This window comes from Mesonia mobilis DSM 19841, from assembly GCF_000423405.1.
Lineage (GTDB): Bacteria > Bacteroidota > Bacteroidia > Flavobacteriales > Flavobacteriaceae > Mesonia > Mesonia mobilis.
Map to the genome: position 1 here is coordinate 115,344 of NZ_AUHX01000007.1, position 57,671 is coordinate 173,014.

The 57,671-nt window shown below is 35.4% G+C and carries 49 protein-coding genes and 1 pseudogene (1 of these 50 only partly in view); 12 read left to right on the forward strand and 38 right to left on the reverse strand.

The features are described from left to right. Positions 1-109 precede the first annotated feature (109 nt). Positions 110-550 carry a hypothetical protein gene (locus G551_RS0107635; protein ID WP_027885010.1) on the forward strand — a complete coding sequence of 147 codons (441 nt, stop codon included), beginning with the start codon at positions 110-112 and terminating at the stop codon, positions 548-550. Here G551_RS0107635 and G551_RS15560 read toward each other — a convergent pair. Then, a complete protein-coding gene (locus G551_RS15560) occupies positions 547-1,548 on the reverse strand; it encodes an MBL fold metallo-hydrolase (RefSeq protein ID WP_051191325.1) in 1,002 nt (333 codons plus the stop codon). The genes G551_RS0107635 and G551_RS15560 overlap by 4 nt on opposite strands. 205 nt (positions 1,549-1,753) lie before the next feature. Beyond that, the gene (locus G551_RS0107645; RefSeq protein ID WP_027885011.1) at positions 1,754-4,153 is read right to left on the reverse strand and encodes a TonB-dependent receptor; all 2,400 of its coding nucleotides are present in this window, start codon (positions 4,151-4,153) and stop codon (positions 1,754-1,756) included. Positions 4,154-4,450: 297 nt separating this feature from the next. Between G551_RS0107645 and G551_RS0107655 the strand changes: the two genes are divergently transcribed. Further along, on the forward strand, positions 4,451-6,895 hold the full coding sequence (locus tag G551_RS0107655; RefSeq protein ID WP_027885013.1) for an ATP-binding response regulator: 2,445 nt from the start codon (positions 4,451-4,453) through the stop codon (positions 6,893-6,895). Here the strand turns inward: G551_RS0107655 and G551_RS0107660 are convergent. From G551_RS0107660 to G551_RS0107685, 6 genes are all read right to left on the reverse strand, one after another. Further along, positions 6,885-8,231 (reverse strand): sigma-54-dependent transcriptional regulator, encoded by a 1,347-nt coding sequence (locus G551_RS0107660; RefSeq protein WP_027885014.1) that lies wholly within the window; start codon positions 8,229-8,231, stop codon positions 6,885-6,887. The genes G551_RS0107655 and G551_RS0107660 overlap by 11 nt on opposite strands. Before the next feature lie 500 nt (positions 8,232-8,731). Continuing rightward, the gene (gene arfB / locus G551_RS0107665) at positions 8,732-9,139 is read right to left on the reverse strand and encodes an alternative ribosome rescue aminoacyl-tRNA hydrolase ArfB (RefSeq protein ID WP_027885015.1); all 408 of its coding nucleotides are present in this window, start codon (positions 9,137-9,139) and stop codon (positions 8,732-8,734) included. Further along, entirely contained in the window at positions 9,139-10,671 is a 1,533-nt protein-coding gene (locus tag G551_RS0107670; protein WP_036243506.1) for a DUF4301 family protein, read from the reverse strand. Before G551_RS0107670 ends, arfB begins: the two co-directional genes overlap by 1 nt. A gap of 278 nt (positions 10,672-10,949) precedes the next feature. Then, positions 10,950-11,585, reverse strand: coding sequence for a nicotinamide riboside transporter PnuC (gene pnuC, locus G551_RS0107675; protein ID WP_027885017.1), 636 nt, complete (start codon positions 11,583-11,585; stop codon positions 10,950-10,952). 37 nt (positions 11,586-11,622) lie between these two features. Further along, a complete protein-coding gene (locus G551_RS0107680; RefSeq protein WP_027885018.1) occupies positions 11,623-12,360 on the reverse strand; it encodes a phosphoglycerol geranylgeranyltransferase in 738 nt (245 codons plus the stop codon). Then, the gene (locus G551_RS0107685) at positions 12,360-12,995 is read right to left on the reverse strand and encodes a 4'-phosphopantetheinyl transferase family protein (RefSeq protein WP_027885019.1); all 636 of its coding nucleotides are present in this window, start codon (positions 12,993-12,995) and stop codon (positions 12,360-12,362) included. Before G551_RS0107685 ends, G551_RS0107680 begins: the two co-directional genes overlap by 1 nt. Positions 12,996-13,058: 63 nt before the next feature. Here G551_RS0107685 and ahcY point away from each other — a divergent pair, with 63 nt between their 5' ends. Further along, positions 13,059-14,375 (forward strand): adenosylhomocysteinase, encoded by a 1,317-nt coding sequence (ahcY, locus tag G551_RS0107690; protein WP_027885020.1) that lies wholly within the window; start codon positions 13,059-13,061, stop codon positions 14,373-14,375. A 76-nt stretch (positions 14,376-14,451) separates the two neighbouring features. On the opposite strand, the gene G551_RS0107695 is transcribed toward ahcY, so the two are convergent. The 5 genes and pseudogenes from G551_RS0107695 to G551_RS16955 form a co-directional block, all read right to left on the reverse strand. Continuing rightward, on the reverse strand, positions 14,452-15,435 hold the full coding sequence (locus G551_RS0107695) for a metallophosphoesterase (RefSeq protein WP_027885021.1): 984 nt from the start codon (positions 15,433-15,435) through the stop codon (positions 14,452-14,454). After that, positions 15,404-16,414, reverse strand: coding sequence for a phytase (locus tag G551_RS0107700; RefSeq protein WP_036243509.1), 1,011 nt, complete (start codon positions 16,412-16,414; stop codon positions 15,404-15,406). The genes G551_RS0107695 and G551_RS0107700 overlap by 32 nt, the downstream gene beginning before the upstream one ends. A gap of 73 nt (positions 16,415-16,487) precedes the next feature. After that, the gene (locus G551_RS0107705) at positions 16,488-19,322 is read right to left on the reverse strand and encodes a TonB-dependent receptor (protein ID WP_027885023.1); all 2,835 of its coding nucleotides are present in this window, start codon (positions 19,320-19,322) and stop codon (positions 16,488-16,490) included. Between the two features lie 178 nt (positions 19,323-19,500). Beyond that, positions 19,501-20,283, reverse strand: a complete 783-nt coding sequence (locus G551_RS0107710) for a helix-turn-helix transcriptional regulator (RefSeq protein ID WP_027885024.1) — start codon at positions 20,281-20,283, stop codon at positions 19,501-19,503. Between the two features lie 192 nt (positions 20,284-20,475). Next, a pseudogene (locus G551_RS16955) lies at positions 20,476-21,111 on the reverse strand (tetratricopeptide repeat protein); the annotation flags it as partial. 276 nt (positions 21,112-21,387) lie between these two features. Here G551_RS16955 and G551_RS0107715 point away from each other — a divergent pair. From G551_RS0107715 to G551_RS0107730, 4 genes are all read left to right on the forward strand, one after another. Beyond that, positions 21,388-22,362 carry a ribonucleotide-diphosphate reductase subunit beta gene (locus G551_RS0107715; RefSeq protein ID WP_027885025.1) on the forward strand — a complete coding sequence of 325 codons (975 nt, stop codon included), beginning with the start codon at positions 21,388-21,390 and terminating at the stop codon, positions 22,360-22,362. A 27-nt stretch (positions 22,363-22,389) separates the two neighbouring features. Beyond that, positions 22,390-24,081: a ribonucleoside-diphosphate reductase subunit alpha gene (locus G551_RS0107720; protein WP_027885026.1), complete on the forward strand. Its 1,692-nt coding sequence runs from the start codon at positions 22,390-22,392 to the stop codon at positions 24,079-24,081. A 271-nt stretch (positions 24,082-24,352) separates the two neighbouring features. Continuing rightward, positions 24,353-25,912 (forward strand): PhoX family protein, encoded by a 1,560-nt coding sequence (locus G551_RS0107725; RefSeq protein ID WP_027885027.1) that lies wholly within the window; start codon positions 24,353-24,355, stop codon positions 25,910-25,912. A 73-nt stretch (positions 25,913-25,985) separates the two neighbouring features. Next, positions 25,986-27,827, forward strand: a complete 1,842-nt coding sequence (locus G551_RS0107730; RefSeq protein ID WP_036243511.1) for a cytochrome c peroxidase — start codon at positions 25,986-25,988, stop codon at positions 27,825-27,827. Between the two features lie 80 nt (positions 27,828-27,907). Here G551_RS0107730 and rpmA read toward each other — a convergent pair whose 3' ends face one another. From rpmA to G551_RS0107745, 3 genes are all read right to left on the reverse strand, one after another. Next, a complete protein-coding gene (gene rpmA / locus G551_RS0107735) occupies positions 27,908-28,168 on the reverse strand; it encodes a 50S ribosomal protein L27 (protein ID WP_027885029.1) in 261 nt (86 codons plus the stop codon). Positions 28,169-28,197: 29 nt separating this feature from the next. Further along, positions 28,198-28,689 carry a 50S ribosomal protein L21 gene (gene rplU / locus G551_RS0107740; RefSeq protein ID WP_027885030.1) on the reverse strand — a complete coding sequence of 164 codons (492 nt, stop codon included), beginning with the start codon at positions 28,687-28,689 and terminating at the stop codon, positions 28,198-28,200. A 90-nt stretch (positions 28,690-28,779) separates the two neighbouring features. Further along, positions 28,780-29,286, reverse strand: coding sequence for a DUF4199 domain-containing protein (locus G551_RS0107745; RefSeq protein ID WP_027885031.1), 507 nt, complete (start codon positions 29,284-29,286; stop codon positions 28,780-28,782). A gap of 163 nt (positions 29,287-29,449) precedes the next feature. Between G551_RS0107745 and G551_RS0107750 the strand changes: the two genes are divergently transcribed. Both G551_RS0107750 and G551_RS0107755 read left to right on the forward strand, forming a co-directional pair. After that, positions 29,450-30,775 carry a M16 family metallopeptidase gene (locus G551_RS0107750; RefSeq protein WP_027885032.1) on the forward strand — a complete coding sequence of 442 codons (1,326 nt, stop codon included), beginning with the start codon at positions 29,450-29,452 and terminating at the stop codon, positions 30,773-30,775. A 23-nt stretch (positions 30,776-30,798) separates the two neighbouring features. Beyond that, positions 30,799-32,865: a M16 family metallopeptidase gene (locus G551_RS0107755; protein ID WP_027885033.1), complete on the forward strand. Its 2,067-nt coding sequence runs from the start codon at positions 30,799-30,801 to the stop codon at positions 32,863-32,865. A 15-nt stretch (positions 32,866-32,880) separates the two neighbouring features. On the opposite strand, the gene G551_RS0107760 is transcribed toward G551_RS0107755, so the two are convergent. The 5 genes from G551_RS0107760 to mutY are packed head-to-tail and all read right to left on the reverse strand — an operon-like array spanning position 32,881 to position 37,334. After that, complete coding sequence (locus tag G551_RS0107760; RefSeq protein ID WP_316928431.1) at positions 32,881-33,813, reverse strand: DMT family transporter; 933 nt, start codon at positions 33,811-33,813, stop codon at positions 32,881-32,883. A gap of 34 nt (positions 33,814-33,847) precedes the next feature. Continuing rightward, a complete protein-coding gene (gene gldD, locus G551_RS0107765; RefSeq protein WP_027885035.1) occupies positions 33,848-34,420 on the reverse strand; it encodes a gliding motility lipoprotein GldD in 573 nt (190 codons plus the stop codon). Then, a complete protein-coding gene (locus tag G551_RS0107770; protein ID WP_027885036.1) occupies positions 34,401-35,735 on the reverse strand; it encodes a gliding motility-associated protein GldE in 1,335 nt (444 codons plus the stop codon). Before G551_RS0107770 ends, gldD begins: the two co-directional genes overlap by 20 nt. 20 nt (positions 35,736-35,755) lie before the next feature. Continuing rightward, positions 35,756-36,235 (reverse strand): single-stranded DNA-binding protein, encoded by a 480-nt coding sequence (locus G551_RS0107775; protein ID WP_027885037.1) that lies wholly within the window; start codon positions 36,233-36,235, stop codon positions 35,756-35,758. A gap of 34 nt (positions 36,236-36,269) precedes the next feature. Further along, complete coding sequence (gene mutY, locus G551_RS0107780; RefSeq protein WP_027885038.1) at positions 36,270-37,334, reverse strand: A/G-specific adenine glycosylase; 1,065 nt, start codon at positions 37,332-37,334, stop codon at positions 36,270-36,272. Between the two features lie 139 nt (positions 37,335-37,473). Between mutY and G551_RS0107785 the strand changes: the two genes are divergently transcribed. The 3 genes from G551_RS0107785 to G551_RS0107795 all read left to right on the forward strand — a co-directional run bounded on the left by G551_RS0107785 (position 37,474) and on the right by G551_RS0107795 (position 40,153). Next, a complete protein-coding gene (locus G551_RS0107785) occupies positions 37,474-37,764 on the forward strand; it encodes an HU family DNA-binding protein (RefSeq protein WP_027885039.1) in 291 nt (96 codons plus the stop codon). A 270-nt stretch (positions 37,765-38,034) separates the two neighbouring features. Further along, entirely contained in the window at positions 38,035-39,573 is a 1,539-nt protein-coding gene (locus G551_RS0107790) for an Rne/Rng family ribonuclease (protein WP_027885040.1), read from the forward strand. 91 nt (positions 39,574-39,664) lie between these two features. After that, the gene (locus G551_RS0107795; protein WP_027885041.1) at positions 39,665-40,153 is read left to right on the forward strand and encodes a regulatory protein RecX; all 489 of its coding nucleotides are present in this window, start codon (positions 39,665-39,667) and stop codon (positions 40,151-40,153) included. A gap of 1 nt (position 40,154) precedes the next feature. Here G551_RS0107795 and G551_RS15565 read toward each other — a convergent pair whose 3' ends face one another. From G551_RS15565 to G551_RS0107880, 17 genes are all read right to left on the reverse strand, one after another. Further along, a complete protein-coding gene (locus G551_RS15565) occupies positions 40,155-41,333 on the reverse strand; it encodes a PepSY-associated TM helix domain-containing protein (RefSeq protein WP_036243514.1) in 1,179 nt (392 codons plus the stop codon). Between the two features lie 68 nt (positions 41,334-41,401). Beyond that, the gene (locus G551_RS0107805) at positions 41,402-42,619 is read right to left on the reverse strand and encodes a DUF4374 domain-containing protein (protein WP_036243515.1); all 1,218 of its coding nucleotides are present in this window, start codon (positions 42,617-42,619) and stop codon (positions 41,402-41,404) included. A 21-nt stretch (positions 42,620-42,640) separates the two neighbouring features. Beyond that, a complete protein-coding gene (locus G551_RS0107810; RefSeq protein WP_205618357.1) occupies positions 42,641-45,025 on the reverse strand; it encodes a TonB-dependent receptor in 2,385 nt (794 codons plus the stop codon). 166 nt (positions 45,026-45,191) lie between these two features. Continuing rightward, positions 45,192-46,046, reverse strand: a complete 855-nt coding sequence (locus G551_RS0107815; protein ID WP_027885044.1) for a cupin-like domain-containing protein — start codon at positions 46,044-46,046, stop codon at positions 45,192-45,194. A 15-nt stretch (positions 46,047-46,061) separates the two neighbouring features. Continuing rightward, a complete protein-coding gene (gene bioB / locus G551_RS0107820; protein WP_027885045.1) occupies positions 46,062-47,150 on the reverse strand; it encodes a biotin synthase BioB in 1,089 nt (362 codons plus the stop codon). Positions 47,151-47,251: 101 nt separating this feature from the next. After that, complete coding sequence (locus G551_RS0107825; protein ID WP_308426750.1) at positions 47,252-48,412, reverse strand: beta-ketoacyl synthase N-terminal-like domain-containing protein; 1,161 nt, start codon at positions 48,410-48,412, stop codon at positions 47,252-47,254. A 229-nt stretch (positions 48,413-48,641) separates the two neighbouring features. Then, positions 48,642-49,919 carry an adenosylmethionine--8-amino-7-oxononanoate transaminase gene (bioA, locus tag G551_RS0107830; RefSeq protein WP_027885047.1) on the reverse strand — a complete coding sequence of 426 codons (1,278 nt, stop codon included), beginning with the start codon at positions 49,917-49,919 and terminating at the stop codon, positions 48,642-48,644. Continuing rightward, complete coding sequence (gene bioD, locus G551_RS0107835; protein ID WP_027885048.1) at positions 49,916-50,539, reverse strand: dethiobiotin synthase; 624 nt, start codon at positions 50,537-50,539, stop codon at positions 49,916-49,918. The genes bioA and bioD overlap by 4 nt, the downstream gene beginning before the upstream one ends. After that, complete coding sequence (locus tag G551_RS0107840) at positions 50,536-50,952, reverse strand: putative signal transducing protein (protein ID WP_027885049.1); 417 nt, start codon at positions 50,950-50,952, stop codon at positions 50,536-50,538. The genes bioD and G551_RS0107840 overlap by 4 nt, the downstream gene beginning before the upstream one ends. Next, a complete protein-coding gene (locus G551_RS0107845) occupies positions 50,952-52,088 on the reverse strand; it encodes an aminotransferase class I/II-fold pyridoxal phosphate-dependent enzyme (protein ID WP_027885050.1) in 1,137 nt (378 codons plus the stop codon). The genes G551_RS0107840 and G551_RS0107845 overlap by 1 nt, the downstream gene beginning before the upstream one ends. Then, positions 52,089-52,502 (reverse strand): monovalent cation/H(+) antiporter subunit G, encoded by a 414-nt coding sequence (gene mnhG / locus G551_RS0107850; RefSeq protein ID WP_027885051.1) that lies wholly within the window; start codon positions 52,500-52,502, stop codon positions 52,089-52,091. It abuts the gene before it with no gap. Continuing rightward, the gene (locus G551_RS0107855; RefSeq protein ID WP_027885052.1) at positions 52,495-52,794 is read right to left on the reverse strand and encodes a cation:proton antiporter; all 300 of its coding nucleotides are present in this window, start codon (positions 52,792-52,794) and stop codon (positions 52,495-52,497) included. Before G551_RS0107855 ends, mnhG begins: the two co-directional genes overlap by 8 nt. Further along, positions 52,791-53,267 carry a Na+/H+ antiporter subunit E gene (locus G551_RS0107860; RefSeq protein WP_027885053.1) on the reverse strand — a complete coding sequence of 159 codons (477 nt, stop codon included), beginning with the start codon at positions 53,265-53,267 and terminating at the stop codon, positions 52,791-52,793. Before G551_RS0107860 ends, G551_RS0107855 begins: the two co-directional genes overlap by 4 nt. A gap of 1 nt (position 53,268) precedes the next feature. Next, positions 53,269-54,783, reverse strand: a complete 1,515-nt coding sequence (locus tag G551_RS0107865) for a proton-conducting transporter transmembrane domain-containing protein (RefSeq protein WP_027885054.1) — start codon at positions 54,781-54,783, stop codon at positions 53,269-53,271. Continuing rightward, positions 54,784-55,140, reverse strand: a complete 357-nt coding sequence (locus G551_RS0107870; protein ID WP_027885055.1) for a Na+/H+ antiporter subunit C — start codon at positions 55,138-55,140, stop codon at positions 54,784-54,786. It lies immediately after the preceding gene. Between the two features lies 1 nt (position 55,141). Further along, complete coding sequence (locus G551_RS0107875) at positions 55,142-55,555, reverse strand: Na+/H+ antiporter subunit B (protein WP_027885056.1); 414 nt, start codon at positions 55,553-55,555, stop codon at positions 55,142-55,144. Positions 55,556-55,567: 12 nt separating this feature from the next. Further along, positions 55,568-57,671, reverse strand: partial view of a putative monovalent cation/H+ antiporter subunit A gene (locus G551_RS0107880; RefSeq protein ID WP_027885057.1) — the 3' portion only. It continues 212 nt past the right edge of the window; 2,104 of the gene's 2,316 nt are visible here — the last part of the coding sequence; its start codon lies beyond the right edge, outside the window; its stop codon occupies positions 55,568-55,570.

Sequence of the window (57,671 nt, forward strand, 5' to 3'; positions counted from 1 at the left end):
TTTATATATACAAAAAGAATCCCACTCTCATGGGATTCGATTAAAACAAATATAATAAATTTTAACAAGCTTAGCAATTATGTTACCTTGGCCCACAAAATTTTTTAAAATGAAAAAAGTTTATATACTCATACTTTCTGCAATACTAACCATAGCTTGTAGTAGCGATGACAACCATCGCCAAAACAACCCCAATTTACTGGATGTAAATGTAAACTTTACCGTAGATACGAGTTTCCCTCAATTCAGCAACCTAAGTGTAAGTGTCGGAAGCCCAGTTTACGTTGGAGGTTATGGAAACGGAGGTATTTTTCTAATGAATAACGGTAGTAGCATTGTTGCTTGGGATGCTATTGATCCCAACCATCCTAGAGATAACAGCTGTACATCGATGCAACTTGAAGGTCCACATGTAGTTTGTAACTGCGAAGGAAACAAATACGAGTTATTTAACGGTAACTTTATTGAAGGAGAAAATCTTGAATATACACTTTATAATTATCGAGTTTCTGAAGTTTCACCTGGGGTTTACAGAGTAACCAATAACTAAGAAATATCTTTCCACCATTGAGTTTGTGGAAGTTTTTCTTCTAAAATTAGCGGCTCTCCAATTTGTGGAGTCGCTATTTTTTTATCTTTTCCTGCTTTTAATAAACGCTCGATCGGTTCTTGCCAAGAATGGTAAGCCAATTTAAATTTCGACCAATGTACCGGTAGAATTACTTCGGCATTTAAATCGTTAGCAACCTCAATGATCTCTTCAGGTTGAGTATGAATTAGCGGCCAATATTCGCCATATTGCCCGCATTCTAAAATGGCTATATCAAATTTTTCAAAAGCGTTTCCTATTTCTTTAAAATGTTTACCGTAACCAGAATCGCCGCCAATAAAAATCTTGTAACCAAATAGTTCTAACACGTAAGAAGACCAAAGTGAAGTATTTCGTTTTAAACTTCTACCGGAAAAATGTCTCGCCGGTGTTGCGGTAATTTTTATTTCTTCTGAAATTTCTAAATGACTTCCCCAATCGAGTTCTGTGATTTTTTCTTCAGCAATCTTACAACTCAGCATATCTTTTTTGACGCCTTTTGGCACTAAATATTGCTTGGTTTTAGGCCGAAGTGCTTTTATACTCTTTTTATCTAAATGATCGTAATGATTATGAGTTTGCAAATGAAAATCGATGGTTGGCATCTCTTCTACTCCATAAGTATTGGCTCCTTCAAAAGCTTTCATCATAAATGAAAACGGAGAAGCATAACCGCAAAAAACAGGATCTACTAAAATATGTATGCCTCGACAATGAATTAAATAGGAAGAATGTCCAAACCAAATTACTGCGGGTTTTTCACTATAAAAATTCTCTATATCGGTGGTGACGCTTGGTATTTTTTCTTGCGGCGAAACCGTTTTGGGAAGCGAAAATTGCTTCCGGAAAATTTTAAAATAAGAAGCATCGTCTGTCATCATCGGTGTTGTTTCTAAATTTTGGTAAACACCATTTTCTATTGTTGATGAAGGGATTTTTGAATTGATGGAGATTTTCATCTGTTCTCTATTATTTTTTTATTCTGATAGAATTCGCCATTGTACATTTTGCGTATCAACATTTTGTTATGGCTCATTTCGTAATTACAAGTGGAAGGAACTTCAAAAGTAATAGCTTTTTGGCGTTTCTAAAGTCAAAGAGAAACTAAAAAAGGCTTCCTGTTTCCAGAAAGCCTTTGAATAGATAGGTTAGTATTTATTCAATTTAAAATCTTAACGTCATCCCGACTAAAAAGTTAATCGTTGCCTGCGGATAGTAACCGGCACCATCGTAAGTGGTCGTACTCCCATCGTCGTTAGGAATATCGTAGGTATAATAATAACCGTTCGAGATGTATTCTTCATCGAAAATATTATTTACCAAACCGGTAAATATTACTTCTTTAAATAACGGAGCGTTTTGCCAGGTATATTGAATATTTAAATCGGTGGTAGTGTAATCTTCCAACTTAGAAGCTTCAACTTCATAATTACTCATATATTGCTCGCCAACATATTTGGTTAATACATTGATCTGGAGATTTTCTACCGGCTGAATTCTAATCATATTTCCGGCGATGATATTGGGTGAAAAAGCAATATCGGTATCTTCAAAAGTGACAGACTCTCCATCTAAAAATGTGTTGTATTCTCGGTTTTTGTTTTGACTAATTGCCACATTAGGTCGAATGCTTAAAAAATCGGTGACCTTAAAGGTCGCGTCTACTTCTAAACCTAAGCGATAACTTTCTCCGCTATTTCTTCTAATCGCAGCGCCTTCTTCATCAATCTCGCCGGTTAAGACCAATTGGTCTTTATAATTCATAAAATAAAGGTTGGTATTTATTTGTGCTTTTTCTGCTTTGTAACGCCAACCTAATTCGTAATCGACCAAACGCTCTTCGGTGGGAGCTGCTAATCCTTGCTCAAAAGCATCTTCGTAATCTGAACGTGATGGCTCACGATGCGCCACCGCTACCGAAGCATAAAATTGATTGATTTGGTTAAGTTGATAAGTTAAACCTCCTTTAGGATTAAAAAATGAAAAATTAGCATCGATCGGAAAGTTAGCTACTTCTTGCGTAGGTCCGTTTCCTTCATAATTAATGGTTCTTAACTGAAGATCTCCGAAGGCAGCAAGTTTATCGGTTAACGAAACCGTCGCTTTTCCGTAGATATTAAAATCTGTTTTTACCGCATTATTTTCGTAAAATGGCTCATAAGGATCCTTGTTTTGAGCAAATCTAGTATAAATCACTTCTCCAAAATGATCACCATCGTAACGGTTCCAACCACCACCAAGTACAAGATCTAATTTCTCGTTTTGGTAATTGCCGCTGAAAGTGGTTCCGTAAAAATGATTATCTAACCAACTTGTATTCACTAAATCTGAAGTGGTTACTTCTTCACCATTGGCCGTAAACGGAGTTAAACCGAAATCGAGCAAACTGGCATCTTCTTCATATTCTTCATAATAACCTTTACCGCGCGTATAATGAAAGGCCAAGTTAGTTGACCAGTTATTATCGAATTTTTGATTCCACAGTAATTGGTAATGGTCTTGTTGGTAATTATCGGTTTGATTGTCATAAAACTTTTCATTCCCATCTTCATCAAAGTAAATTCCCGCAGGATTATATCTTCTTCCTCTTTCATCAATCGTCGATTGTTCTACACCATACCAAGCTTGGTAAGTTCGTTCTTTACCACCAAACATAATGGCTTTCACGATGGTACCATTATTTACGTAGCTTCCTTGTAAGAAATACGATTTTAGGTCTGATTCTGCACGGTCGATATACCCATCACTTTTAATTTGTGAAGCACGACCGGTAAACGACCAATGATCATCGATAAGTCCTGTACCAAATTTCGCGGTGTGTTTTCTGGTATTAAAAGAACCATAACTATTCGCAATTTCTGCAAAAGCTTCTTCGCTATAACGATCGGTTAAAATATTGATACTTGCACCAAAAGCTCCGGCTCCGTTAGTTGAAGTTCCTACACCACGCTGCAACTGAATATTTTCTGTGGATGAAGCAAAATCTCCCATGTTTACCCAAAAAGTTCCTTGACTTTCAGCATCATTTATCGGGATTCCGTTTACGGTTACATTGGTTCTCGTAGCGTCACTACCACGAACGCGAATACCGGTATAACCTACGCCATTTCCGGCGTCGGTTGTGGTAACTACCGATGGTAAATAATTCATAAGCACCGGAATGTCTTGCCCTAAATTACGTTCAGCAATTTCTTCGTTGCTCAGGTTACTATAAGTAATAGGCGAATCTGCATCGACACGAATTGAAGATAGGAAAACTTCATCTAAAGTCTCTTCAGCATTGGTGAGATCGACATCTAAGGTTTGATTTCCGGTTAAATTTACTTCAACTTCTTTTTGATTTCCGTAGCTAAAAATTAAAGTGTAATCTCCTGCCGGTAATTGCAACGAATATTCACCATCAAAATTGGTGATCGTCGCTTCGTCTCGGTTTTTTACCATCACGTTAGCTCCGGCAAGTGGTTCTTCATTCAAAGTTACGGTTCCGCTCAACGTATAATTTTCTTGAGCAAAGGCGGGAAGGCTTAGTAGAAATAAGCCTAACACAAATAATACATGTTTCATTCGTAATAAAATTTACGAATAAAAGGGGCGATTATTCTTAGGTTAATTAATAAAATAAAAAAATCCTGAAGAAACTTTTCTAAAATTAAAGTTCGTTCAGGAGTACATACAAATTCCAGAAAAGCCGCTAGCAAGCTTTTCTTATCCCTTGGCAGCATTACCTGCCCAGGTTCTTTGGGTATGATCTCAGCCACAATTGGCACCCCTTTGAGATTTGCGGCAAACTTATAAGTTATTTTTTAATTTACCATAATTTTAAGGAGTTTTATCTTTGGAGCATTTACTTTTGAGTTTATCGTGAAAAACACTAGAAAATCCATCACTTTTAAGGTACTTTTTGGGTACATCCTGCTTACTATTTTTGCAGTAGTGACGGTTTGGTTTATCTACGGAAAAGTTGAAAATCTTACTGAAACCAACAAACTCGGTAATATTAACAACAAACGCTTACTCCTTATTAGCGAAGCGGTAACCAATTTATACACCGCTGAAGGTATTAGCCGAAATATTATACAAAACCAGCGTCCAGAAAATATTGATGTTTTTAATGAACAGCTCGATACGATCTCTGTTTTATTAGCTTCGTTAAAAACTACTTACCCTAAGGGAGATTCGACCATTGTCGATTTAGACAGCATCGACCAGCTGCTAACATTAAAAAAGCAAAACCTTCTTGAATTACTTAGTCTTAGAAAGAAAAACGGAAGTGAAAATTACTACGATCGTGTGCTTAACGAGTTAGAAAAAACGAACTATCTTTTTGAAGACGATAATTATGAAGAACGTTTAAAAAGTTACAAACCTCACGTTCGTGAAGTATTAGTAAAATACTTAGAGTACGCTAAGCAAGATAATGCTAACAAACTTACCCAGCAGTCTGCAGATTCTTTAATTAACACCATGAAAAACGTGTTAAGCCGATTAGAAAGTGAAGAAATTGAATACCAAAATTCCGTTTCTATTAAAGAAAACGAACTTTTAGAAACCGATCGTGATCTAACCGTACAAATTAGAAAATTGCGTTCACAAATTGAACAGGAAGAAGTGCAAAAATCGGTTGCTCAGGTTGCTTCTGCGCAAACAACGTTGAATGAAACTTCGAACCTGATCATTATTTTAGGAGTCGCTTGCGTACTTACTATTTTACTGTTTGTTATTCTCATTTTTAGAGATACCAATCGAAGTCAAAAATACCGAAGCGAATTAGAGAAATCGAAAGCTTATGCCGAATTACTTTTAAAAAGAAGAGAACAATTTATGGCGGCAGTAACTCACGATCTCCGTTCGCCACTTACTACTATTACGGGTTATTCTGATTTATTATTAAAAACCGAACTTTCTGAAAAACAACAGCATTATTTAGAGAAACTACAAAAATCTTCCGGATATATTCTTCATCTAGTCAACGACTTATTAGATTTTTCGAAACTAGAATCGGGAAAAATAAATATTGAAAAACTTCCATTTACGCCGGCCAATCTTATTAAAGATAGTGTAGATGGGATTATTCCTTCAGAAGACCCCAAGCAATTAAATGTTGAGCTTAATTTAGAGGAAACATTTCAGCAAGCGTATTTATGCGATCCGTTTAGAATTCAGCAAATATTAATGAATTTAATCGGAAACGCTTACAAGTTTACTGAAAAAGGAAGCATCGTGATTTCAGGGAAATTAGACACCTCATCGATCACCACCAATAAACTTCAAATTGAAATTGAAGATACCGGCATCGGAATTTCAAAAGAGCAAGAACAAGTTATTTTTGAAGAATTTTCTCAAGCAAAATCGTCGATTGAAAAAAAATATGGCGGTTCTGGCCTAGGTTTAGCGATCACCAAAAAATTAGTGAATTTACTAGACGGCGAAATCTATTTGGAAAGCAAACTTGGTAGCGGAAGTAAATTCACCTTACTTATTCCGGTAGAAAATGCTAAACACATTGCGACTTCAAAAGCGACCAAACAAATTACCATTACCGAAACCAAAGGTAAAAAGATCTTTATTTTAGACGATGATCCTTCTCAATTAGCCTTAACAGCAGAAATTGTTAGCCAAGCCGGTTTTGATCACACAACTTCTAACCAACCAGAAAATGCGCTTAGAGATTTAAGAAAAGAAGAATACGATCTTATTTTAACCGATATACAAATGCCAAAAGTGAACGGTTTTGAGCTGATAAGAGAATTAAAAAATAATAAAAAACTCAAGCATATCCCCGTAATCGCACTTTCCGGCAGAACAGAAATTAGACGTAAATTTTATATTGAAAAAGGATTTGAAACTAATATTATTAAACCTTTTCAGGCTAGTGAATTATTATTGAAAATTGCTAAAATTTTAGATTTAGATTATACCGAAACTGAAATAAATTCAGCTAAAAAACAAGAAAAACCTCGCGCAACTATTTTATACGATCTACACGATTTGCAGGTTTTTACCGATGGTGACAAAGAATCGCTACACGTGTTATTAAAAACATTTATTGAAAATACAAAAGTAAATCTTACTCTACTAGAAGAAGCCAACCAACAACAAGACACTAAAAAAGTCACTTTTGTTGCGCATAAAATGCTGCCTATGTTCAGGCAATTAAAAGCGAATGAGGTAATCACGCACGTTGAAAAATTGGAGAAACAGCACGAACTTGCGCTTGATCAAGAAGATATTAATCTTTTAGTTGAAAAAGCCAGTGAAAAAACAAAGCAACTGCTACATGAACTTCAAAAAGTGCTTATAACTTAATATCGTACTGTTTTAATTTATTATAGAGTGTTTTGCGGTCGATCGATAAAATTCTGGCGGCTTTACTTTTATTACCATTAGCTTGTTCTAATGCATCTAAAATAAGCTCTTGCTCATTTTTATTTTTAAACAAACTGTAGCTTTCTTCTTCTTTTGTTTCGGTTTGCATTTGCATAGGTAGCGCATCGACATCAATAATTTTACCGGTAGCCAACAATACCGAACGTTTGATCGTGTTTTGCATTTCACGCAAATTTCCCGGCCAAGAATAGCTATGTAATAATTCTAAAGCTTCATCTGAAAAACCTACCACATCACGTTCTAACTCTTCATTCGCCTTTTCAAGAAAATGATCGGCAAATAACATTAAATCGTCTTTTCGTTTTCTTAAAGCAGGCACCTGAATGCTAAATTCATTTAAACGATGGTAAAGGTCTTCTCTAAAATCACCATTTTCCACGGCTTTTTTTAAGTCTTCGTTCGTGGCGGCAATCACCCGAATATCTACATTAATTTCTTGATTACTTCCTACCGGTTTAATTTTTCGTTCTTGTAATGCTCGAAGTAGTTGGACTTGCAATTCGTAATTTAGATTTCCTATTTCATCTAAAAACAAAGTCCCGCCATTGGCTGCTTGAAAATGACCGGTTTTATCGTTTACTGCTCCGGTGAATGAGCCTTTTATATGTCCGAAAAATTCGCTTGAAGCAATTTCCTTTGGGATCGCCCCACAATCTACCGCGATAAACGTTTCTTTAGCACGTTTACTTTGATCGTGAATATTCTTAGCGACATACTCTTTACCGGTTCCGCTATCGCCAATAATTAAAACCGACATATTTGTTGGCGCAACTAACTTAATGTAATCACTTAATTTTTTTGAAGCATCGCTCACTCCGGCAACATAACTCCCTTCTACTTTTCTCTTAGAAATTTCTTTTTGGCTTTTAGTAGGTTTATCGGTCACTTGATCTTCTTCGTTTTCTAAAGCACTTTTTACAACCTGAAGCATTTTCTCAGGATTAATAGGCTTAGAAATATAATCGAAAGCTCCCGTTTTAATAGCATCTACCGCTAGATTTACTTCCGCATAACCCGTCATTAAAATTACTTTAGTACCGGGATGTTCTTCTTTTAAAATTTGTAAAATCTCGTTACCATCACGATCTGGTAAACGTACATCGGTAAGTACTATATCGTAGTTATTCGATTTTATTTTGGCTAACGCATCGTTACCAGTATGTGAAGCATTTACTTCGTATCCCTTTTTGGTTAGAAAGGTTTCTAACATTTGGCAAAACGCCACATCATCCTCTACAATTAGAATTTTAGCCATACGTATGATCTTGTTTCGCAAAATTAGGAAATATGCCGAGTAGCTTTTGTAAAATAATCATAAAAAAAAGAGGTCTCCTACAAAGACCTCTTTTTAAAGGGCAGCAAAATCACTGCTCAGGGGGTAACTTTTAGATTTTTACAAATGTTTTATCGAAATCAAAGCTTATTATAAAAAACCACGCTTAACCACTTTGACTACAGATTTAATAAAATCTCGTTTCCCAATTAAAAACTACTCTACTCAATTAATTTGATTAGGATTTTGCTGCTAACTAACTCTAACTAAACGCCAATTAAATTAGAGTTATTCATCATTACTTTTATTATTGCTATTAAGAATATAGAAATAGTTATGCCAAGCCAATAGAACAAACACTAAACAAATTCAACTTACTGATTACAAGTAACTTATTAATTATTTACAGGTAATTATACTTTTTAGCCTTCTGTAGAAAAACAAAAAGTCTACAATTAAACTGTAGACTTCTTACACACTTTTTAAGGTAAAGGATTTTTTCGATTTGCCTTTTTTTCAGAATGAATTCTTTTATTTTTTAATCTTCTAAGCTTGGAAGTTTTTGAAGGTTTTGTTTTTTTTCTCGGCTTCTGAATGGCTAACGCATCTTCTAAAACTTTAAAGAAACGCTTAATTAAAATCTCTTTGTTTTTATGCTGACTTCTAGTATGATCTGAACTTAACTGAAGTAGATTTTCTTTGGTAAGCCTGTTCTTTAATTTAAACTCAAGTCGCTCTTTTTGCTCTTCAGAAAAAACTTCAGAATTTGCTAAACTCCAATCTAATACTACTTTGGTACTGGTTTTATTGGCGTGTTGCCCGCCGGGACCGGAGCTTAAAACTGCTTTAAAATCTGCTTCTTGTAATAATTCTTCTTGATGACGAAGCATTACACTTGATGATTTTCATTAAGTAAATCACACACATTTTTTACCGGATTAAAGGTAATTACAGGAACTTCAACAAAAATGGTATTCCAATACGCCATAGCTCCATTCCATAATCCCGGTAATTCTAAAGCTTTTACATTTCGACCAAATTTCGATTTTTTGGTAATAAAGCCTTTTTTAGGATTTACATATTCTGTTAAGTTGAATTTTTCTCCTTTATAATTTCTTACGGAACACACTAGATCTACCGGATTAAAATGCGATGCGTTCTGCGCGATCTCGTATTGTTCTGCGTTATCGGTATCCATTTGAGCACCTTCAACAATTTGCAAGGATGTATTGCCTTCGCCGTCTTTTACCCAAAATGGTCCGCCGCCTGGAGCTCCTTGATTTTCGACCATTCCGCAAATACGAATAGGCCTGTTTAAAAGGTTTCTTACATCTTCTTCGTTTTCTAAAGTCGTTTTTACGCTTAACTTTTCTTCTAAAAGACTGTTTGCCGCTGCTAGAATATGCTTATTAAAACCATCTTTATCGATTCTGTTTAAGATCTCAAAGATTTTTTCTTGCACATTAATTAATTCTCCTGCTAATGCTTTTTTATACTTAGAAATGGTTTCTAAATGTTCTTGCTTAATCACATTATCGATGTTCTTTATAAAAATTAAGTCGGCATCGATATCGTTTAAATTTTCAATTAACGCTCCGTGACCACCGGGTCTAAATAATATTTTCCCTTCGTCATCACGAAATGGTTGATTGTCAAAATCTACCGCTATAGTGTCTGTAGTTTTCTTCTGAAAAGAATAGTCAACCTCAAAACTTACACCGGTTTCTTTTTCTACTCGATCTTGAATAGCAGCGAAAGTCTCTTTAAATTTTTTTAAATGATCTTCGGTTACTGTGAAGTGTAATTTTGCTTTTTCGTTTCTGCTGGCATATTTAGCAGCTTCTACTAGATGCTCTTCAAAAGCGGTTGCATAATAACTATCATACTTATGAAAAGGCACCAAACCTTTAGGCAGATTGGCATAATTTAAACCTTCTTCTTTTAATAATGTTTCTACAAAAGCATAATGTTTTTCATCTTCTGAAAGCGCTTCATAGTTTTCAACTGAATCTTTAATTTCCTGCATCACCTCATCGTAGAATGCGAAATTTTTATATTCAGCAAAAAAACAATCTAATAACTCTGATTTTTCTTCCACTAAAAAGTCTGAAAGCGATTTATCTTCCGGACTATAATCTGCTAAAAACTGATGCAATGCTTTAAACATTCTCGAAGCCGCACCACTTGCCGGGATAAACTTGATAATCTCTAATTTAGAATCTTCGTATTTTCTAGAAAATAATTCAACTTCTTCTTCGCTAAATGCCTGAATACCGCAACCAATATTTGCCGCGCTTACTAATTCAACTTTAGGAATACCTTCTTTAAAAGTCTCTAATTGTTTTTTTACGGTTTCTACTTCTAAACCGTATTCCTTTATCTGCGCTACATCTTCCGTACTTAAGTCTGCTTCCTTGATCATTTTCAGTTGAATTATTTTAAAATTTATTCAGAAATATCACTTTAATGATAAAATACAAAAAATTTTATCGTAAAGCACGATTATTTCTATAAAATCGGGTGCTAATTAACATAAAATATTAGACTAAAATTCTAAAAAGTCTAAATTTTACAATTTTTAACAATCGGGTGTTAAAATTACAATTTTCAAGGAGAGTGAAATTAGTTTTATAAAAACATTAATAATCAAATTTCACCCAAGCCTTGTAATCTCTAAAAACGTGTGGGAGTAATTTTGGGCTAAGTTAAATTTTCTACGGGTTTGTAGAGTAATTTTTTCCAAGAAAAATAGCCGTAAATCGCGATAATTGTCAACATTAAATATAGAATAGCGCTAAACATTAAGCCCTTATAAAAATAAAGCGGTACCGAAATAATATCACCAATAATCCAGAGTGTCCAGTTTTCAATTTTCTTTTTCGCCATTAACCACATTCCGACAAAGAAAATAGCGGTAGTTAAAATATCGGTGTAGGAATACCAAGCTTCCCATTTATCGAAAATTTCATAAATAAGTGCAATACCAATAAGAGTGGCGATAAAAATACCTGCCGCCTTTTTCTTTTCTAATTTAGTTGTTCTGGTAATCGGCGTTACGTGTTCTCCGTCTACTTTGCGCGTCCAAATATACCAACCGTAAATACTCATTGAAAAATAGTACACATTAATTAGCATATCGCCCAATAAACCATAGTATTCAAGAATATACACATACAAAAGCGTACTTATGATCCCAGTAGGGTAAACCCAAATATTATTCAACTTAGAAAAAACCACGCTTAATATTCCAAACACAAGCGCAATTATCTCTAACACCACTAAATGTGTAGGAATACCTTCGTACTGCGCAAAAAGCCAATCAAAAATTTCTGTCATCGTGATCTTGTTGAATTAGCAAATAAAGATGCTCATTTTATTTAGAAACCTCCACCGTTTTTGAAGCTGAAGTAAAAAATTCAGGATTATCTTCAAAAGCTGTTCCCACCACAACCATCGTTGCACCGGCTTGGTAAGCTTCTTCAATTTCTTTTTTTGAACGAATGCCGCCTCCCACAATAATAGGAATAGAAACTTCTTTTTTTACTGCGGAAATAATGACTGTAGAAACTTTGGTTGAAGCGCCACTTCCTGCTTCTAAGTAAATTAGTTGTTTCCCAGAATATTCTCCGGCTAAAGCGGTGTTAACAATCGCTTGAATGTTATCTTGCTTCATCGGAAGCGTTTGGCTCACCCGTTGCACAGAAGTTTCTCTACCGCCATCAATTAATAAATAAGCCGTCGGAATAATTTCTAAAGAAGTATTTTTTAGTTTCTCGACAGATTTCACCTGTTGCTCAATCAAAAACTCCGGATTTCTACCTGAAAGTAACGACAAGAACAAAAGTGCATCGGCTTCATTAGTGATCTGCGTGTAATCACCCGGAAAAATAAAAATAGGTAAGGGTGTTTTCGCTTTCAGTTGGCAAACTAATTTTTCAGTAAGGTTTTCTTCTACCGTGCTTCCGCCGACAAATAAATGCGTGGTCGTCTTAGGTAAATGCTGAATCAAATTTTCAAGCTTAGAAAAATCGACTTTATCGGGATCTATGAGGATCGCCAACAACCGATCGGAAGTTTGAAAAATGCGTAACAGTTCCTTTTTCTTTTTCATTAGTCTTCCGCTAAAAAGGTGTACACACAAGTAAAACCTTCAAACTCTAAATATTTCAGCGTAAAATTGGTTTGTTCTCCTTGGTAATTTAATCGAGCTTTTAATTCTTCATCTTCAAAAGAAAAATCTTCCACATAAATATGATGTAAAAATAATAAGCCGGGAATGCCGACCAATTTATAGATTCCTTCTTTGGCGCCCCAAACAATGGTAAGTTTTCGCACGATTGCCTCTTCGTTAGCCAAGGTATGGTACTCTTCTAAAGGCGTAAATTTAGGTGCGATCTTTAAAATCTTATCGCGTTGTTTTTCAATATCGATCCCAATAGGTTTTTGGCTCACAATAATTCCTGAAAATTCAAAAGAATGCGTGATCGAAATATGATTACCATCTTTTAAGTGTGGTTTACCTTCTTCATCGTAATACAAATCGAAATCGGTATAACCGGCTTCTGCCAATAAATGTCGAATACTCATAAAACCTCTACGATGAATTTCAGACTTCATACTATTCACTCGGTTTTGGCAATGTTCAGTTAATTTCACATCTTTTGCCAACCACTCAAATGACTCTTCAATCTTCCAAATGAAGACTTTAGTATGTTCATTTACTGTTATAGTTTTATAAAGAGCCATAAAATTTATTAGATATTATGTATTTTTGCACCAGAAAAATTGCGAATTAACAAATATAAGAATATGAGTACGAAAACAGTGCCTTACACGGCCTATAAAGTAAAAGATATTTCCTTAGCAGATTGGGGACGTAAAGAGATTGAACTTGCTGAAGCAGAAATGCCCGGTTTAATGTCGTTACGTGAAGAATATAAAGATGAACAACCGTTGAAAGGTGCTCGTATTGCAGGATGTTTGCATATGACGATCCAAACAGCGGTGCTTATTGAAACTTTAACTTCTTTAGGGGCTGAAGTAACTTGGAGTTCTTGTAACATATTCTCTACACAAGATCAAGCTGCTGCTGCGATCGCTGCTGCAGGAATCCCGGTTTACGCTTGGAAAGGAATGACCGAAGAAGAATTTGACTGGTGTATCGAGCAAACACTTTTCTTTGGTGAAGAGCGTAAGCCTTTAAATATGATCTTAGATGATGGTGGTGATTTAACCAATATGGTATTAGATAAATACCCAGAATTGGCTAAAGATGTAAAAGGTCTTTCTGAAGAAACTACTACCGGAGTTCACCGTTTATACGAGCGTATGAAAAAGGGAACTTTACCAATGCCTGCAATTAACGTAAACGACTCAGTTACCAAATCTAAATTCGATAACAAATATGGTTGTCGCGAAAGTGCTGTTGATGCTATTAGACGTGCTACCGATGTTATGTTAGCCGGAAAACGCGTTGTAGTTTGTGGTTACGGTGATGTGGGTAAAGGAACCGCACAATCTTTTAAAGGAGCAGGATCTATTGTTACCGTAACAGAGATCGACCCAATTTGTGCTCTACAAGCGGCAATGGACGGTTTTGAAGTGAAAAAATTAGAAAACGTGCTCGATAAAGCTGATATCGTGATTACTACAACTGGAAATAAAGATATCGTACGTGGTGAGCATTTTGAAGCGATGAAAGATAAAACCATCGTTTGTAACATTGGGCATTTTGATAACGAGATCGCTGTAGCTTGGTTAAACAATAACTACGGAGATTCTAAAGTTGAAATTAAGCCACAAGTAGATAAATACACCATTAACGGTAAGGATATTATCTTATTAGCAGAAGGTCGTTTAGTGAATTTAGGTTGTGCTACCGGTCACCCAAGTTTTGTGATGAGTAACTCATTTACCAACCAAACCTTAGCGCAAATTGAACTTTGGAATCGTTCTGAACAATACGAAAACAAAGTATATATGTTACCTAAACATTTAGATGAAAAAGTAGCCGCTTTACACTTAGAGAAAATTGGTGTTGAATTAACCGAGCTTTCTCAAGAACAAGCAGAATATATTGGTGTTGAAGTACAAGGGCCATTTAAACCTGAATACTACAGATACTAAAAACATTCTTCCATAAAATTGAAAAAGCCCGCAATAGCGGGCTTTTTCGTTAAAAAGAAAACGTGTTTGAGACTTATTATTTGGGTATCTCACATTTATAGGTTATTTCTCCTTTCCAATTTACTACTTGTATAAGCATTTTACTAGGTAACAAACTTACAATTAAAAAGCCTTGCTCCGACTTCGAGAACTTCGTAAAATCTGAAATTCCTGTAGGTCTCACCTCCGATCCTGCACCAGAAACAAAATGATGTGTATACACATCTTTAGGTTTTAAATGCTGAATGTCATGCTCATGGCCTGCAAAGTAAGCAGGAACTTTGTATTTTTCAAATATTTCTTCTAAATGATGACGAACATAAGGTTCATCGTCTACTCGTTTACCCGATGTATACAAGGGATGATGCCCAATTACAATATTCCAATCGGCAGTAGAATTTTTTAAGGTTTTTTCTAACCACTTCTTCTGCTTTAAAGTGTCTTGCGTTTTTACTTGCGCATATTTTTCGGTACGATGGTAATCATCTTCAAACGGATTGGTATCTAAAAACACAAATTTTGCTGTGGTTTTATCGTCTTCTAAAGTTTTTTCAAAATCGTAATAATGCGAAGGCATTTTCCAACGTTGACTAACATTTGTGTAATCTATCTGCGCTTGAACGTTACCGCGATAACCGTGATTTCCTAAAATCACGTACCAAGGGCAAAATAAATTTGAACCATAATAAACCTCTTCAAAACTACTTTGAATAAACGGGTCGTTTACTGAAGCGATCCCATCGGGGTAAAAATTATCACCTACCGAGATGATGAATTCCGGTTCTAAAATAAAACCTGCTTGTTGCATAATATCGGCAACTTCGGTTTGTTTAAAATGACCGTTTCTTCCCCAATCGCCGATCACATAAAAGTGATAAGCGTCTTCTTCAACCTGAAGGTCTTTTAAATTTTCATTCTCGTTTTGGTTGTAGTATTTTTTTTGTGCGTTAACACCAAATGTGCTTAACAACAAGCACACAAAAACTAAACTACTTAGTTTCAACAATCTTTGATAAGTCATAGAAATAGAAATTTTTATTATCATTCATCGCTACAAAAAGTCCGTTAGGAAATTGTTCATTTAAATAACCGGTAAATACTTCGCAACCGTCGGTTTCTGTAGTTCCTAAATTTTTTGTGAATAGAAATTCATTGGTTTTTCTATCGAAAAAATTAAAGGTATGTTCTTGTTGATCTGAAACGATGATATAACCTTCACCATTCTCGTACGTAGCGATAGCAATACCTTCAATATCTCTATTAAAAGTTTCTGCTCCAAAACAAGAAAGCTCTTCGTTGCCGGCATCGGGTTCTGCTTTGTATTTTCTTACGCAAATTTTTTCATCTGCATAATAAATGTAACCTAACTCTTCATCGATAGCGATGGCTTCAATTTCTTTTTCACCGCTAAAATTCCCGAATTCTCTTACCAATTTAAATTCGATATGATCGCCGGCAGGCACTAATTCAAACTGATGTAAATAGTTGGTTTTTGGTCCGTTTTTTCTACCAACAACAGCATAGGTTTTATCATTTTTAGGAGATTTGAAAATTGAAATTCCCATAGGAAGATTCCATTCATTCTCACGTTTTTCTTGAAAAACTTTAAAACCACCTTGGTCTAAAGGTTTCATATCGGGTAAAGAAAATAAACGAATCTGCTCGCGTTCTCTTTCAGTAAACATTAAAACATCGGTCGTTACAGAATCATTAATTTTTACATTATATTCTACATCTACGTTGTTGGGACGCTTTAACCCGCGAAGTGTTTTCTTTTCGATCACTTTACCTTCTAAATCGAAAGCATAAATTGCTCCTTCCGTATCTTTATCGGTACCAAAAACAATACTTTCTTGCGTATTTTCTTTGTTTACCCAAATTGCAGGATCGTCGGTATCATGCAGTGTAGATTCTGTGATGAGATCTGGCTTCATTTGTGGTAACTCTGGCCCACAAGAAACCAATGCAATGCTAGCTAAGGCTATTACTAATTTTTTCATAATATATAATTAGGGTGTTTTTAAGCTTGTGCCAAATAATTATTTAGCACTAGCCATTTTTATGTTTTTAGGTTTAGTATAAATCGTACTTAAGACCTACAGTTAATCTTCTTTCATAAAATTCCATCTGCATCGTTCTGCTGCTTACGCCTTGGTAGTAACGTAAAGGTTGGTTGGTAATATTATTTAAGCTTCCGTAAAGGCTTAAGTTTTTATTGATCGAGAAATTCACATTGAAATCTAGAAAGAATTGCTCATCGTAGTAACGATCTTCAAAAGCATTTCCGCCTAATTCATCTAAATAAGCATCAGAAAAGTTCCCCGAAAGTCTTGCGCTAAATTTCTTGTCTGAATAAGAAAGAGAAGCGTTGAACATATTTGGAGAAGAACCCGGCAAATCTAATTCACCACGTAAATCTCCGTCTTCATTTCGAATACCATTTGCGGTAGAGTGTAAATAGGTATAGTTGGTATAGATACCGAAGTTTTTAGCGAAACCAGGTAAGAAATCTAATTGACGCTGAAAAGAGATCTCTGCACCATAAATACTAGCATCGTCACCATTTAAAGGCTGAAATACATCGTAACCGGTAGCATCATCTTCTACAACATACGTATAAATAAAGCTATCTAAGTCTTTATAGAAAACACCTCCAGAAAGTAAACCTACAGAACTAAAATAGTATTCTGCCATAAAATCGAAGTTCATCGAAGTAGTTGGATCTAACTCGGTATTACCCACAGCAATTTCTTCATCTTCATTATTAATTGCTTGATAAGGCACTAAATCTAAATAGTTAGGACGAGATAAAGTGTTTGTCCACGCGAAACGTAATACGGTTTTATCGTTTAGATCGTATTTAAAGTGTACACTTGGTAAAATATTGGTATAGTTACTTTCGTCGTTCACTTCCATCGAGCCGTCAAAATCACCATCTTCATTATAAATTACTTCGTTACCTGTACTTTCTATTTGCGTAGATTCTACACGAACACCGGCAAGTACACTTAATTTACTTGAAAGTTTTTGGTTAGCCATTGCGTAGGCTGCGTAAACATTTTCTTTTACTTCGAAGTTTTCACTTAAATATTCATCTTGAACCGCTTCTCTTTCGAATAAATCGCTGTTGTTTAAGTCTAAATTTCCTAAGAAACTTGTGGAAGCAAAAACTCCCGGCATATACTGGCTTCCTGCTAAGAAATCGTCTCCGGCATAAGTTCTTGTAGGAACGTCTGCTAAAGTATTGTAAGCGTCTGATAACGGACTGTATTCAAAGAAATTGTTATCTCTGTTTTTGTTTTTGAATCTTCCGCGAAGACCAAACTTAACGGTCCCGTCTCCATTACCAAAAAAGTCTGAAGCTAACTCTGCGTTTGCAAATACATTAATATCTTCTTCTTCGGTGTATTGGTTTTCTTCTGTTAATTCATCTAATTCAAAATCACTAAGAGATGGATTTTCTACTGCGGTATGCAAGGGTTCTTCCGGATTAGAAACGTGGTTGTTAATTTGATATTCTGAAGCGTAAACTGCATAACGCTCCTGCGGTCTCTCTTCAGATGCTTTTGCATAAGATCCCATCCAATCAAATTTTACATTTCCGAAGATATGATCACCACCTAAAGTATAGTTTTGCATGCGCTGGTCTTCTAATCTTCTGTTTTGAGTTCTTCCTCCGGGAACCCCGCCTTTTGTTTCTCTAACCACTTCTGCAGGAAAACGTGTTAAGTTTCCGTTTTCAATATCAAAATCTCCTGTGTTAATATCTTCACCGTCTAAGATTTCTGAAGAGTAAGCAAATCTGTTTTCACGATCGTCTCTCCAGTTGTACATCGATTTAAAGTAGATCGAGTTATTCTCGTTAAAACGGTAATCAAAATTTGCAGAAAAGCTACGTCTTACACGTTGCACCAAATATTTTCTTATTTCAAAAGTTTCAGCATACGGGTTTACTGCAACTTCTTCTAAATTGTCTTCGTCTCCGTTATTATACTCAAATTCGTCGCTCCATTCTGCTTCAACGTTGTCTGATCCAAAATCATTATCATTGATCGAGGCAGAAACCATATAACCGAATTTCCCGTCTTTGGTACGATCACCTAATAAAAATGAACCGTTTAAGATTCGTTTATTGGTAATAAAGTTCATCCCAGAACCTACGGTTGCCGAAAGTCTAAAACTCTCCGGTGCAGAACGCGTTACTAAATTTACCGATCCCCCAAGTGCATCGGCATCCATATCTGGCGTTACCGCTTTGCTCACTTCGATGGTTTGAATCATATCTGACGGAATTAAATCCATCTGTACGTTACGGTTATCACCTTCTGCTGAAGGAATACGACTTCCGTTTAACGTGACTGAGTTAAGTTGTGGCGCTAAACCACGAACAATAATATTTCTCGCTTCCCCTTGATCGACCTGCATCGTAATCCCGGGAATACGCTTAGCTGCATCACCAATATTTGCATCGGGAAACTTCCCGATTTGCTCGGTAGAAACGATATTGGTTATGTTGGTTTTATTTTTTTGAGAGTTCAGGGCTTTCGCTTGTGCGCTTAAACCGTTCCCTATAATTTGCACGGTGCCTAAAGTAGTTTCTGCCGAGTTTAAAACTAATTTAACCGAAGTGGTTTCGTTAGCTGCAATTTCTACTTCTTCTGTGATGGTTTGGTATCCCAAATATTTTACAGATAATTCGTAAATTCCTTCAGGAATATCTAGTAAAGTAAACTCACCATCAAAGTTAGTTACTGTACCTTTTTTAAGTTCTTCGATCATCACAGAAGCTCCCGGAACGTAAATACCGTTTTCATCTGTAATTGTACCTCTTACTACACCCTCCTGAGCGAATAAAAAGCTGAAATTGAAAGCAACAAATAATGTTACAAGTGTAATTTTTAAGTTCATAAATGGTTTGGTTTGGTTTGCAATTAAAAACACTGCAAATCTATATTTAACAGGAGGTTAAGGCTAATTTACAGCAGCAACAAACAATGAACAAAGCCAAAATTTTAAGGCTACTTTAAGGCAACAATTAAGATTTATTTACATTACACTAACAATTAATCAAGACAAGCAATTTTTTTTACAAATTCATTAAAAAATGTACCAATTCTTGTTTGGAATTTATAGGTAATTTTTTTCGTAAACGATATCTCGCAACTCGAACACTATCTGGAGTAACTCGTAAAATCGAAGCAATTTCTTTAGAAGAAAGATTTAACCGAAGTAACATCGCCAAACGTAATTCTGCTGAAGATAATTTTGAAGTGGCCGATTTTGCCAGGTCTTTAAAAAATTGCGGATGCACATCTTCAAAAAAGTGCATAAACTCATCCCACTCATCTTCTTGCTGCAAAGCAAAATCTAATTCTTTTGCCAATTCTTTAATCTTACTTTGCGTATCCATTTTAGAACGAGAACTCATTTTCTTTAAGGTGGAAGAAAGATCTGAAAGCAGCTTATTTTTCTGAGCTATGTTTAAACTATATTTTGAAAGGGAAGCAGTTTTTAATTGTATTTCGTCCTGAAGCTTTTTCTCTTCGATCGCCTTTTTCTCTAATTCTGCCTGTAAAACGCGTTGTTCGTAAGCTTGCAGTTTGGTTTTCTCTTTTCGTTTACGATTCATAAACAAAAAGGAAATTCCCGATACAAATAAAATGGCTCCGCCACCAAATAACATGAGATCTTGATTGGCTTCGTTAATCGAATTTTGTTCGGTTAGTAATTCTATTTGCGCCTCTTTCTGTTCAGTTTCATAGATCGTTTGCAAGACATTTAACTGCCGGAAGTTTTGCGTATAAAATTCTTCCTCTTGCAATTGATTATATTCAAAAAGATGTTGGTAAGCAGTTTCGAAATCTTGCAACAGCACATAGGTTTTGGCTAAATCTTTATGAGCGCTTTCTATTTGATGTTTATTTTCAAATGCTTCTGCTAATTTCAGCGCTTCGTTTGTATAACCTAAAGTTTCTTGATAGCGTTTCGTCTTCCGGTAAACGTCTCCTATATTATTAAGTACATTAATTTGCAGCTCGCTGTTAACGCTTTTTAAATATTCATACGATTTTAGAAAGTACTCGTGCGCTTTTTCTAATTGATTAAGATCTTCGTAAATACTCCCTATATTATCGTTAACTACTGCAATGCCTTCTTCATCTTGCAGTTTTGTAAATAAAGCTAAACTTCGCTCTTGGTGTTCTAGCGCTTTTAGATAATTACTTTCTTTTTCGAAACAGGTGCCTAAAATTTCTTCAGCAATAGCTTCTGCTTTTAAAAATTGATGTTTTTGAGCACTTTCAATACTTTCAACTAAAAATAATTCAGCTTTATCATAATTTTTCAGCGATAAATAAATATGCCCGATTCTATTCTTTAAAATAATTTGAATGGAATCTTGACGATGTTGTTCGGCTATTTTTAATCCGGAAGTATATTGATCGATCGCTTCTGTATAAACTTCAGCATCTTTAAAAAAATCTCCTAACTGAAGGTGTTTTTTAGTGATTTCTGTTTCACTTTTATTTTTTTTAGCCAGGTCGAGCTCCTCTTTAAATTTGTTGAATAACGAATCCTGGAATTGAGAATTCGCTTTTAAACTTTCCGGCTCTTGTGCAAGAAGATTTACACTGAGAAAAAAACAAAAAAAAAGGAGTAAAGTAACTTCATCATCAAAAATTTTGAGGGGTAATTGTATAACTTGGTAAACTTACAGAGGTATTATTAATTCTAGGTTAGAGCAGTATTAACCTAAGATTACCAAAATTTAAACAACCTCACAAAAACCTAAAAAACAACAACTTAACAGATTGTTAATAACCTCTTCAAATCTTTTTTAGCTTTTAAGAAAAAAGAATACAATCATCTTTTAATTTAGTAAACCCGTTTTTATCGAACTGATTTTTCACATAAGTCTGAGAACAAAAACGTTATCGTTTTTAGCAAAGCAATAATCTAAAATCTATATACAATCATGGGCATTTTTGACAAAAGAGTTAACTACAAACCGTTTGAATATCCAGAAGTATTAACATACACTGAAGCTATAAATAAAGCTTACTGGGTACATAGCGAGATAGATTTTACTGCAGACACGCAAGATTTTCATTCTCACTTAGATTTAGCAGAAAGAACCGCTATTAAAAACAGCTTATTGGCAATTGCACAAATTGAAGTTGCCGTAAAATCTTTCTGGGGAAAAATTTACGATCACTTCCCTAAACCGGAGTTTAATGGTTTAGGTAGCACCTTTGCAGAATGTGAATTTAGACATTCTGAAGCTTATTCTCGTCTTTTAGAGGTTTTAGGTTATAATGATGAGTTTAAGAATTTGCTAGAAGTACCTGTAATTAACGAACGTGTAGAATATCTTTCTAAAGCTCTAAAAGATGCCAACTCACAAGACGAGAAAAAGTATGTAGTCTCGTTAATTATGTTTTCTATTTTAATTGAAAACGTATCGCTTTTTAGTCAGTTTGCGATCATCTTATCGTTTACACGCTTTAAAGGTTTAATGAAAAATGTAAGTAACATTATCGCTTGGACGTCTGTAGACGAACAAATTCACGCAAATGGCGGTATTTACATTATTAATAAAATAAAAGAAGAATATCCAGACTTTTTTGACGATGAAACGCTTACCAACATTAAAGAAACGGTGAAGCATTCGTTAGATGTAGAAAGCAACATTTTAGATTGGATTTTTGAAAACGGCGAATTAGAAAACGTAAAGAAAAACGATCTGTTGAATTTTATGAAATTCCGTATCGATGAAAGTATGGAAAAAATAGGAATGGATAAAATTTACCACATTACTCCAGAACAATACGCGCCAATGCGTTGGTTCGAAGAAGAAGTATTTGCGAACAGTTTAGACGATTTCTTCGCAAAAAGACCGGTAGATTATACCAAGCACGATAAAAGTATCACGGCAGACGATTTATTCTAAAATTTAAAAACTAACACACTCACTCATATGTTCACAAGCGAATTACCACTAACAAAAGAGAACGATTCACTAAGAGAAAAACTTTGGTGGAAAAATGATGAAAGCGAGCAAATTCTTAACCGCGGTTACCTTTTAAAAGGTGAAACGGTAGAAGGTGCGATCGACAGAATTACCACGGCAGCAGCCAAAAGATTATACAAACCAGAATTAAAAGAATCGTTTCAAGAAATGATCGAGCGCGGTTGGATGAGTTTAAGCTCACCAATCTGGGCAAATATGGGAACCGAGAGAGGTTTACCTATTTCTTGTTTTAATGTGCATATTCCCGATAATATTGAAGGGATTACCCATAAGCTTGGTGAGGTAATTATGCAAACCAAAATTGGTGGTGGTACATCGGGTTACTTTGGTGGTTTACGTGCGCGTGGTAGCGCTGTAACCGACAATGGTAAAAGTAGTGGTGCAGTAAGTTTTATGAAACTTTTTGATACCGCAATGGACACGATTTCTCAAGGTGGTGTGCGTCGTGGTGCTTTCGCCACCTATTTAGATATCGATCACCCGGATATTGAGGAGTTTTTAAAAATTAAGAACATTGGTAATCCAATTCAGAATTTATTTAATGGAGTTTGTGTTTCTGATTACTGGATGCAAGAAATGATCGATGGCGATCCTGATAAAAGAAAAGTTTGGGCAAAAGTATTAGAAAGCAGACAACAAAAAGGTTTACCATACATCTTCTTTACCGATAATGTAAACAGAAATAAACCACAGGTTTACAAAGATCTAGGAATGCAAATTAATGCCAGTAACTTATGTTCTGAAATTATGCTTCCTTCTTCTGAGTCTGAATCGTTTATCTGCTGTTTATCTTCTATGAATCTTGAATTATATGATGAGTGGAAAGATACTGAAGCGGTTAAATTAGCAACTTTCTTCTTAGACGCTGTTTTAGAAGAATTCATTCAGAAAACAGAAGGAAACTATTATTTATCTTCTGCAAATCGTTTTGCTAAACGTCACAGAGCTTTAGGTTTAGGTGTTTTAGGATGGCATTCTTACTTACAGAAAAACAACATTCCGTTTGAAGGAATGGAAGCAAAAGCAAAAACAACCGAGATTTTCAAACACATTCGTGCAAAAGCAGATAAAGCAACAGAAGAGTTAGCAAGAATTTATGGTGAACCAGAAGTTTTAAAAGGCTACGGAAGAAGAAACACCACCACGTTAGCAATTGCGCCAACCACTTCTTCTTCTGCTATTTTAGGACAAACTTCACCAGGCATCGAACCTTTCAGCAGTAATTATTACAAAGCAGGACTTTCTAAAGGAAACTTTATTAGAAAGAACAAATACCTGAAAAAATTACTTGAGCAAAAAGGCATCGATAATGAAGATACGTGGAGAAATATTATGCTTGACAATGGTAGCGTTCAAAAACTAGCAGAACTTACCGATCACGAAAAAGCAGTATTTAAAACCTTTAAAGAATTAAGTCAGTTAGAAATTATTCAGCAGGCTTCTATTCGTCAAAAATATGTTGATCAATCTCAGAGTTTAAATATCAACATTCCTTCTGCTGTGCCAATTAAAGAAGTAAATAAACTTCTTATTGAAGCTTGGAAATTAGGCGTAAAAACACTTTACTACCAAAGAAGCCAAAGTGTTTCTAAAGAAATGGTGAACAACCTTGTAAACTGTAGTAGTTGCGAATCGTAACCAACCTACTTTAATTACCTTATAAAACAGGCTGCCCTATTGGGCAGCCTGTTTACTTTCTGCAAAGCACTAATATTCAACCAATACACATTCAATCTAATCTCTTCCATTTTCTTAACAAGAACACGCATAACGATTATAAACAATAACAATTAGCTAATATTTTTAAAGTTTAGTTAGCAATTTCATTACAAAACATAGAAATAGTCTTAACATTCTGTTAGGTTTTTATAAATAGTTTTACTCCATCAAAAACTAAAACCAATTAATCATGACTACTTTCAAACGATTACTTTTAAACTTATTGCTACTTACCGCAGTAGCTACCATTTATACTTCTTGTGAAGTAGAAGATGGAATTGACGGAATTGACGGAGCAGATGGTGTTAACGGTCAAGACGGAGCAGATGGTGAAGACGGAGAAGACTTTACTCCAGAACCAGAAATGTTTTCAGACAAATCTAACTTAAAAGCGCTTGTGGCAATGAAGCCGCAATTTAACTATGTAAATGCATATTCTATATTAAGCTCATCAGACACCTTAAGTAACGACTTTAAATTAGTAGGTGCTCAAGATGGTGCCGGCTTTTTAAAAGATCCTGATAGTGATGGTTATATTTATATTGTAAATGCAGAAGATACTTATGCTGTATCTAGAATTATGCTTGACAAAAACTTAAATCCAATTTCTGGAGAATGGTTATTAAACTCAAGTGTTGCCGATTACGCAAGACAATGTAGCGGCACAATGTGGGAAGCAGCGATTCACGGTGGTTCTCAAGACTTATTCTTATCGGCTTCAGAAAGTATTAATTATGATGTGAAAGGTATAGATCCTTACATGACGCCAACACCGGGAGCAGATTTTGGCTTAGATGCTTTAGGTGAATTTTCTTGGGAAAATGCAGTACCGCTTCCTCAGGTAGCTTTTCCGGGAAAAACCGTAATTATTGGTGGTGACGATGACTCTAGTGGTTCTGAAGGTCAGGTTTCTCTTTATTTATCTGAAAATGGAGACGACGATCTTGAAAACGGAAAAATTTACGCACTTCGTTTTAAAGAAGTATCTGATAATAACGGCGGAAAAATGGCAGTAACTTCAGGACAGATCTACAATGAAAGCAATCTTGATTTTCAAGAAACTTACGATGTTGAATTTGTTGAGATCCCTAACGGAAAAAACCTTACTAAAAACGAAATGGAAGATGCTTGTGTAGCTGTACAAGCTTCTGCTTTTATGCGTGTTGAAGATGTAGATTATCAAAAAGGTTCTGCAGACAATAACCGTAATGTATATTTTGCTGTTACAGGTCGTGGTCCGGGAGCTGGTACTTATAATGACTGGGGAACGGTTTACAAATTAGAGCTTGACGCTAACAACCCGCTTGAAGGTCAGTTAACTCAAATCGTAAGTGGTAACACAAATACCAACAACGCCGACGGTAATCTTTCTGAATTACAGAGCCCGGATAACATTTGTGTAACTGAGAACTTTGTATACTTTCAAGAAGATCCAAATTCATTCAGCAGAGGACATTCAGCTTACATTTACCAATCAGATTTAAATGGAAACAACACTCAACAAGTACTTGAATTTGTAGTAAGACAAGATCTTGCAGAAGATGGTAGCACAGGGTTCAGTGGAGAATATGGTGCGTTGATCGACATTTCAGATAAAGTAGGTGTTCCGGGTACATTCATCTTAAACTTACAACCACACTACTGGAGAGACGACAGCTTTAAAGGTAGAGATGGTCACACCTTTACAGATGGAACTTACGAAGATAACCAAGGGGGGCAAATTGTTTTATTAGAAGGTTTACCTAAATAATATATTTGAATGCATTCAACAAAAACCTCCGTGACTCGCGGAGGTTTTTCTATAAAATAAAATATAAAGACCGATGACCAATTCTTCTAAAATAACAGCAATTTTATTCATTATTTCTCTTACCGTAATTTTTTTCAGTTGTAAAGAAAAAACTAAGTCGACAACAAACGAAACCTATACTGCAAAACAAGAAATAGATTGGACGCGAGCTCATGAGTACTATTTACTGCATATAAAAAAAACACATCAATATTTAGATAGCCTTAATCAAACTTCACCTAATTCTGAAGAAGCTAAAAACTATTTTTTTAAAGCCCATCAAGCTTTTAAAGAAGCAGAACCGTATGCTTCTTATTTAAATCCTGAAGTTGGCCACCAAGCAAACGGTCCGGCTTTACCAAGATTAACAGATGATACCCAAAGAGTATTATTGCCTATTGGTTTTCAAAAAATTGAAGAATCGATTTACGAAGGCGGCGTGGCTGAAAATGATTTTAAACGTGAAGTTGAATTAACGAACGGACTTATAAAAGTTTTAGAAGACGCAATTGAAAAACGTAAATTAAATGCGCAACGTTTCTTCATCGCAACGCACCAACAACTTATGCGCATCGTAAGTTTCGGGATCACAGGTTTTGATACTCCTGTAAGTGGTTTAGGCTTAACAGAAACTCAAGCATCTATCAACAATTTAAAAACGGTTTACAAACTGAGTTTACAGCCGCTTATTACTTCAAAAGACAAAAATCTTCATCAGAAATTTTTAAAACAAAATCAGAAGGCTATCGACTTTATAGAAAAAAATCCAGATTTCGAATCGTTCGATCGTTATACATTTTTGAGAGAGTGCTTTAACCCTATGATGCGTAGTTGGGTTGAAATAAGAAAGACTTCAGCAATTTGGCAACCTGTAAACAATAAGCCTTTTAATTTTGAAGCGCCTACTTTTTTTGAAGACAATTCGTTCAACATAGATTATTTTAGACAGGTAACGAATAGAAAACCTTCTGAAGCAAAAATAGCCTTAGGAAAACGTTTATTTTTTGAAGAAAACTTATCTGAATCGTCTAAAATGTCTTGCGCCACTTGCCATATTCCCAGCAAAGCTTACGCCGACGGAATGGTTACCAATTTGAACAACGAGGGAAAACCTTTACAACGCAACTCTCCTACTTTAGTTAATGCTGTATTTCAAAAAGGATTCTTTTGGGACGGAAGAGCAGAAAGTCTTTTGGCACAAATTTCCGGAGTATTTACCAACGAAGAAGAATTTAATAGTGCGGTACACGAATTTTCAGGAGATATTGCTAAAGACTCAAGCTATGTAAAAGATTTTGAAGAAGTTTTCGGTAAAAAAGTGAATTATACCAACGCAGAAACCATTAAAGCTTTGTCTGCTTATATTTCTACGCTTAATGGTTTCAGTTCAAAATTTGATAAGAATATGAGAGGTGAAGAAAATACATTCACCGCTCAAGAAAAGTTGGGTATGAATTTGTTTATGGGAAAAGCCCTATGTGCAACTTGCCATTTCATGCCGCTTACCAGCGGGACAGTTCCGCCGTTTTTTACCGATACAGAAAAAGAAGTTATTGGCGTTCCTGAAACGGTAGAGAATAAAACCTTAGACAGCGATACAGGTTTTTATTTTATGTATGAAGAAGCTATACAAAAAGGAATGTTTAAAACACCGACAATACGCAATGTTGCCCAGACAGCTCCTTACATGCATAATGGTGTTTACAATAATTTAGAGCAGGTTGTCGATTTTTACAACAAAGGCGGCGGTGGTGGTTTAGGTTTCGATTTACCACACCAAACCCTACCTTTTGATAATTTAGAACTTACTCAAGAAGAACAGCAAGCTTTAGTGGCATTTATGAAAACACTCACCGATCTTCCTAGAGAAAATTAATTGAATAGTTATCTAGGATTTTAAACAAAAAAAGTCGCAACTGAAAAGTTGCGACTTTTTTTATGATTAACTAAGGTATCTTAAGCTTCGAAAGGCTCGATAGATACGTAAGACTTGTTGTCTTTTTTCTTAGTAAATTTTACGATACCGTCAATTTTGGCATGTAATGTATGATCTTTTCCTGCATACACATTTTCACCTGGATTGTGCGCAGTACCTCTTTGTCTAACGATGATATTTCCTGCAACAGCAGCTTGACCGCCAAAAATCTTAACTCCTAATCGTTTCGATTCTGATTCTCTACCGTTCTTCGAACTACCAACTCCTTTTTTGTGTGCCATTTTATTTTAGGTTTTTAGTAGATTACTAATTATTTACTTAAAGCTTCAACTAATTCAGCTTTTTTCATTGAAGAATATCCTTCAAGACCTTTTTCTTTTGCCATTTCTTTAAGTTCTGCAACAGTGTGCTTGCTTAAATCATCAGAAGATTCTGATTTAGCTTCAGATTTTGGAGCTTCTTTTTTAGCCGATGTAGCTTTTTTACCTCCTTTCAAAGAGATATCTTCAATTACAATCTCTGTTAAAGATTGACGGTGACCGTTTTTCTTACGGTAACCTTTACGTCTTTTCTTTTTGAAAACAATAACTTTGTCTCCTTTAAGGTGACGTGTAATTTTTGCTCCAACAAGAGCACCTTCTATAGCCGGGGCGCCTAAAGTAATATTGTCACCATCACCAGTAAGAAGAACTTTATCAAAAGAGATGCTATCTCCTTCTTCTCCTGCTAAACGGTTAACAAAAACCTTTTGGTCTTTTGCAACTTTAAATTGCTGCCCTGCTATCTCTACAATTGCGTACATAGCGTAACGTTTATAAATTAATTATTTTTTGAAAATGGATGCAAATATACTTCTAAATAATTAAAATACAAATGTTTCAAATAAATAAAATTAAGACTCTACTCTAGTTCTTTCTTGATCTGAGATGGTGTAACGTTTACCCTGTTGGGTATTCCAACTATCTTTCATAATCTGCATTAGCGCTAAACTCAACACCACAGTAGTCGCTAACCCCATTAAAAACACAATAAAACTCACGGTTGCAGCGCCAACTTCGTAACCAGAATTAAAATCGACCAGCATTTTATTCACGAAATTAGGTTCAATATTACTGGAATAAATCACAAAAAACACCGAAAAAATTATGGTTGAAATAAATCCCGTTACCACTCCTACTCGAAAACCTTTTTGGTAGGTAAACTTTTTTAAGGTATCGTTTTTATGATCTTTTTTATAGGTGCTAATTGCTCCGTAAAGTCCAATCCCTACGATTACAATATTAATGGCACTAAAAAATGGTTTTAAATGTAAATCGAATAACGATAACAGTAAAAATCCTAAAATTAAAACAACACCAATACCTACTCCATATTTAACTGAAACTGCTTGCTTTTTCATAACATTTTAGTTTTGATTTACTTAAAGTTCCTAAAAACAAACAACTATTTATGATAACACCTTGTTAATTAAAGAATTTCTAACAATTGTAGTTTAAATAATGTAACAAATAACTAATTTTGAAGTCAAACATTTAGAAGAACAATAAAAAATCTAATTAAACATGATTAAAAGAATTAGCTTAGCTGCTTTTACTCTTTTGGCTACTTACGCGGGTTTCGCTCAGCAAGTAGAATTTACAGAGTATGAATTAGACAATGGCTTAGATGTAATTTTACATCAGGATAACACGGCTCCTGTTGTTACCGTTGGGGTAATGTATCACGTAGGAGCTAAAGATGAAGAAGAAGGAAGAACTGGTTTTGCTCACTTCTTCGAGCACCTTTTATTTGAAGGTACCGAAAATATTGATCGTGGCGAATGGTTCAACATCGTAGCTGCAAACGGCGGAAGCAACAACGCCAACACTACACAAGACCGTACTTATTATTACGAAACTTTCCCGTCTAACAACCTTAAGTTAGGTTTATGGATGGAGTCTGAGCGTATGCTTCACCCGGTAATTAACCAAATTGGAGTAGACACTCAAAACGAAGTAGTAAAAGAAGAAAAACGTACACGTATCGACAATGCTCCTTACGGTAAAATTATTTACAGTACAGGAATTAGCCCTTACATGTTCGAAAAGCACCCGTACAAAAACTCTGTGATCGGAACGATGGAAGATTTAGATGCGGCGCAACTTGACGAGTTTAAAGCTTTTTTCGATAAATATTACGGCCCAAACAATGCTACTTTAGTAATTGCCGGAGATTTCGAAGAAGAAGAAACTAAAAAATGGATCAAAAGCTACTTTGCTTCTATTCCTAAAGGGCCTGAAGTTGAACGTATAGATATTAAAGAAGAACCAATTACTGAGGAAATTGTTGCTACAGAATATGACGATAACATTCAGATTCCTGCTAAACTTTACGTTTACAGAACTCCTTCAATGAAAGAAAGAGATGCTTATGTGCTAGATATGATCTCATCTATATTAACAGACGGAAAAAGTTCTCGTATGTACAAGAAAATGGTCGATGAAGACAAAGAAGCGCTTCAAGTATTGGCCTTCCCAAGATCTCAAGAAGACTACGGAATGTACGTCATGGGTGCTTTAGCAATGGGAGATACTCCATTAGAGCAATTAGGAGAATCGATGGATGAAGAAATTAAAAAACTTCAAACTGAATTAATTTCAGAAAAAGAATACCAAAAATTACAAAACAAGTTCGAAAACCGTTTTGTAAGCTCTAACAGTAGCGTTCAAGGTATTGCAGCTTCATTAGCAACTTACCACATGCTTTACGGTGATGTAGACTTAATTAACGATGAAATCAAGATCTACAGAAGTATCACTAGAGAAGATATTAAAGAAGTAGCGAACAAGTACCTAAAGAAAAATCAACGTTTAAATTTAGATTACTTACCAACTCCAGAATCTAAATAATAACTGAAAAAAAGTTTTAAAAAATGAAAATCAAGATATTATCAATTTTTATCATGTGTCTGATGGTGATGGGTGCGCAGGCACAAATCGACCGCTCTAAACAACCAGAGGCAGGACCGGCTCCTAAAATTAATTTAGGCAAACCAAAGACCTTTAAACTAAAGAACGGATTACAAATTATGGTGGTAGAAAACCATAAATTACCTAGAGTTAGCGCAAGTTTAATTATCGACAATAAACCAAATTCTGAAGGAAATAAAGTAGGTGTAAAATCGCTTTACAGCTCAATGATGGGTAATGGCACCAAATCGATGAGCAAAGAAGAGTTTAACGAAAAAGTAGACTTTTTAGGAGCAAGTGTTGGTTATGGTAGCGAAAGCGCTTATGCAAGTTCACTTTCTAAATTTTTCCCAGAGGTAATGGAGTTAATGGCAGATGGTCTTTTAAACCCATTATTTACCGAAGAAGAGTTTCAAGATCAAAAAGATAGAGTTTTAGAAGGCCTTAAAGCTGGAAAAAAAAGTGTTAGCAATATTGCAAGTAACGTAAGTAGAAAACTTGCTTTTGGCGGCAATCACCCTTATGGTGAGTTCGAGACTGAAGAAAGCGTAAACAACGTAACTTTAAAAGACGTTAAAACGTACTACAACAATTTTATCTCTCCTAAGAACGCTTATTTAGTAGTTGTTGGAGACGTAGACGATTCTGATGTAAAAAAATTAGCGAAAAAGTATTTAGGAGATTGGGCAGAAAGCACTCCTCCATCGGCAGCTTTACCGGCTGTACCAAAAGTACAGTACACGCAAGTGAACTTTATCGATGTACCAAATGCAGTACAGAGTGAATTACGTGTGCAGAACACAGTTGAGTTAAAAATGGCAGATGAAGATTACTTCCCTGTTTTAGTTGCTAACCAAATTTTAGGTGGTAGCTTCGGAAGTTATTTAAACATGAACTTACGTGAAGAGCACGGTTATACTTACGGAGCTCGTTCGTATACAGGAACAGACAAATATGTAAGTAGATTTTCTGCTAGTGCAAGCGTAAGAAACGCTGTTACCGATAGCGCTATTGTTGAAACTTTAAAAGAAATTAACCGTATTAAAACTGAAAAAGTTGATTTTGAAGATTTAAACAATGCAAAAAATAAATTTGCCGGAGACTTTGTATTAAAACTAGAAAGTCCTTCAACAATTGCGAACTATGCATTAAATATTGAAACCAACGATCTTCCTAAAGATTTCTACGAGACTTTCTTAAAGAAGATCAACGCAGTTACTCAAGACGATATTTTACGTGTAGCTAACAAATACTTCAAAACCGATGCGATGCAAATTGTTGTTGCCGGTAAAGGAAGTGAAATTGCAGAAAACTTAGAAAACATCACTTACAAAGGAAAAACCATTCCTGTATTTTACTTTAATAAAGATGGTGAAAAAGTAGAAAAGCCGGAATACAACAAAGAAGTACCGGAAGGGATGACTGTAAACGATGTTTACGACGCTTACTTAAAAGCAATTGGCGGTAAAGATGCTGCTGAAAAAGTAAACACCGTTGCAATGACAGGAAGTGCTACAGTACAAGGAATGACTATTAGTTTTAGCAGAAAAGAAACTAAAGACGGAAAGAGCTTACAAGTTTCTTCAATGAACGGTATGACCTTAGGAAAAGAAGTATTTGATGGCGAAAATGGTTATCAGGAAGGTCAAGGACAAAAAATGGATTATACCGAAGAGCAAATCGCAGACGCAAAAGCAAACGCAGGCTTATTCCCAGAGTTAGAAGTTTCTGAAGAAGCTAAGTTAATTGCTATTGAAAAAGTAGATGGTAAAGATGCTTATGTAGTTCAATCTTCTGAAGACACAAAAGATTATTACGACACTGAAACCGGATTAAAAGTTCAGTCAGTTACAACGATTAGTCAAGGAGGTCAAACAGGAGAAGATTTCTCTGGACTTAGTAATTATAAAGAAGTGAACGGAGTTAAACTCCCTCACACAATCACTAAAAAGTTTGGTCCACAAGAAGTTGAAATAAAAATGACAGAAATTAAAGTGAATGAAGGAGTAAGCGACGCAGACTTCCAGTAATTTATTTTCACCAAATTATTTTAAAGCCGATTCTTTTAGAGTCGGCTTTTTTATTTTCTTTTTTCGGTTCGCCATATAGACACCCAGTAAAATAATTCCGCCGGAAACAATTTGTAAAAAGCCAAATTGCTCTCCATCTAAAATTCCCCAACCAAAAGCCACCACCGGAATCAAATACGTAACAGAGGTTGAAAAAACCGGATTCGAAATTTGCACCAAGCGATTAAACAAAATCTTTGCAATGCCGGTACCAACCACCGAAAGAATAGCGATATAACCGATCGCCGTTTGTGTTGCCGTATCGTTTAGATTTTCAGCAGTAAAAAAATCGGCAAAAAGTAACACTAAAGTCGCCGGGATCATCAACACCGTGAAACAACCAACAGTAATACTTAACGCAGGAATATCTTGCAAATAGCGTTTGATTATGTGAACATTTATCGCGTACATACTCGTCGCAACAAGCGGAAGGAAAGCATAAATAAGGTTTTGACTATCATTCATTTTCGCTCCGCTACTCACCAACAAAATTGAGCCAACCAAACCAATAGCTACTCCGGTAACTTGCTTTTTAGTCGATCTTATTTTGAAGATCAAAAACCCAAATACGATCGAAAGAATTGGCACAGTAGAATTTAATATGGAAACAATGGCGCTGTTAATTTTTAATTCAGCAAAAGCGAAAAGAAAAGCAGGAAAAAATGTGCCTAAAAAGGCCGAAACAGCAATCCATTTCCATTGCTGCTTTTTAATCTTTGATAGACTTCTAGCCCCAATTAATAATAGAAAAATGCCGGCTAAAAAAGTTCGCAACGCCCCCAACTGTAAAGGTGTTAGGCCTAACAATCCTTTTTTAATTAAGATAAAAGAACTCCCCCAAACTAGAGAAAGAGCGACTAAGTAAATCCATTTAAGCTGCTTGTGATCCATCGCTAGAATTTTTTGCAAAAGTCTAACTATTTATTGAGATGCACTAAGATTTCTATTCTTGAATTTCTGCCCACTTGGTCGATTCCATAATTCGACGAATATCATTCGCCAAATAGTTTGCCGCCGGGACGATACTATCGTAATTAGGCTGAGTTTTAAAATAAATAGAACCGGTTAGAAAGTGATTTACGCTATCGGTAATGTAGAATTGTGCTTGCGAAGCCGCATCTCCTTTTACTTCATAAAAAGTTCCGTACGTGTTATTCTTTTTATTAATGTAAGTATCTCCTTCGATCTCATCGGCTTTGATGGTATGTTGCAAAGGTAATTTTTGCCCATCGATTAAAAGTGCTTCTAAATTATCTCGAACCGGACGGTAAGTAATAAAAATGGTTCCTTTTAAAGCGGGATACTCCAAATCTACCCAACAAGGATTATTGGTTACCGAAGCTTTTACTTCAACCTGTTTATTAATTTCAAAAGTATACGGGCAAGGCAATTGTATTTTTTTATATTCAGCTTCAGGATAATCGAGTGCCAAAAAACCTTTAGGCTTAGGTTGGTAGCTTTTTTCGCAACCCACTAAAACTAGAAGAAAAATTACACTAACTATCGCTAACCTCATACCCAATATTAACTTTTACTTGTTTGATACGTTTACCTTCAATGGCTTCTATGGTAAACGTATAATTTTCAAAAATTATTTTCTGATTTTTCTGCGGAAATTCTCCCGAGATCTCCAACAAGAACCCTGCTAAGGTTTCGGCCTCTCCTTTTTTCTCTTCAAAGTAAACAGGATCTTCTAACTTGATCACCTTGTAGAAATTCTTCAGCGGCGTTTTTCCTTCAAAAACATAATTATGATCGTCGAGTTTAGAGAAAATTAAATCTTCATCATCAAACTCATCGCTAATATCACCAACAATTTCTTCGATGATATCTTCCAAAGAAATGAGTCCGCTAGTACCACCATACTCATCGACTACGATCGCTAAGTGATTTTTCTTGTCTTTAAAATCGTTCAGCAAATCGTCTAATTTTTTATTTTCCGGTACAAAATAAGGCTCGCGCAATAAGGATTGCCAATTAAATTTTTTCTGATCGAGATATGGCAATAGATCTTTTATATAAAGAATACCTTTTACGTTATCGATATTATCTTCATAAACCGGAATTCGAGAATAACCGTTCTCAGTTACTTCAGCAATTACCTCTTTAAAATCTTGTTCAATATTTAAAGCGAACATATCGATACGAGGTTTCATTACTTGTTTGGTTTCTGTATTCCCAAAAGAAACGATTCCTTGCAGAATTTTCTGCTCTTCTTTGGTCGTATCTTCTTCAGAAGTAAGCTCTAAGGCTTGTGAGAGTTGATCCACGCTTAACGCTGATCGCTGCTTCCCTAACCTATTATGAATTAACACAGTAACTTGACGCATCGGGATACTAAAAACACTCAGCAATTTATCTAATACTGAAAGCGGATAAGCCATAAAGTTCGAGAATACAACTTTGTTACGACTCGCATAAATTTTAGGTAAGATCTCCCCAAATAGTAAAATAAGAAAGGTAACCAATACGACTTCGATCACAAACCGAAGATTTATACCGAAATAAATCGCTTCAATATCACCAAAAAACATATCGCCTAGCGACTCAAATAAAAGTACTACAGCAATATTCACAAAATTATTAGCTACTAAAATGGTGGCCAATAACTTTTTAGGTCGGTCTAATAAACGTATTAAAATTTGTTGCTTAGCAGATACATTACCATCTTTTACATCAAAATCTGAAGGCGTCAAAGAAAACAATGCTACTTCTGAACCAGAGATTAAGGCAGAACAAATCAAGAGCAACAAAAGAACGACTATCCCAAATACTTGAGAAAAATCGATCACTAAAAATGTATTAAATAAACTGGAAGGGTCAGGGTCCAAATTTTTCGATTTAGTTTAACTTAAAATGGAAGATCATCTTCTTCTTCCTCATCCATTTGCGGCGGATTTATGGCTGCCGGCGATGGTTGTTGTTGAGATTGTTGAGGTCGCGAACCACTCATTTGACCTTGAGGTTGCGCTCCACCACCCTGGCTTTGTTCTTTAGGAGTTAAAAAAGTAAACTCGGTACATTGTATTTCTGTAGAATAACGATCCATCCCTTTATCGTCGGTCCATTTTCTGGTTTTTATTCTACCTTCTATATAAACTTTATCGCCTTTGTTCAGGTATTTTTCGCAAACTTCAGCAGCTTTATTGCGCACTACAATATTATGCCATTCGGTATTGCTCACGCGTTCACCGGTAGTTCTATTCACATAATCTTCATTAGTAGCCAGAGGAAAACGACCAATACTGCCGCCACCTTCAAAATAGTGCATTTTTACTTCATCTCCCGTATGCCCGATAAGCATAACTTTATTTAACGTTCCTGATGCCATTTTTTTGCTTTTAAGTAAATGTAAGGAAAAAGTCTTATTTTGTAAAATTGAAATTCTCTATAAATTTTTCGATCAACACCGGGACGGGATATGAGTGAATATCTGCCGTCGAGATCGTTTCAAAATCGTTATGAGAAAAGGCTTCCGGAAATTCTTCAACCTGAACCAACCAAAACTTCACCATTAATTTACGGTGCGAAAGTACGTGTTTTATAGATTTTTTGTTGAATAAATTTACTTTTTTGAAATCTTCCTGCAGCAACTTCTTCACTTCCGGATGCGTAAGAAAGTCTGCCTCAGCTAAATTTTTATCGCTTTCAACTAAAGGAAATTGATATAAGTTTCTCCAAATCCCGTTTCCTTTACGTTGCTGAATGATGGTTTGATCTCCTTTTAATAACACCAAGTAATTAAAATACTTGGTAAGTACTTTCGTTTTTTTCAGTTTAATGGGAAGCTCATTAATTTTTCCTTGCTGAAATGCTTCACAATTCTGCTGAAAAGGGCAAGAAATGCAATACGGATTTTTTGGTTTGCAATGCAAAGCACCAAACTCCATAATTGCCTGGTTGTAAGCACTGGGCTGTTCTTTATCGATCAGTTTTTCTGCAAGCGCTTTAAATTCTTTAATACCTTCTGTAGAATGAATAGGCGTATCGATACCAAAAACACGGGAAAGCACTCGATAAACGTTACCATCGACCACGGCAACAGGTTCATTAAAACAAATCGAAGCTATCGCACTTGCAGTATAATCGCCCACTCCTTTTAGTTTCTTCAACTCTTTATAGGTATTCGGAAACTCGCCTTTCAATTCTTCTGCAACGTATTTTGCCGTAAAATGAAGGTTGCGCGCTCTCGAATAATACCCCAAACCTTGCCAGAGTTTGAGCACTTTTTCTTCAGAAGCTTCAGCAAGATCAAAAACCGTCGGAAATTCTTCTGTAAAACGTAAATAATAAGGTAAACCTTGCGCCACTCGAGTTTGTTGCAGCATAATTTCACTTAACCAAATGTAATAAGGATTCTTAGTTTTACGCCACGGCAATTCTCGCTGGTTCGATAAATACCAATCAATCAATAATTTAGAAAAATTCATGCTGCGATTTGTTAAAATACAATAATAAAAGTTTATTTCGTTACTATTTAAAGGTTTAGGCTTGATTAATTGAATATTAAATTAGTATATTTGCGCCCTTGAAAAATGTAACCCTATTTATAACAAAAATAATTGTAAAATGACGAAAGCAGATATCGTAGCGAATATTTCAGAGAAATTAGGAATGGAAAAAGGTGATGTTCAAGCTACAATTGAGACTTTTATGGAAGAGGTGAAAACTTCTTTAGAAAGCGGAGATAACGTATATTTAAGAGGTTTTGGAAGTTTTATTATTAAAACTCGTGCAGAGAAGACCGGAAGAAACATCTCTAAAAACACTACAATTAAAATACCAGCACATAATATTCCTGCATTTAAGCCTGCAAAAGTTTTTGTTGAAGGTGTAAAAACAAATGTAGAAGTAAAATAAAACGAATTATTAATTTTTAAAATCTTTATTTATGCCAAGTGGTAAAAAAAGAAAAAGACATAAGGTAGCAACGCACAAGCGTAAGAAAAGAAGAAGAGCTAACCGTCACAAGAAAAAGTAGTTTCTAACTACTTTTTTTGTTTAAAGTTCATTGACATGGAAGTGTTTTAATACACTTCTTCAGGAAATTAAAAATCCTGTGATAATTATTGTTTAATCCATCTATACTTGCCTATGTAGGTATGGATAAAAATCTAATATGCATGAATAATGAATAAGGAATTAATTATTAGATCCAATTCCTCTGCTATTGATTTTGCCTTATTAAAAGATGGAAAACTAATTGAATTACACAAAGAAGATAACGACAGTAATTTCTCTGTTGGCGATATTTATTTAGCCAAAATTAGAAAAGCTGTTCCCGGTCTTAACGCAGCCTTCGTTAACGTTGGTTACGAGAAAGATGGTTTTTTACACTATCACGATCTAGGGCCGCAGATATCTTCTTTGATGAAATTCATAAAACGTGTAAGCACAGGTAAATTAAGAGATTATTCACTTAAGAATTATTCTTTTGAAAAAGATATTGATAAAGACGGAAGTATTACCGATGTCTTAAAGTCAAATCAATCGATTTTGGTACAAATCGTAAAAGAACCTATTTCTACCAAAGGCCCAAGAATAAGCAGTGAACTTTCGCTCGCCGGAAGATACATTGTACTTGTTCCTTTTTCTAACCGTATTTCTGTTTCACAAAAAATAGAAGATAAAGAAGAAAAAGATCGTCTTAAACGACTTGTAAAAAGTATTAAACCGAAAGGTTTTGGAGTAATAGTACGTACCGTTGCAGAAGGCAAAAAAGTAGCAGACCTCGACAAAGATCTTCAGAATTTGATGAATCGTTGGACAGGGATGTGTAAAAAATTGTATAAAGCCAGCACACCATCTAAAGTATTAGGAGAACTTAATCGTGCCAATTCTCTATTAAGAGATATGTTTAACGAGAGTTTTACTTCTATTTGTACCGATGAAGAAGCACTTTATACCCAAATTAAAGATTATGTTAGCGAAATCTCGCCCGACAAAGAGTCTATTGTAAAACAGTATCAATCAAACGTTCCTATCTTTGAGAAATTTGGTATCGAAAGACAAATAAAAACCGGTTTTGGCAAAACCGTTTCGATGAGCAAAGGTGCCTACCTCGTGATCGAGCATACAGAAGCGATGCACGTGATCGATGTAAACAGTGGTAACCGAAGCAATAAAGCCAAGAACCAAGAAGAAACTGCCTTAGAAGTAAACCTAATAAGCGCCACAGAAGTTGCCAGACAATTACGTCTGCGCGATATGGGTGGTATTATTGTGGTAGACTTTATCGATATGAACAAAGCAGAAAACCGAAAAGCGCTTTACAACCATTTAAGAGATGAAATGAGCGACGATCGTGCAAAGCACAAGATTTTACCTCCCACAAAATTCGGGTTGATACAAATTACCAGACAACGTGTAAGGCCAGAGATGAATATTAAAACACGCGAAAAAAACCCTAACGGAGAAGGAGAAATTGAAGCTCCTATCGTTGTGATTAATAAAATTAACGCTGACTTACAGAAACTAATTAAAAAAGGTCATAAAAAGCTGTCGCTAACCGCGCATCCTTTTGTGGCAGCCTACTTAACAAGAGGTATTCCATCACCCAGAAGTAAATGGTTTTTTGACCATAAGCGATGGGTAAAAATTTTACCAAGAGACGCTTACACGTATTTAGAGTATCATTTTCACGACAGTAAAGGTGAAGAGATCAATTAAAATTTTATAACGCCCTTTAGTTTTATACTAACGGGCGTTTTTTGTTTATAGCCATTATTTCTAGCTATATTCTACTTATTTTTGCTGAAGTATGCAGCAACCCACTCATAAAACATATACGGTAAAAGAAGCGACGCTCAAAATGATGAAATTTTGCGCCTATCAAGAGCGCTGTCATCAAGAAATTGAGCAAAAGCTAAAAGATATGCGGATGATCCCGGAAGCGCGCCAAGAAATCATTTATAAGCTTATACAAGAGAATTTTTTAGATGAAGAACGCTTCGCACAAAGTTTTGCCCGAGGAAAATTCAATCAAAAGAAATGGGGAAAAATTAGAATTGTAAGAGAACTAAAGCTTCGGAAAATTTCTCGTTTTAATATCGATAGTGCTTTAAAAGAAATTTCAACTGAAGCATACTTTAATACTTTTGAAGAACTTTCCACTAAAAAGTGGGAAACTACTCGAGAAAACAATCTACTTAAAAAGAAAAAGAAAGTTGCCGACTATCTTTTTTATAGAGGCTGGGAAAGTAATTTAGTTTATGAAAAATTACAAGAGCTCGAACAACAAGAAAAGTAGGTTAAGGCTTTAATTTTCGGCCTTTATTCCACCAGACTAAAAAGCCGGTTACTGGTAAGCTTGCACAAATTAGGCTGATAAAAAAAGCTAACAACTTGCCGGGAAAGCCAAAAACGGCTCCAATATGTATATCGTAATTTAATGAAGAAAGTTGATCGGCAAAATCTGCTTCAGCATAACGATCGCCTTTCATTCTTAACTCTTCTAAAGTATAACGATCAAAATAATATTCATTTTTATTGTAAAACGAACCGTGATCTTGATAAGCCACAATTTCTATGGCGTCGTCTTCATCTTCTAAAATTGGCGTCATATACATTCCTTGCACCTCAGGTTCTTGCGCTAAGGTTTTATACCAAGCTCGATCTAGCGGAGAAATCGTATCATTTTCAACCAAATCTTTTTGAGAAATATCTGAATGCGGATGATGATGTTCCGGTTTACTTTCGCCACCGGAAGTGATATAATACAACCCATCTTCAAACCAATGGAAACTCCACACCAAACCGGTTATGGCTAACACAAAAGCGAGTATCAAACTATAGAACCCAAGCACATTATGTAAATCGTAATTCACCCGTTTAAACTTCGCCTTCCATTTAATTTTAAAGCTTTTATTAAAGTTTGCTTTTTTGAAGTTTTTAGGCCACCACATCACTAAACCAGAAATAAGTAGCAACACAAATATTAAAGTACAAACCCCAACGATTGGTCTACCAATATCATAGGGTAACCAAAGCGCTCGATGCCCGTCAATAATAAAACGGAAAAAATCGAATTCGCCATTCCCTAACATTTGCTGTTTTCGCAAAAACTCTCCGGTATACGGATTCATAAAAACAGCGGTAAAACTGCGTTTACCATTTTCAAAAGAACTAAAACCAACTGCCGCAGCACCTTCTTTATCGCTATAAGTTAAACCCGTAGGTTTTTGATTAGGCATATAAACTTTTGCCGTATCTAATAATTGCGAAGGCGGAACAAATTCTTCATCTTGAACCTCCACAAAACGCCAAGGCTCCAAATAGTCTTTTATTTCTTGCTGAAATGCATAAAAACAACCGGTAATGCTTACGATAAACACTACGATACCCGAAATTAAACCCAACCACAAGTGTAGCCAATCGTTTAATTTTCGTAAAGGAGATTTTTTATTTTTCTTCTTTTTGTTGCTTTTCATAATTCAGCATAAAAAAACAACATCAGCTTAAAAATTTTCAAGCTGATGTTGGTCATTAAATAGTTTCCTTAAAATTTGTAGAAACCTGCAATAAAACTTGCTTGTACTTCAGCTCCTTGAGTAGCTGTGTAGTTTTGCGTATCTATTTGATAAACAAAAATACCGTCTTCTTCAGGAATTGTGATGTAATAGTTGCTATCTTCTTCGAAACCAACTAATCTTCTACCATCACCAGCGTGAGCAGGAATATTTTGAACGTAATTTACAGTTTGAGCTTCAAAATTTACAATAGCAGATTCTAAAGGACTATCGCTCCACATTGCTTGATTAGCTCTTGCTTCAGTATTAATTTCAGCAAAAAATCTTCCATCGCTAAGAAGTTTAGCATAAACCATAGTTCCGTTAGCAACATCATTAATATCAAAGAAATAATCTTCATCGAAAGAAGTTTCTCCTGCATTAATTTTTAAAATACCTGCCGGTTTTGTTGATTGGCTATAACCATTTGCAGGATTCGAGTGAGAAATAGCATAAATATTACCCGCTTGATCTTTTACTAAACCAGATTTAGTATTGAAACCACCAATTGGCCCCACACGATCATCGGTAATTACTTCTTGAAACTCCAATTCCGGATAAGAAAATACAGCTACTTCTGCTTGATCGGTATGCGTTGTCGCGAAAGTTTCTGGATCTGAAATGTAGTAACTTAAAAACAAGTGATCGTCACTTATAACCATACCTGAATAAGACAGACCAACTAAATCTGTAAATTCAGAAACTTGAATATCTACAGTCTCTGTAACCGAAACTGTATTTGGATTAAACTTACGAAAGGTAATGATATCTGAATCTGAAGACATCGCTACAGAAACTAACGTATTGTTATCTGCCTTCACTAAATCAGAAAGACTATTAGGGAAAGAAACATCACCAGCTTGAGATAAACATCCGTTATCTTGTGAAATTGCTACAACATTCACATCATCTAAACCTCCTAAACTATAAATAGTATTATCGATCGCTTTAAAATCGTAATAACCCGGTTGCTCGATACCTTGACCTTGCGCTGTTAACGTTCCAGACATTAAGTTATTATAAGCTAAAGTGTAATAAGTATAGCTACCATCGGTAGACTGGATAGCCAAAGACATACCGTAATCACCTCCTTGACAAGAAACACCTTCATCATCACTATCACTACAAGAAACTGTTGAGAAAACGAATAAAAGACTTAAAGCAGAAAGCGCTAAAGCTTTCGAAAAATTAAATATTGATTTGTTCATCTTAATAAATTAAATTAATTGTTATAAATTATATCTTAGTTTCAAGTAAAAAGCTCTTCCTGGTTTTTGCAATCTAAATTTGTCGTATGAAGCTTCATCGGTAAAATTTCTAGCTTCTACAGAAACATTGTATTTTCCTTTTTTAATACTGTAACCTATTTCGGCACTATGTGATGATTGCTGCGGAATAATAGCTTTGGTATCGATGCTTCCAAAGCGATCTGAGGTTAAAAAGTATTCTTGCGTAAAACGGTAATAATAATTGAAAAAAAGATTTGTATCGTCACCGCCTACATTTTTAAAATTGAAGCCTGCCGTAGCTCCCCCAAACAAATAAGGTGTATTGGGTACGCGCGCTCCTTTGTTCAAGTTTTCAGTATAACCTGAAAAATCATTATAAATAAGATCGGCTTCATCGGTGATATCTTGATACGTAATATTTGCGCTTAAGTTGAAAATATCTTTCCAGCGGTAAGCAAATGTACCTTGAACTCCAAGCGCTTTTGTTTCAGCTAAATTTCCGCTTCGAGAAGTTGGGCTAGAAACAGAAACAATATTATATATTAAATTTTTAGCATTACGATAAATAAATGTACTTCCTACCTCAATATGATTATTTCTATTTAAATCTTTGTTGAAATTTATTCCGAAATTAAAATTGTCGCTTTGCTCGGGTTTTAAATTAGGGTTAGCTAGAACCACCAAGCCATCTCCAAAAAATTCTCCCGCAGTAGGCAAACGAAAAGCTTTTTCATAAGAGGCTTTTAACTGAAGGTTTTTCAGTAAAAAATAGGAAGTTGCCATACCATAACCAAAATCACTATAATCTACACTTACAGGAATGGTTGATTCAACGTTATTGGTTTCTTGCTCAGAAGTCTTTACATTTAAGGCATATGCTTTACCAAACACAGAAGCCGTCCAATCTTTAGAAATTTTATATTTATAAGAAAGTCCGAACACATTTTTAGCTAAGGATTTAGGCAAATAGTATTCATTCACGCTTAAATTTACCTCATCAAATTCATCTCTTTTAAAATGTTGAAAAGCATGATTAAAAGAAAGTGAATGTTTCTCGTTAAACAAATAACTCAGGTTAAGCTGACTATTAAATTCATTATCATCCTGCTCTAATAGATTCGCTAAACCTTGCTCTCCATTGTTTTCTGAATTAGTTTCAAAAGTTTCACCATACCAGTTGTAGCGAACACCGGTTAAAGTATCGATATTTCGGGTCTGTGTAATGTTGTATGATGCATTTAAACTCGCATCAAAACCTTCAAAAAATAGGTTTTGTTTTTTATATTTTAAGGTAGGTATTACCGATTCACTCTCAACCTCTACGGCACCGTAAACCGTTCTCATCGTCGCTCCGGTTTGTACTTCATCATCATCTCCTGAAACAATTAAACCCAAAAGCAATTGATCTGCAAAAGAAGTTTCTACAAACCCGGTTTCTACTTGTGCAGTAGCCGATTGGTATTGATCGTGAAATCTTTCAACTTCTACATTATCTTCTAATAAATTTCCATTAGCATCACGAATTTCTGCAAGAACATCGTAATTATTATCGGAGTAGTTATAATTTAAATTTCCTCTTACGGTAAAACCAGATTTGTTATTGGTATAAGCTCCATTTAAAGAAGCTTTATGGGTATTAAAAGATCCAAAAGAGTAAGAAACATCTAAATAATCATTCTTCTGATTGGTTATAATATTTACCGCTCCGCCAAGCGCATCGGTTCCTAACCAAACGGGAACTACACCATTGTACACATCGACACGCTCAATAGAATTTACCGGAATATTACCTAAGTTGAAAGAAGATCCGAAACTATCCATCGGGATTCCGTTTAAGAAGAACTTGACCTGATTTCCTTTAAAACCGTTTAACGAAAAGGTGTAATTAGACCCTAAACCACCCTCTTGTAAAATTCGAACTCCAGGCACACGATCTAAAACCTGTTGCGCATCGGCTGTACTATTTAAAAGACTTTTTGTTGAAATGGAAGTAACCGCGTAGGCTTGTTCATTAATTTTTCGGATTTCAGATTTCCCGGTGAGCTCTACTTCCTCTAATTCTGCTGAAGATTCCTCTAAAACAAAGTTAATTTCAAGCTTTTCAGCATTATTTATACTAATTTCTTTTACTTGGGTTTGATAGCCCAAATAAGAAACGATTAACTTATGAGTGCCTTCAGAAATATCATTCAACTGAAATGAACCATTAACATCTGTGGTAGTTCCTTTAAATTCGCTTTCTAGAATTACATTTACACCTTCTAAATCATTTCCGGATGCTGAAGTTACTTGACCAGAAATTACCGCAGAATTAGTTGACTGCGCACTCAATAATGCTGTCGAAAAAATACTTAAAGCAGTAAATAAAAAGACTAAACCTCGCAACCTGAATTTATTTAGATTAATTTTAAACAGCTGCAAATGTATAATAAATCTAAATAACGAAAAACTTATTTAGATTTATTCTAATATAGATTTTACCTTGCTAAAATGTTTTAAACAATAGGTTTGATCGATTTAAGAAAAAACTTAAGCGAAAATGTTATGCTGCTTATAAATTTTTATGTGTGTTGGTAAAGGTGAGTTTATTTTTATAATCAACCCATTTTTGGCCTCGAAGTTTACGCATTAGATTATCGTAATTCATCATAAATACAATATTCTTCAGCAGTTTTAGGCACTTAGAAAAAGAGGTTGGGAAAGCTCGTAAAGTCATCGAAATACTTGGCGTTAAATAACGCATATAATGCCAGTACATACTTGGGATGAAAAGGGTTTCTCCCGGTTGCAGCGTTACCCGATAGCCTTCAGCGAGTTTTAAAGCGGGATATTTTTTGTAATCGGGTTTATCAAATTCAATCTCTTCTAAAGAAACTATAGAATATGGCACGTGGTATAAATATTTACGTTGCTCGAAAGGAAAAAGGATAATGTCTTTTTTTCCGTGGAAATTAAAATGAACATTATTCGCCAGATCGATATCGTAATGGAGTAAAACACGCGAGCCTTCACCACCAAAAAATAACACCGGAAGCTTTTTAAAAAATTTGAGTCCGATCTCCGGGTAAGAAAAATCTTTAGTGAGTTGCGGACATTTTTGCAGGATATTGAAAAAGAAAATGCGTAAATCTGTAGGACCAGATTTTAACAGCTGCACATAATCTTTCATTTTCATTTTAGTAGCCGGTTTTCTAGAGTATTCTTTGCCTTTTGCGGGTTCGCTATTATACAAAGGCACTTCTACTTCACCGGCTTCTTCAGCAAAATAATCTAAATTCCATTTTTGATAGGCCGGCCATTGATGTGATAATTTCTTAATCACAACCGGCTTATTAGGCTTTACATAATTTTTAATAAAGTCTTCAGCAGTAATTTCTTCAACGACGTCAATTTCTTTTAGCTTCATGACTTTATCGCTATTTTAGGCTTTTACTTTTTTGCCTTGCGCTTCTAAATTACGCTCAATTTTATGCCCGGGTCTCGACCATTTTGGCTTTTCACCTAAAGCTTCTACTTGAGAGTCTTCTTTTTCAACAGTTTTACGTTGTGCGTGTTTTTCAAAAGGTTTTTGTACATCTAAACCTAATTCTTTAAACATCACCATATCTTCGGTAACATCCGGGTTGGGCGTCGTTAACAATTTATCGCCGGCAAAGATCGAATTTGCTCCGGCAAAGAAACACATCGCCTGCCCTTCTCTACTCATATCGGTTCTTCCGGCAGAAAGTCTTACTTGTGTTTCTGGCATAACGATTCTCGTGGTTGCCACCATTCTTACCATTTCCCAGATCGAAACTTTTTGTTGTTCTTCCATCGGGGTTCCTTCCACAGGAACTAAAGCATTAATGGGTACCGATTCCGGTTGTGGGTTTAATGTCGCTAAAGCTACTAACATTCCTGCACGATCTTCAGCACTTTCTCCCATTCCTATAATTCCGCCACTACAAACCGTTACATTGGTTTTTCTTACGTTATCCAATGTTTCTAAACGATCTTCGTAACCACGGGTAGAAATTACTTCTTTATAATATTCTTCTGAAGTATCTAAATTGTGATTATATGCGTATAAACCGGCTTCTTCTAAACGTTTTGCCTGATTTTCGGTAAGCATCCCTAAGGTACAACAAACTTCCATATCGAGTTTATTGATGGTTCTTACCATTTCTAAAACGTTATCAAATTCAGGTCCATCTTTTACGTTTCTCCACGCAGCTCCCATACAAACACGAGAGCTTCCTGAGGCTTTAGCACGTAAAGCCTGCGCTTTTACCTGATTTACGCTCATTAACTCATTACCTTCAATATCGGTATGGTATCTCGCCGCTTGTGGGCAATAGCCACAATCTTCTGGGCAACCGCCAGTTTTTATCGACAATAACGTGGAAACTTGAACCTTGTTTGCGTCGTGATGCTCTCGATGCACGCTTGCTGCTTCGTAAAGCAAATGCATTAAAGGTTTATTATATATTTCTAGAATTTCTTCTTTTGTCCAATTGTGTTTTGTAGCCATAACATTTAAATTGTTAATCAAAAGTAATAAAACAGGCGACTTATTGCACCTTTTCTCTATTTTTTTGAACGTTAATATATTTCTGAATAGCGTTAATTCTCTTATTTCCCAACGATTACACTTACCGCATTACCACCAAAACCTACGGCATTTACCATAATCGTTTTTAGGGTTTTGGACTTTTCAGCTTTATTATTAAAAAATGGATTTTCTATAAATTGATTATGCGCTAACATTAGTAGAGCCATTTCTAAACTCATCCCGCCAGAAGCACCAAAAGTGTGACCAATTATAAATTTATTGGAAGTGATAAGCGGCAAACGATCGCCAAACACGGCTTTTATCGCATTTAACTCTGCCCAATCTCCTTTTCTTGTACCGGGAGCGTGTGTAACTACCGCATCGACGTGATCTAATTTTGCTTGCTTCAAGGCCATTTGCATCGATTTCTGAATACAAACCGCATCTTTGGATAATGAAATATTATGCGTAAGTTTTTCTGAAGCATAACCTAAACCCAGAATTTCTGCCAAAGCTCGATCTGCATTTTTTTCAACAAAAAATGTGGAAGCTGCTTCGCCTAAAATCATCGTGTTTCGAGGCTTATCTATTTCTAAACTTCGGTTGGGCCATTTTTCTTTTTCATCAAAATTAGCATATAACTTTACGGCCTTCATCTGTGCGATGGTAAACGGAGTTAAAGGTGCTTCACTCCCACCGACTAAAAAAGCTTCTGCCATATCGCTTTGAAGCCAAGCGGAAGCATTTAACAAACCGTGTAATGCTGTAGAACAAGTAATCGAATGACTAATTTCTGGCCCTTCACTTTCTAAATCTTGCAACACCCAAGATGAAATATTTCCTAATGTGGTTGTTGGTGATGCTAAAGTTGAAGTTTTCCCTTCTTTTAAATATTGATCGTGGTATTGTTCGAATAAAGAAGTGGCTCCGCGTGAAGAACCGATATTGATCCCAAAATCTTTAGTTTCAGTTTTGCTTTTTTTGAAGGTTTCTCTTGCTGAAAGAATAGCGTATAACACCGAAAGATCTAAATCTTGATACCTGGATTGCTCATTTTTTAACTTTTCAACTAAATTTTTACTTTCTTTATTTAGCTGAGAAACATAAGTTGATTCATCAAGATAATTTACTGTGCTAAAAAAGTGCTTTTGCTGTAAATAATTTTGCCAAACTTGCTCTGAAGAATTGCCTAATGCAGAAATAGAGGCAAACGAAGTAATAAATAATCGATCTTTCAACACCTAATCTTTTCTTTTAGGCAAATATCTAAACTAAATAGATAAAAAAAAACTTCGAACGAAAACGCCGAAGTTTTTTAAAAAATTAGGATACCCCAAACCTAATTTTGCATAACCCTTTAAATAAAATTACATTATCAATATTAAACATTTTTTTAGAAAAACAAAAGAATAATTTGATGTTTTATCAATTTTAACCTAAATAAATTCAAAAAATAACTAAAAATTCAACTTATATATCATTTATATTTTCTAATAAAAGTAGAATCACTTCGTAAATCCTATATAGTTCTTCTGTAGTGATCACATAAGGACAAGCGATATAAATAGTATTTCCTAATGGCCTTAGGTAAACTCCGTGATTCATAAAAAAGTTATAGATCTTATCACGCAAATTACCGTAGCGATCATTTTCAACCGCTAGATCAAGCGCGAAAATGGTCCCGACACAACGTGTATTTTTAACCAACTTATGAGTTTTTACTTTTTCTTGAAATGCTAAATGTGAAGCTTCAATTCGTTTTATATTTTCTTGCATTTCTTCAGAAGTAAGTAATTCAACTCCTGCCAAAGCCGCCGAACAAGCTAACGGGTTTGCCGTATAGGTATGCCCGTGAAATAAGCCTTTCGCAATATCTTCATCATAAAAAGCATCGAAGATTTTTTGCGTACAAGAAGTTGCGCCCATTGGCAGCAAACCGGCAGTTAATGCTTTCGACATACAAACAATGTCCGGTTTTGTTTCGATATAATAAGAAGCAAAATTCTTTCCTGTTTTTCCGAAACCGGTCATCACTTCATCGGCCACCAAAACAATATCGTGTTGTTTACAAAGTTTCAATATTTCATTTAAACCTTTAGCATCGTGCATTTTCATCGCTGCGGCGCCTTGCACCAAAGGCTCATAAATAAATCCGGCTAGCGGAGTTTCTCGGTGAATTTCTTCTATTCGCTTTAAAATTTCTTCGGTATTTTCTCCATTGGGTACAGGAATACGTTTTACCGCTATAAAATGATCTTGAAAAGCACCATTATAAACCGATAGATCTGAAACCGACATTGCCCCAAACGTATCGCCGTGAAAACCTTCTTCGAAAGCTAGCATTATTTTACGATCGTTTTGCTGATTATAGTGGTATTGCAACGCCATTTTTATTCCGATCTCGGTCGCAGTTGAACCATTATCGTTGAAGAATATTTTTTGTTGACCTTCCGGTAATATTTCAACTAAAGCTTCAGAAAGTTTTATTGCGGGTTCGTGCGTAAAACCACTAAATACGACTTGATCGAGATTTTTCATTTGAGCAGCAACTTTCTCGGTAATATATTCGTTGCAATGACCGTAAACCGCCGTGTACCATGAAGAAATCCCGTCGATGTATTTTTTACCGGCATCGTCGGTTAACCAAACTCCGCTCGCTTTTTTGATGGGCAACATTTCTTTTTTCAGTTTGTGTTGCGTAAGCGGATGCCAAATATGTTGTTGGTCTCTTTCTACTAAATTGCTCATAGATTTTTTAATTTTTCACGGAATATTTCAGCGTATTCTCGTACTACATTTTCATCAAAATAAGGTTCTTGATCTATTCTGCCCAGAATTGGGACTTGAGCCATTTCTTCAATAATACTTTCAGTCGCCGGATGTTCTTCTCCGCTAAATATAATTCCGGCACAAGTTAAACCACGAGATTTTAAGGCTTCGATCGTGAGTAACGTATGATTTATGCTTCCTAAATAATGTCTTGAAACCACAATAATTTTGTCTTCTTTCTGCATTAAATCGGCAATGGTTTGCGTAGAATTGATAGGCACTAAAAGTCCGCCGGCTCCTTCAATCACTAAATAATCATTGGTAGTGGTTGGGCGTTTAACTTCCTCTGCCTTGATTTGAACTTGATCGATTTCTGCCGCTGCGTGCGGACTCATAGGCGTTTTTAGCGCATACGCATTGGGATGAAATTTGGTTACTGAATTACTCACCAAACGTTCTACCTTATGCGTATCTGAGTTTTCTAAATCTCCGGCTTGTATAGGCTTAAAATAATCAGCCTGTAAAGCTTCTGTCACGATAGCAGAAGCTACGGTTTTGCCAACTTCAGTTCCGATTCCTGTTATAAAAACGTGTTTCATTCTAGGTTAAATTTGGTTTTGCAATCTTCGCAACGATATTCATATTTGGTATAAATTGGGTAAAGCCCGAAAAGCAAAAAATTAAAGATAAAAGCAAGGAAAGATTTCACATCGTTCACATTCGTAAAATAATCGATTTTTGTACTGTCGCAATTTGGGCAATGTAATTGGTGCCCTTGATCGTCTAAAGAATATTCGCTTAACTCTTTTAAAACTTCTTTGGCTCGTGCTTCATCTTCTGCCGCTACCAAGAGTTTTACGCCGCCAATTGCGTTACTCACTAACGGATCGGTATCGATCGTATATTGGTCGGCCAAATATACCTTAATTTCTTCTGCTTCTAATCTTCCTTTAAAAATTTGAGCTTCCGAAGAAAATTGATAGGTCGCAATTTTTACTAAATTTTCCTTCATTACAGTTCGTGTTTCAAACACTGCAAAACTGAGAAAATTTCTTCTTTTAAATTGTAACTATGTAAACAAAATCGCAAACGCTCTTCGCCTTTGGCAACCGTTGGCGATAAAATAGGTTTTACTAAATATTGTTGTTGCTGAAGTTTCTCTGCAATTGCTTTCACTTGTTCATTTCCCGGAATAATACAAGATTGAATAGCAGAATCACTAGCAATAAATACATCTTTCAAAGCTAAGTTCTCTACTTGTTGCTGAAAATAAGTAATGTTTTGCTGAAGTTTTTTAATTGCTGAAGTATGCGTTAATTCTTGATAAGCTGAAGAAATTGTAGCTACCGAATGCGGAGCAATAGCCGTGGTATAAATAAAACTTCTCGTAAAGTTGATAATGAATTCTTTTAAAGTTTCACTCCCTAAAATTGCGGCTCCGTGAGCGCCTAAACCTTTCCCAAACGTAACAATTCTCGCGAAAACTTTGTGATGTAAGTTTAAATGCTGCAATAAACCTTCACCTCTTTCTCCAAAAACACCTAAAGCGTGCGCTTCATCTACGACCAGAAAGATATTATTTTCATTACAAAACTTCACCAAAGCCGGTAAATCTGGATGATCGCCATCCATTGAAAAAATAGATTCGGTAACCACATAAACTTCTCCCGAAGTAGAAAGTTTTTCAACTTTAGTCTGTAGATCTTCAAGATCATTATGCTTAAACTTATACGACTTTGCCAACCCCATTTGCAAACCATCTCGAATGGAAGCGTGAATTAATTCATCGTAAAAAACAACATCTCCACGCTGCGGAATACTTGAAAAAAAACCCACATTGGCATCGTAACCCGAATTAAATAGAATCGCATTTTCTGATTGATGAAACGCTGCGATTTGCGCTTCAACCGCTTCGTGAATTTTAAAATTCCCTGAGATTAACCGTGATCCTGTAGAATTGTTTTGCTGAAGTTGATGTTCTTCTAAAAAATTCAACGAACGCTGATAGATCTTTTCATTTTTAGAAAAACCTAAATAGTCGTTAGCATAAAAATCTACTCCTTCTGAAGGTGAAGAAAGTGTTCGTAACGAATTATTTTCTTTTCGCTGTTGAAGTTTTTGAAGTATTCTTCGAGGAGTTGCCGACACTTATAAAAGATCTCGTTCTTTAATTTTTTTCTTTCGCTTTTCGTCTTCATCCTCAAATTCTTCTCCGCTTGAAAGTCGATGCGAATTAGGTTGATATTTACCGTCTAACTCATCGGTTACCGATTTTTCCCACAATTTATTTCCGGAGAAATAAGAAGCTCTCCCAATTAAATGTGCGCCCACCGGTGATGTTAGAATTATAAACAAAACGATCGCTAAAACACGCGAAGTAACCGAAAGGTTATCAAAATAAATTGCTGCACTTGCTAAAATTAAACCTACACCCAGAGTGACTGCCTTTGTAGTTACAGAAATACGCAAATAAGCATCGGGCATTCGCACAAATCCTACGGCAGCTAACAGAATAAAAATAGCGCCTAAACTCGATAATATGATGATTAAAATGTTAGTCATCTCTTCGTTGTTTTTCTCTTTTTTTACGATTTCTTTTTTCTAAATAATAAGAAAAAGCGACCGTACTTAAAAAGGCAATTAAACCCAAGATCATCGCAATATCTAAAAATGTAGATTGATCGTAAACAATACTATAAATGGCGATAAGTGTTATACCAATGGTGATTAATAAATCTAGCGCCACTACACGATCGGCAATGCTTGGCCCCATCACAAATCGACAGAACACCAATAGCACCGAAATGGCTAAAATTGGCAATATGATATAATATAAATACTCTTCAATCGTCATCTTAAAATCTCTAATAAACGTTTTTCAAATCCGTTTTTTATATCGTCGATAAAGGCTTGTTTATCGCTTAAATACATCGCGTGAACATACAAGACTTTTCTGTCGTCTGAAACGTCTAAACTCAAAGTTCCCGGTGTTAATGTAATTAAATTTGCTAGTAAAGTAATCTCTAAATTCGTTTCTGCTTCTAACGGAACTCTCACAATACCGGGCGTCATATAAAACTTAGGAGTTACCACATCGTAAGCCACTTGCAGGTTTGCTTTTAATAATTCCCATAAGAAGAAAAAGACAAAAGCAATTAGCTTCGGAATGATCTTGAAATACTTTGCATCGCCTCTTCCTTTGGTAATTACGTATAAAATAATAAAGCTCAAAATAAAGCCAAACACATAATTAAGGAAGGCAAAATCTCCCGTAATCGCCACCCAAATAAAAGTTAGTAATATGTTAGATAAAAATCTGTTTTTCATCTTAATTATTTTGCGGCATTACCGCTTCAATGTATTGCGTATTATCTATTAATTCTGAAGCAATTCTATTGGATAGTTGTTGCATATGTTCTGCACCAAAACCGATGTATAACGAAACTCCTGCCAACAAAATTATCGGCGCTAGAAACTGAAATTTCTTCAACCTATTCATCTTCTGAAAATACAAAAAGTGATCTCTCTTAGGTAAATCTTCTCCTTTTTTCCAGAAAACATTAGACCAAAGTCGAGCGATAATGATTAACGTAAGTAAACTCCCGAAAATTATTGCGCCCATAATCACATAGTTTTTTTCATTTAAACTTGCGATGATCAACGAAACTTTAGGCCAAAAACCTGAAAATGGCGGCACTCCAATTACTGAAAGTAAAGGAATAAACATCAACAAACTCAACTTAGGGAAGTTGGCATATAAATCTCCCAAAAGCCTTACGTTATTTGTTCCTTTAATTCTATAAATCAATCCGCTTACCATAAACAGATTAGTTTTTACCATAATATCGTGAATCAGGTAAAAAACCATTCCGGCAAAAGCAATTTCGGTTCCCATTCCTAATCCGGCGATCATAAACCCAATATGACAAATAATAAGGTACGAAAAAATCTTACGGACATTTTTTTGCACTAATGAACCTATGGCCCCACTAAAAATGGTGAGCACCGCAACTACTAGTAAAATATCATCTAAAAAGACATCGTCTAAAAAGATAAGACTAAAAATCCTGATCAATGCATAAACTCCTACTTTGGTAAGTAAACCTCCAAAAATAGCAGCCACTGCCGATGGAGGCGTGTGATAAGAAGCCGGCAACCAAAAATATAACGGAAAAACCGCCGACTTGATCCCGAAACCAACTAAAAATAAAATAGCAGCCACTTCTACCAGTTTTCTATTTTCTAACTGCGGAATGATGGTTGCTAAATCGGCCATATTTAAAGAACCTGCTAAACCATACAACACTGCAATTGCTGTTAAAAATATTATTGAAGCTAGAATATTTAAGGTGAAGTATTTTACTGCACCTTCGATCTGAGCTTTTTCCCCGCCCAAGGTGATCAATACGAAAGATGAAATAATAATGATTTCGAACCAAACGTAAAGGTTAAAAATATCTCCTGTTAAAAACGCACCCGTTAAACCTAGCAATAGAAAATGATAAATAGGAAAATACCCAAAGCGTAATCGCGCCGGGATCACCGATGCTGAAGAAAAAAATGAAACTGCTAAACCTGCGATCGAAGTTAGTAAAACTAAGGTTGCAGAAAGCGTATCTGCTACGAAAGTAATCCCGTAAGGAGCTTCCCAACTTGCGGCTTGAACGGTTTGTATGCCCGAATTCCAAACCGTGTAAAATAAAACTCCCGAAAGAAAAACGGCTATAAAACCACCAACAATGCTAATTATTTTTTGTGCATCGATTTTCTTCCAAAAAAACATGAGGAAGATGCTCAAAAATAATTGAAACAATAAAGGATATAATAATAGTTGCTGCATCATTTATTTATAATCTTCTTCAATCGTGTTCATTTCATCTAAATCGTCGGTCTTCACTACTTGGTAAGCTCTTTTTATTAAAATAATGGCAAAAGATTGCAAACCAAAGCTAATTACAATAGCTGTTAAAATAAGTGCCTGCGGAACCGGATCTGCATATATTTCTGTAAATATTTTTGAATCGCCCGGTATAATTGGCGGATGACCTTTGGTAATTCTTCCTAATAAAAAAATTAAGAGGTTGGCGCCGTTACTAATAATAATTAAACCAATAATCAATTTCACCAAACTTCTGCGCAGCATCATATACAATCCTGCTGCATAAAGTAATCCTGTTATAATTGCTAATAGAAACTCCATATTAAGCCGATTCTGAAATTGTAAAAATGATGGTTAACGTTACTCCTTGCACAACAATATAAACCCCAATATCAAAAAATAGCGCTGTTCCTAATTTCCCTAAAACAGGAATGGCGTCGTGCATCCAAAGTCCTGTCATAAAAGGTTCATCAAAACCAATTACCGGTAAAACTCCGCTTAAAAATGAAACTGCTAAACCTACCGGCATCAAATAACCGGGATGAAACTTCAGCAGTCTTTTTGTATTTTTTAATCCGTTCGCAAATGCGTGTAATACAAATGCGATCGATGCGATTAAACCACCAACAAAACCACCACCCGGCAAATAATGTCCTCTTAGTAAAATAAAAATAGAGATCAAGAGCAATATGGGTAGCAAATAATTAGAGGCTGTTCGTAAAATAAGTGTCTTCATAACTCTACTTCATTATTTTTGATAACGTTCAACACTTTTCAACCTTAATTTTAGTAAGCCAAAAACGCCGATAGCTGAAATTGCTAGTACAGAAATTTCTACCATTGTATCTGCTCCTCTAAAATCTACCAAAATCACATTCACCACATTTTTACCGTGTGCTAATAAATAAGAGTTTTTCGCATAAAAATCGCTTATTTCGCTATTCACCGGTTGCGCTAATACTTCTAAAGCTAAGATGCTAATTAAACCTCCGAATGCTATGGAAAGAATTCCGTCGCGAATTCTCATTTTATAATCAGAGAGTTTTAAATACTTCGGAAGCTTGTACAATACCAACACAAATAAAATTACCGTTAAGGTATCGATCGCAAACTGCGTCATCGCTAGATCTGGTGCGCTATAAAAAACAAAAAGCAAACAGATCGAATAGCCCATAATTCCTGTTGCAACAACGGCTGCCAATCGAGATTTCGCAAATACAATTAACCCGATCGCTAAGATCAAAATGGTTAAAATCACCACTTCGTAAACTGTTAATCTTGCAAAAGAAGCGTAATCGATCTTATAGGTCGTACCGTCAACTAAAGTATATCCCATTAAGGCAATAAGGAATAAAATAATTACCGAAACGTAATTTCTTAAATAGCCATTCTGAAAAATACGCGTCCATAATACTGAAAATTTACTGAAGGCTCGGTTAAAATTTTCAAGAATTGATTTTGGTGAAAGCGCTTCAAATTTGGTGATGAATGCTTCTTTTTTTGCTGAAGGTTTCAATACAAAATATAAAATAATTCCTGAAGCTATGGTGAGCAAACTCAAGCCTAAAATTGGTGTGATCCCATGCCATAATTTCAAATGTACTTCCGCGGCATCTTCACCAATCGACCAAAGTATAGGTTTTACTAAAGATTTTTCAATTAAAACCGGAAACAAACCGATTATAAAACCTAAAGTCCCTAACAACACCGGCGGAAACCATAAGAAAAAAGATGGAAATTTCACCTTTTCAAACTTCTCCGGTAACTTTCCTATAAAAGGTTTAATTCCTGCTACATAACCCGCGTAAGAAATAAACACATTGGTAAGTATCGCAAAAGCGGTTAATAATATTGCTGAATGTTCAAAATGAAAAGTGCCTTCATAAATCAAATCTTTCCCAATAAAACCAACACTTGGTGGAATACCCGCGTTAGAAATTGCAGCTAAAAGTCCGGCAATTGCTACCGGCAACATTACTTTTCTTAACCCAGAAAGTTCAGTAACATTTCTAGTTTTTGCCTGATGATCGACAACACCCGTCATCATAAAGAAAGTTGCTTTGTATAAAGCGTGAACAATAATGAATACTGCCGCCGCCAAATAAGATTCGTGCGCGCCTAAACCAATTAAAAACACCAAAATACCTAAAGCTGAAATGGTCGTATAGGCCAAAATCCCTTTCATATCTGTTCTGAAAATCGAATGAAAAGCTGAATAAACCATCGTGATCAATCCAACGATTAATAAGGTGTTGTTCCAAAAACTGGTTGAACCCATTAACGGACTCATTCTAAACAGCAAATAAACACCCGCTTTTACCATTGTTGCCGAGTGTAAATAGGTTGAAACCGGCGTTGGCGCTTTCATCGCACCCGGTAACCAAAAATGAAAAGGAAACTGTGCAGATTTGGTAAACGCAGCTCCAAAAATTAAACAAGCTGCTAAAATATAATGTTCGTGACCTTGAATAAAGTCTTTTTGCGCTAACATTTCTGTGATGCTATACGTGCCGGAAATGTTTCCTAAAACGATTCCGCCACCTAACAATAATAATCCACCGATTCCCGTAATACCTAAAGCAGTTAATGCAGATTTTCTTGAGGCTTCACTGGTATTATTAAAGCCAATTAAAAAGAAAGAACTTATACTAGTTAACTCCCAAAATACGAATAAAGAAATAAGATTATCAGACAATACCAAGCCTAACATCGCTCCCATAAAAATACTCAAGTAACCATAGAAACGATCTAAGTATTCGTGACCTTTTAAATAGCTAGAAGTATAAGCAAAAACCAGGGTTCCTATTCCTGTAATCAATAAAGAAAACAACAACGATAAACCATCTAAAGTA

What these genes read in the sequence shown, in the direction of transcription:
- G551_RS0107745 (WP_027885031.1), bottom strand. Translation starts at nt 29,286, where the DNA reads ATGAAAAAGCAAGCAGTTTCAGTTAAATATGGAGTAGGTATTGGTGTT.
- G551_RS0107660 (WP_027885014.1), bottom strand. Translation starts at nt 8,231, where the DNA reads ATGGCTAAAATTCTAATTGTAGAGGATGATGTGGCGTTTTGCCAAATG.
- G551_RS0107860 (WP_027885053.1), bottom strand. Translation starts at nt 53,267, where the DNA reads ATGAAAAACAGATTTTTATCTAACATATTACTAACTTTTATTTGGGTG.
- G551_RS0107775 (WP_027885037.1), bottom strand. Translation starts at nt 36,235, where the DNA reads ATGGCATCAGGAACGTTAAATAAAGTTATGCTTATCGGGCATACGGGA.
- mnhG (WP_027885051.1), bottom strand. Translation starts at nt 52,502, where the DNA reads ATGACTAACATTTTAATCATCATATTATCGAGTTTAGGCGCTATTTTT.
- G551_RS0107720 (WP_027885026.1), top strand. Translation starts at nt 22,390, where the DNA reads ATGTTCACAAGCGAATTACCACTAACAAAAGAGAACGATTCACTAAGA.
- bioD (WP_027885048.1), bottom strand. Translation starts at nt 50,539, where the DNA reads ATGAAACACGTTTTTATAACAGGAATCGGAACTGAAGTTGGCAAAACC.
- G551_RS0107865 (WP_027885054.1), bottom strand. Translation starts at nt 54,783, where the DNA reads ATGATGCAGCAACTATTATTATATCCTTTATTGTTTCAATTATTTTTG.
- G551_RS0107755 (WP_027885033.1), top strand. Translation starts at nt 30,799, where the DNA reads ATGAAAATCAAGATATTATCAATTTTTATCATGTGTCTGATGGTGATG.
- G551_RS0107805 (WP_036243515.1), bottom strand. Translation starts at nt 42,619, where the DNA reads ATGAACAAATCAATATTTAATTTTTCGAAAGCTTTAGCGCTTTCTGCT.
- G551_RS0107700 (WP_036243509.1), bottom strand. Translation starts at nt 16,414, where the DNA reads ATGAAAAAATTAGTAATAGCCTTAGCTAGCATTGCATTGGTTTCTTGT.
- G551_RS0107870 (WP_027885055.1), bottom strand. Translation starts at nt 55,140, where the DNA reads ATGGAGTTTCTATTAGCAATTATAACAGGATTACTTTATGCAGCAGGA.
- G551_RS0107725 (WP_027885027.1), top strand. Translation starts at nt 24,353, where the DNA reads ATGACTACTTTCAAACGATTACTTTTAAACTTATTGCTACTTACCGCA.
- G551_RS0107645 (WP_027885011.1), bottom strand. Translation starts at nt 4,153, where the DNA reads ATGAAACATGTATTATTTGTGTTAGGCTTATTTCTACTAAGCCTTCCC.
- G551_RS0107685 (WP_027885019.1), bottom strand. Translation starts at nt 12,995, where the DNA reads ATGGCTCTTTATAAAACTATAACAGTAAATGAACATACTAAAGTCTTC.
- G551_RS0107785 (WP_027885039.1), top strand. Translation starts at nt 37,474, where the DNA reads ATGACGAAAGCAGATATCGTAGCGAATATTTCAGAGAAATTAGGAATG.
- rpmA (WP_027885029.1), bottom strand. Translation starts at nt 28,168, where the DNA reads ATGGCACACAAAAAAGGAGTTGGTAGTTCGAAGAACGGTAGAGAATCA.
- gldD (WP_027885035.1), bottom strand. Translation starts at nt 34,420, where the DNA reads ATGAGGTTAGCGATAGTTAGTGTAATTTTTCTTCTAGTTTTAGTGGGT.
- bioA (WP_027885047.1), bottom strand. Translation starts at nt 49,919, where the DNA reads ATGAGCAATTTAGTAGAAAGAGACCAACAACATATTTGGCATCCGCTT.
- G551_RS0107695 (WP_027885021.1), bottom strand. Translation starts at nt 15,435, where the DNA reads ATGACTTATCAAAGATTGTTGAAACTAAGTAGTTTAGTTTTTGTGTGC.
- arfB (WP_027885015.1), bottom strand. Translation starts at nt 9,139, where the DNA reads ATGCTTCGTCATCAAGAAGAATTATTACAAGAAGCAGATTTTAAAGCA.
- G551_RS0107680 (WP_027885018.1), bottom strand. Translation starts at nt 12,360, where the DNA reads ATGAAAAAGAAAAAGGAACTGTTACGCATTTTTCAAACTTCCGATCGG.
- bioB (WP_027885045.1), bottom strand. Translation starts at nt 47,150, where the DNA reads ATGGCTACAAAACACAATTGGACAAAAGAAGAAATTCTAGAAATATAT.
- G551_RS0107790 (WP_027885040.1), top strand. Translation starts at nt 38,035, where the DNA reads ATGAATAAGGAATTAATTATTAGATCCAATTCCTCTGCTATTGATTTT.
- G551_RS0107705 (WP_027885023.1), bottom strand. Translation starts at nt 19,322, where the DNA reads ATGAACTTAAAAATTACACTTGTAACATTATTTGTTGCTTTCAATTTC.
- G551_RS0107855 (WP_027885052.1), bottom strand. Translation starts at nt 52,794, where the DNA reads ATGACGATTGAAGAGTATTTATATTATATCATATTGCCAATTTTAGCC.
- G551_RS0107730 (WP_036243511.1), top strand. Translation starts at nt 25,986, where the DNA reads ATGACCAATTCTTCTAAAATAACAGCAATTTTATTCATTATTTCTCTT.
- pnuC (WP_027885017.1), bottom strand. Translation starts at nt 11,585, where the DNA reads ATGACAGAAATTTTTGATTGGCTTTTTGCGCAGTACGAAGGTATTCCT.
- mutY (WP_027885038.1), bottom strand. Translation starts at nt 37,334, where the DNA reads ATGAATTTTTCTAAATTATTGATTGATTGGTATTTATCGAACCAGCGA.
- G551_RS0107875 (WP_027885056.1), bottom strand. Translation starts at nt 55,555, where the DNA reads ATGAAGACACTTATTTTACGAACAGCCTCTAATTATTTGCTACCCATA.
- G551_RS15560 (WP_051191325.1), bottom strand. Translation starts at nt 1,548, where the DNA reads ATGAAAATCTCCATCAATTCAAAAATCCCTTCATCAACAATAGAAAAT.
- G551_RS0107715 (WP_027885025.1), top strand. Translation starts at nt 21,388, where the DNA reads ATGGGCATTTTTGACAAAAGAGTTAACTACAAACCGTTTGAATATCCA.
- G551_RS15565 (WP_036243514.1), bottom strand. Translation starts at nt 41,333, where the DNA reads ATGAAAAGCAACAAAAAGAAGAAAAATAAAAAATCTCCTTTACGAAAA.
- G551_RS0107635 (WP_027885010.1), top strand. Translation starts at nt 110, where the DNA reads ATGAAAAAAGTTTATATACTCATACTTTCTGCAATACTAACCATAGCT.
- G551_RS0107750 (WP_027885032.1), top strand. Translation starts at nt 29,450, where the DNA reads ATGATTAAAAGAATTAGCTTAGCTGCTTTTACTCTTTTGGCTACTTAC.
- ahcY (WP_027885020.1), top strand. Translation starts at nt 13,059, where the DNA reads ATGAGTACGAAAACAGTGCCTTACACGGCCTATAAAGTAAAAGATATT.
- G551_RS0107670 (WP_036243506.1), bottom strand. Translation starts at nt 10,671, where the DNA reads ATGATCAAGGAAGCAGACTTAAGTACGGAAGATGTAGCGCAGATAAAG.
- G551_RS0107840 (WP_027885049.1), bottom strand. Translation starts at nt 50,952, where the DNA reads ATGAAGGAAAATTTAGTAAAAATTGCGACCTATCAATTTTCTTCGGAA.
- G551_RS0107815 (WP_027885044.1), bottom strand. Translation starts at nt 46,046, where the DNA reads ATGAAGCTAAAAGAAATTGACGTCGTTGAAGAAATTACTGCTGAAGAC.
- rplU (WP_027885030.1), bottom strand. Translation starts at nt 28,689, where the DNA reads ATGTACGCAATTGTAGAGATAGCAGGGCAGCAATTTAAAGTTGCAAAA.
- G551_RS0107795 (WP_027885041.1), top strand. Translation starts at nt 39,665, where the DNA reads ATGCAGCAACCCACTCATAAAACATATACGGTAAAAGAAGCGACGCTC.